The sequence below is a fragment of the Streptomyces sp. NPDC005811 genome (assembly GCF_040630405.1).
Classification (GTDB): domain Bacteria; phylum Actinomycetota; class Actinomycetes; order Streptomycetales; family Streptomycetaceae; genus Streptomyces.
In genome coordinates this window covers 1-47,863 of sequence record NZ_JBEXXK010000076.1, presented here as the reverse complement: position 1 = coordinate 47,863, position 47,863 = coordinate 1, and the positions used below count along the sequence as shown (strand labels likewise).

General features: G+C 70.9%; 42 protein-coding genes and 3 pseudogenes. 8 read left to right on the top strand and 37 right to left on the bottom strand.

What is annotated here, in order from left to right; all coding sequences use genetic code 11:
* The 3 genes from ABZ490_RS47185 to ABZ490_RS47175 all read right to left on the bottom strand — a co-directional run.
* Positions 1–712, bottom strand: a 712-nt coding sequence (locus ABZ490_RS47185; protein ID WP_359005390.1) for a glutamine amidotransferase, incomplete at its 3' end; no start/stop codon positions are given.
* A gap of 75 nt (positions 713–787) precedes the next feature.
* Positions 788–1,834, bottom strand: coding sequence for a LacI family DNA-binding transcriptional regulator (locus ABZ490_RS47180; protein ID WP_359005387.1), 1,047 nt, complete (start codon positions 1,832–1,834; stop codon positions 788–790).
* On the bottom strand, positions 1,824–3,164 hold the full coding sequence (locus tag ABZ490_RS47175) for an amidohydrolase (RefSeq protein WP_359005385.1): 1,341 nt from the start codon (positions 3,162–3,164) through the stop codon (positions 1,824–1,826). Before ABZ490_RS47175 ends, ABZ490_RS47180 begins: the two co-directional genes overlap by 11 nt.
* A gap of 136 nt (positions 3,165–3,300) precedes the next feature.
* On the opposite strand from ABZ490_RS47175, the gene ABZ490_RS47170 reads away from it, so the two are divergent.
* Positions 3,301–3,666 carry an NAD(P)H-dependent oxidoreductase gene (locus ABZ490_RS47170; protein ID WP_359005382.1) on the top strand — a complete coding sequence of 122 codons (366 nt, stop codon included), beginning with the start codon at positions 3,301–3,303 and terminating at the stop codon, positions 3,664–3,666.
* A 43-nt stretch (positions 3,667–3,709) separates the two neighbouring features.
* On the opposite strand, the gene ABZ490_RS47165 is transcribed toward ABZ490_RS47170, so the two are convergent.
* The 4 genes and pseudogenes from ABZ490_RS47165 to ABZ490_RS47150 all read right to left on the bottom strand — a co-directional run bounded on the left by ABZ490_RS47165 (position 3,710) and on the right by ABZ490_RS47150 (position 5,556).
* A complete protein-coding gene (locus tag ABZ490_RS47165; protein ID WP_359005379.1) occupies positions 3,710–4,075 on the bottom strand; it encodes a DUF805 domain-containing protein in 366 nt (121 codons plus the stop codon).
* Between the two features lie 52 nt (positions 4,076–4,127).
* Positions 4,128–4,277 carry a hypothetical protein gene (locus ABZ490_RS47160; RefSeq protein ID WP_359005393.1) on the bottom strand — a complete coding sequence of 50 codons (150 nt, stop codon included), beginning with the start codon at positions 4,275–4,277 and terminating at the stop codon, positions 4,128–4,130.
* A gap of 130 nt (positions 4,278–4,407) precedes the next feature.
* Positions 4,408–4,506 (bottom strand): annotated as a pseudogene (locus ABZ490_RS47155) (short-chain dehydrogenase); the annotation flags it as partial.
* Between the two features lie 375 nt (positions 4,507–4,881).
* Positions 4,882–5,556 carry an SDR family NAD(P)-dependent oxidoreductase gene (locus ABZ490_RS47150; protein ID WP_359005376.1) on the bottom strand — a complete coding sequence of 225 codons (675 nt, stop codon included), beginning with the start codon at positions 5,554–5,556 and terminating at the stop codon, positions 4,882–4,884.
* Positions 5,557–5,685: 129 nt separating this feature from the next.
* Between ABZ490_RS47150 and ABZ490_RS47145 the strand changes: the two genes are divergently transcribed.
* Complete coding sequence (locus tag ABZ490_RS47145) at positions 5,686–6,399, top strand: helix-turn-helix domain-containing protein (protein ID WP_359005373.1); 714 nt, start codon at positions 5,686–5,688, stop codon at positions 6,397–6,399.
* Positions 6,400–7,034: 635 nt separating this feature from the next.
* Here ABZ490_RS47145 and ABZ490_RS47140 read toward each other — a convergent pair.
* From ABZ490_RS47140 to ABZ490_RS47105, 8 genes and pseudogenes are all read right to left on the bottom strand, one after another.
* The gene (locus ABZ490_RS47140) at positions 7,035–7,898 is read right to left on the bottom strand and encodes a helix-turn-helix transcriptional regulator (protein WP_359005370.1); all 864 of its coding nucleotides are present in this window, start codon (positions 7,896–7,898) and stop codon (positions 7,035–7,037) included.
* 184 nt (positions 7,899–8,082) lie between these two features.
* On the bottom strand, positions 8,083–8,835 hold the full coding sequence (locus ABZ490_RS47135; RefSeq protein WP_359005367.1) for a VOC family protein: 753 nt from the start codon (positions 8,833–8,835) through the stop codon (positions 8,083–8,085).
* Between the two features lie 87 nt (positions 8,836–8,922).
* Positions 8,923–9,219, bottom strand: a complete 297-nt coding sequence (locus ABZ490_RS47130) for a putative quinol monooxygenase (RefSeq protein WP_359005364.1) — start codon at positions 9,217–9,219, stop codon at positions 8,923–8,925.
* Positions 9,220–9,284: 65 nt separating this feature from the next.
* Positions 9,285–9,602 (bottom strand): putative quinol monooxygenase, encoded by a 318-nt coding sequence (locus ABZ490_RS47125; RefSeq protein WP_359005361.1) that lies wholly within the window; start codon positions 9,600–9,602, stop codon positions 9,285–9,287.
* Between the two features lie 303 nt (positions 9,603–9,905).
* A pseudogene (locus ABZ490_RS47120) lies at positions 9,906–10,874 on the bottom strand (transposase); the annotation flags it as partial.
* Positions 10,875–11,069: 195 nt separating this feature from the next.
* The gene (locus ABZ490_RS47115) at positions 11,070–11,741 is read right to left on the bottom strand and encodes a response regulator transcription factor (RefSeq protein WP_359005359.1); all 672 of its coding nucleotides are present in this window, start codon (positions 11,739–11,741) and stop codon (positions 11,070–11,072) included.
* Positions 11,738–13,009, bottom strand: a complete 1,272-nt coding sequence (locus ABZ490_RS47110; RefSeq protein WP_359005356.1) for a histidine kinase — start codon at positions 13,007–13,009, stop codon at positions 11,738–11,740. The genes ABZ490_RS47115 and ABZ490_RS47110 overlap by 4 nt, the downstream gene beginning before the upstream one ends.
* A 184-nt stretch (positions 13,010–13,193) precedes the next feature.
* Complete coding sequence (locus tag ABZ490_RS47105; protein ID WP_359005353.1) at positions 13,194–15,305, bottom strand: MMPL family transporter; 2,112 nt, start codon at positions 15,303–15,305, stop codon at positions 13,194–13,196.
* 203 nt (positions 15,306–15,508) lie between these two features.
* Between ABZ490_RS47105 and ABZ490_RS47100 the strand changes: the two are divergent.
* Positions 15,509–15,675, top strand: a pseudogene (locus ABZ490_RS47100) (IS1380 family transposase); the annotation flags it as partial.
* Positions 15,676–15,943: 268 nt separating this feature from the next.
* Here ABZ490_RS47100 and ABZ490_RS47095 read toward each other — a convergent pair.
* The 6 genes from ABZ490_RS47095 to ABZ490_RS47070 all read right to left on the bottom strand — a co-directional run bounded on the left by ABZ490_RS47095 (position 15,944) and on the right by ABZ490_RS47070 (position 23,294).
* Positions 15,944–16,600, bottom strand: a complete 657-nt coding sequence (locus tag ABZ490_RS47095; RefSeq protein ID WP_359005350.1) for a response regulator transcription factor — start codon at positions 16,598–16,600, stop codon at positions 15,944–15,946.
* Positions 16,597–17,916, bottom strand: a complete 1,320-nt coding sequence (locus tag ABZ490_RS47090; RefSeq protein ID WP_359005347.1) for a histidine kinase — start codon at positions 17,914–17,916, stop codon at positions 16,597–16,599. Before ABZ490_RS47090 ends, ABZ490_RS47095 begins: the two co-directional genes overlap by 4 nt.
* 158 nt (positions 17,917–18,074) lie before the next feature.
* Positions 18,075–20,636: an MMPL family transporter gene (locus tag ABZ490_RS47085; RefSeq protein ID WP_359005344.1), complete on the bottom strand. Its 2,562-nt coding sequence runs from the start codon at positions 20,634–20,636 to the stop codon at positions 18,075–18,077.
* Between the two features lie 274 nt (positions 20,637–20,910).
* The gene (locus ABZ490_RS47080; RefSeq protein ID WP_359005342.1) at positions 20,911–21,597 is read right to left on the bottom strand and encodes an epimerase; all 687 of its coding nucleotides are present in this window, start codon (positions 21,595–21,597) and stop codon (positions 20,911–20,913) included.
* Complete coding sequence (locus ABZ490_RS47075) at positions 21,594–22,322, bottom strand: DUF998 domain-containing protein (protein WP_359005339.1); 729 nt, start codon at positions 22,320–22,322, stop codon at positions 21,594–21,596. Before ABZ490_RS47075 ends, ABZ490_RS47080 begins: the two co-directional genes overlap by 4 nt.
* Positions 22,323–22,382: 60 nt before the next feature.
* Positions 22,383–23,294 carry an SDR family oxidoreductase gene (locus ABZ490_RS47070; RefSeq protein WP_359005337.1) on the bottom strand — a complete coding sequence of 304 codons (912 nt, stop codon included), beginning with the start codon at positions 23,292–23,294 and terminating at the stop codon, positions 22,383–22,385.
* A 99-nt stretch (positions 23,295–23,393) separates the two neighbouring features.
* Here ABZ490_RS47070 and ABZ490_RS47065 point away from each other — a divergent pair, with 99 nt between their 5' ends.
* Positions 23,394–24,083, top strand: a complete 690-nt coding sequence (locus tag ABZ490_RS47065) for a TetR family transcriptional regulator (protein WP_359005334.1) — start codon at positions 23,394–23,396, stop codon at positions 24,081–24,083.
* Positions 24,084–25,801: 1,718 nt separating this feature from the next.
* On the opposite strand, the gene ABZ490_RS47060 is transcribed toward ABZ490_RS47065, so the two are convergent.
* Genes ABZ490_RS47060 through ABZ490_RS47045 form a run of 4 tightly spaced genes read right to left on the bottom strand, consistent with a single transcriptional unit; the run spans position 25,802 to position 30,533 of the window.
* Positions 25,802–27,202 carry an acyl-CoA reductase gene (locus ABZ490_RS47060; protein ID WP_359005331.1) on the bottom strand — a complete coding sequence of 467 codons (1,401 nt, stop codon included), beginning with the start codon at positions 27,200–27,202 and terminating at the stop codon, positions 25,802–25,804.
* A complete protein-coding gene (locus ABZ490_RS47055; protein ID WP_359005328.1) occupies positions 27,199–28,542 on the bottom strand; it encodes a hypothetical protein in 1,344 nt (447 codons plus the stop codon). Before ABZ490_RS47055 ends, ABZ490_RS47060 begins: the two co-directional genes overlap by 4 nt.
* Before the next feature lie 22 nt (positions 28,543–28,564).
* Positions 28,565–29,278 carry an ABC transporter ATP-binding protein gene (locus ABZ490_RS47050; RefSeq protein ID WP_359005325.1) on the bottom strand — a complete coding sequence of 238 codons (714 nt, stop codon included), beginning with the start codon at positions 29,276–29,278 and terminating at the stop codon, positions 28,565–28,567.
* 16 nt (positions 29,279–29,294) lie between these two features.
* Positions 29,295–30,533, bottom strand: a complete 1,239-nt coding sequence (locus ABZ490_RS47045; RefSeq protein WP_359005323.1) for an ABC transporter substrate-binding protein — start codon at positions 30,531–30,533, stop codon at positions 29,295–29,297.
* Positions 30,534–30,660: 127 nt separating this feature from the next.
* Between ABZ490_RS47045 and ABZ490_RS47040 the strand changes: the two genes are divergently transcribed.
* Positions 30,661–33,357 (top strand): branched-chain amino acid ABC transporter permease/ATP-binding protein, encoded by a 2,697-nt coding sequence (locus ABZ490_RS47040; RefSeq protein WP_359005320.1) that lies wholly within the window; start codon positions 30,661–30,663, stop codon positions 33,355–33,357.
* Positions 33,358–33,384: 27 nt separating this feature from the next.
* On the opposite strand, the gene ABZ490_RS47035 is transcribed toward ABZ490_RS47040, so the two are convergent.
* Genes ABZ490_RS47035 through fabG form a run of 5 tightly spaced genes read right to left on the bottom strand, consistent with a single transcriptional unit; the run spans position 33,385 to position 38,851 of the window.
* Positions 33,385–34,179, bottom strand: a complete 795-nt coding sequence (locus ABZ490_RS47035; protein WP_359005317.1) for a glucose 1-dehydrogenase — start codon at positions 34,177–34,179, stop codon at positions 33,385–33,387.
* A gap of 16 nt (positions 34,180–34,195) precedes the next feature.
* Positions 34,196–35,404, bottom strand: coding sequence for an acetyl-CoA acetyltransferase (locus ABZ490_RS47030; protein ID WP_359005314.1), 1,209 nt, complete (start codon positions 35,402–35,404; stop codon positions 34,196–34,198).
* Positions 35,401–36,840 carry an OB-fold domain-containing protein gene (locus ABZ490_RS47025; RefSeq protein ID WP_359005311.1) on the bottom strand — a complete coding sequence of 480 codons (1,440 nt, stop codon included), beginning with the start codon at positions 36,838–36,840 and terminating at the stop codon, positions 35,401–35,403. The genes ABZ490_RS47030 and ABZ490_RS47025 overlap by 4 nt, the downstream gene beginning before the upstream one ends.
* A 1-nt stretch (position 36,841) precedes the next feature.
* Entirely contained in the window at positions 36,842–38,071 is a 1,230-nt protein-coding gene (locus ABZ490_RS47020; RefSeq protein ID WP_359005308.1) for an acetyl-CoA C-acetyltransferase, read from the bottom strand.
* 33 nt (positions 38,072–38,104) lie between these two features.
* The gene (gene fabG / locus ABZ490_RS47015) at positions 38,105–38,851 is read right to left on the bottom strand and encodes a 3-oxoacyl-ACP reductase FabG (protein WP_359005305.1); all 747 of its coding nucleotides are present in this window, start codon (positions 38,849–38,851) and stop codon (positions 38,105–38,107) included.
* 124 nt (positions 38,852–38,975) lie between these two features.
* On the opposite strand from fabG, the gene ABZ490_RS47010 reads away from it, so the two are divergent.
* Positions 38,976–40,202: an acyl-CoA dehydrogenase family protein gene (locus ABZ490_RS47010; RefSeq protein ID WP_359005302.1), complete on the top strand. Its 1,227-nt coding sequence runs from the start codon at positions 38,976–38,978 to the stop codon at positions 40,200–40,202.
* Here ABZ490_RS47010 and ABZ490_RS47005 read toward each other — a convergent pair.
* Together ABZ490_RS47005 and ABZ490_RS47000 are read right to left on the bottom strand one after the other, a co-directional pair.
* Positions 40,189–40,761, bottom strand: coding sequence for a DUF2889 domain-containing protein (locus ABZ490_RS47005; protein WP_359005299.1), 573 nt, complete (start codon positions 40,759–40,761; stop codon positions 40,189–40,191). The genes ABZ490_RS47010 and ABZ490_RS47005 overlap by 14 nt on opposite strands.
* Positions 40,758–41,585: an enoyl-CoA hydratase-related protein gene (locus ABZ490_RS47000; protein WP_359005297.1), complete on the bottom strand. Its 828-nt coding sequence runs from the start codon at positions 41,583–41,585 to the stop codon at positions 40,758–40,760. Before ABZ490_RS47000 ends, ABZ490_RS47005 begins: the two co-directional genes overlap by 4 nt.
* 172 nt (positions 41,586–41,757) lie before the next feature.
* Between ABZ490_RS47000 and ABZ490_RS46995 the strand changes: the two genes are divergently transcribed.
* Both ABZ490_RS46995 and ABZ490_RS46990 read left to right on the top strand, forming a co-directional pair.
* On the top strand, positions 41,758–42,561 hold the full coding sequence (locus ABZ490_RS46995) for a GntR family transcriptional regulator (protein ID WP_359005294.1): 804 nt from the start codon (positions 41,758–41,760) through the stop codon (positions 42,559–42,561).
* Between the two features lie 127 nt (positions 42,562–42,688).
* Positions 42,689–43,870, top strand: a complete 1,182-nt coding sequence (locus ABZ490_RS46990) for an amidohydrolase family protein (RefSeq protein WP_359005291.1) — start codon at positions 42,689–42,691, stop codon at positions 43,868–43,870.
* 50 nt (positions 43,871–43,920) lie between these two features.
* On the opposite strand, the gene ABZ490_RS46985 is transcribed toward ABZ490_RS46990, so the two are convergent.
* From ABZ490_RS46985 to ABZ490_RS46965, 5 genes are all read right to left on the bottom strand, one after another.
* Complete coding sequence (locus ABZ490_RS46985) at positions 43,921–45,018, bottom strand: serine hydrolase domain-containing protein (protein ID WP_359005288.1); 1,098 nt, start codon at positions 45,016–45,018, stop codon at positions 43,921–43,923.
* Positions 45,011–46,501 (bottom strand): class I adenylate-forming enzyme family protein, encoded by a 1,491-nt coding sequence (locus ABZ490_RS46980; protein ID WP_359005286.1) that lies wholly within the window; start codon positions 46,499–46,501, stop codon positions 45,011–45,013. The genes ABZ490_RS46985 and ABZ490_RS46980 overlap by 8 nt, the downstream gene beginning before the upstream one ends.
* Positions 46,502–46,505: 4 nt before the next feature.
* Positions 46,506–46,928 (bottom strand): MaoC/PaaZ C-terminal domain-containing protein, encoded by a 423-nt coding sequence (locus ABZ490_RS46975; protein ID WP_359005283.1) that lies wholly within the window; start codon positions 46,926–46,928, stop codon positions 46,506–46,508.
* Positions 46,925–47,377, bottom strand: a complete 453-nt coding sequence (locus tag ABZ490_RS46970; RefSeq protein WP_359005280.1) for a MaoC family dehydratase N-terminal domain-containing protein — start codon at positions 47,375–47,377, stop codon at positions 46,925–46,927. Before ABZ490_RS46970 ends, ABZ490_RS46975 begins: the two co-directional genes overlap by 4 nt.
* 18 nt (positions 47,378–47,395) lie before the next feature.
* The coding region (locus ABZ490_RS46965) for an enoyl-CoA hydratase-related protein (RefSeq protein WP_359005277.1) at positions 47,396–47,863 on the bottom strand (468 nt) is incomplete at its 5' end.

Sequence of the window (47,863 nt, the reverse complement as noted above, 5' to 3'; positions counted from 1 at the left end):
CCCACAGCACCGGATAGCAGTCCCACGCGAGGAAGCCCGGCGGGGCCCAGTGGGGCGCCAGGTCGGAGGTGAAGGCCGCGGATCTCCCCGCCCCGTACCGGCCGACCACCAGCAGCGGGTGGCCGGCGCAGTCGGCGAGCAGGTCGGCGCCCTCGCGAACCGCCACCTCGTTGAGACCGAGCAGATCCGGCCAGCGCTCCCCCAGCCCGTCGACCACCGGATGGGGCGCGACCCGCCGGGGCCGCGCCCCGGCGGGCAGCTCCACCCGGTCGTCCCGGTCGTACAGGTCCACCGGCAGGGCCGCGGCCAGCGGGGTACGCCCCCAGCGGGCCTTGGCGTCGATCCCGGTGAAGGTGAGATAGCCGCCGACCATCAGCAGACCCCCGCCGCCCTCGACGTAGGCCCGCAGCAGTTCGGTGCGGTCCGGGGTGGGCAGGGAGTGCGCGAAGGTGGGGGGCGTGAGCTGGAAGCTGTTGGCTCCGACATCACTGATGACCACGGCGTCGTACGCGGCGAAGCCCTCGACCGAGTCGGGCAGCTCCGTGTCGATCCGGTGCGCGGGCACATACGTCACCCGGTGGCCCCGGTCACGCAGCGCGTCGAGGAAGACCGCCGCTCCTTCGACGTACTCACTGGTGTGGAAGGAGTCGAACCCCTTCTGGTGGACGGAGTGGGTGAACCATGACTCACCCACGACGAGGACATGCGGCATCGTGACTCCTTGCTTCATGTGCGGTGATGGCCTGTGCGGTGATGGTCTGTGCGGGAGGGACAGGGCGGGTGCGGGTCAGCGCACCGCGGCCGTGCTGGCCCGGGGCTTGAGCCGCACGGGCAGGATGTGGCGGGAGGCGGGCGGTACCTCGCCCCGGTGGACGTACTGGAGAAGCTGGGCGGCCGCGGTCCGGCCGATGTCGTAGGCCGGCTGGTGGACCGTGGTGAGCGACGGATGCACCCGGCCGGCGAGCATGATGTCGTCGAACCCCGCCACGGACACGTCGTCGGGGACACGCAGCCCGGCGTCCTCCACGGCGGCGACGGCGCCCAGGGCCATGAGGTCGTTCGCGGCGAACACCGCCGTGAAACGCCCCCGCCGACCGGCCTTGCGCAGGGCGTCCGCCACGGTGTCGTAACCGGAGCGCTCGACGAACGCCCCTTCGACCTCTGTGACCCCGTCCGTCCCGAACGCCTCCCGGAAGCCCGCGATCCGCTCCACGCTGCTGACCAGGTCCGCCGGCCCGCTGACCGCCAGTGCCCGGCGGTGGCCCAGCTCTCTGAGGTGCTCGCCGATCAGCTGTCCGCCCCTGCGGTGGTCGGCGGTGACCAGGACCGTCTCGTCCTGCAGGCCCGGTACCACCTCGTCGGCGAGGGCGATGGGGAAGCGGCCGAGCAGCGAGGCCAGCCGGTCCCGGGAGGGCATCGAGCCCGCCGCGTACACCATCCCGTCGATGAAACGGTTGCGCAGCAGCTGGAGGTAATGGTCCTCACGGGCCGGATCGAACTCCGTGTTGCACAGGATGACGCCGTAGCCCAGGTCGTGGCCGGCGTCCTCCACGCCCTTGGCGAGTTCCGCGAAGAACTGGTTGGTGATGTCGGGGATCAGCAGGCCGATGACGTTCGTGGCACCGGCCTGGAGACTGCGGGCCGTGGACGCCGGGACATAGCCGAGCCGGTTCACCACGGCCCGTACCCGCTCCGCGGTCTCCTCCGCGACCGGCCGGTTGCCGCTGAGGACGTGGGAGACGGTCGTCGGGCTCACCCGGGCCGCCGCCGCCACGTCCTTGATCGACGCGGGCCGCCGTCTGCGGCGCCCGTCGTCCCCCGGCTCACGGGTCATAGTGCTGCACCGCCCGTCCGTGCGAGGTGTCGAGGAGCGCGGACGCCCTCGCCTCGATCCCGGCCAGCAGTCCGGGCACGTCCGCCGTCAGCAGACGGCCGTCGCGTACGACGACCCGCCCGTCCACCACGACGTCGCGCACGTCGCTCGCCCGGACGCTGTAGACCAGCGCCGCGACCGGGTCGTGCAGCGGACGGCAGTGCGGGCCGCGCAGGTCCATCAGCACGATGTCGGCCGCCCTGCCCACCTCCAGCGCGCCGATCCGGTCCCCGAGACCGAGCGCCCTCGCTCCGCCCCGGGTGGCCACCCGGACGGTGTCCGAGACCGTCATCCAGGTGGCGTCCCGTTCCGCCTGCTTCTGCGTCAGCGCCACCAGGCGCATGGCCTCCCACACGTCCAGCGTGTTGTGCCCGGCCGCGCCGTCCGTGCCGGCGGCGACGGGCACACCGGCGGCCAGCAGGTCCCTCACCGGGGTGAGCGGATGCAGGGCGTGCTTCAGATACACCTTCGGGCAGCAGGCCACCGCCGTCCGGTCCCGGTAGGCCGCGAGGCGGGGCAGGTCCGGCTCGGTGATCCCGCACCCGTGCGCGATCAGCGCCCCGGCGTCGAGCACTCCGGTGCGCTCCAGCACCTCGACGGGCGTGACACCGAGCCGGGCGAGGCTCGATGTGGTCTGCTCCAGGTGCTCGGCCGCGTGGATGTGGACGCGCAGTCCCGTCTCCCGGGCCAGGGCCGCGATCCGCGCGAGGTCGTCCTCGTCCACGGTGTACGGCGCGTGCGGCCCCAGCGACGCCCTGACCCGTCCGCCACCCGCACCGTGCAGGGCGACGGCGGTCTCGGCAGCGCGCTCCAGGGCTTCCCGGCCGCTGCTGCTGAAGTAGGTGGGGGCGATGTCGGCCCGGATGCCGGTTGCGACGGCGGCCTCCGCGATGCGCTCGGCGTGGAAGTAGTGGTCGGCGAACGCGGTGACCCCTGAGAGCAGCATCTCGGCACACGCCAGCTCGGCACCCAGCCGGACGTCGTCCGCAGTGAGGTTGACCTCCATCGGCCATACCCGCTCGTTGAACCACGCCTCGACGCTGACGTCCTCCGCCGCTCCGCGCATCAGGACCATCGGGCTGTGCGTGTGGGCGTTCACCAGACCGGGCACGGCGAGAAGCCCCGAGCCGTCGAGGATCTCGGCGTCGGCATACCGGGGGCCGGTGCCCGCCGGGCCGATCCACGCGATGTCGCCGTCCTCGACGCGGATGTCCTGGTCGTCCCGCACCTGGCAGGGCCCCTGCTCGGGCACGTCGAGCACCGCGCAGGACGTCACCATCAGTCGTCGCATGCCGCCCGTCCTTTCGTTGGCAGCAGACGCTAAGGACCCAAAACGTTTTGCACAACAGGCGCCCATCTCAGCCATGCCGCTGGGTGGCCGGTACCCGTGCCACTCGCCGCGGCTGACCGTGCCCCACGCACCCTGAGTGAATCGAGATGGGTACCGGGTCAGTGCGGCTTTCTCGGCGAGCCGTGCGGTGCGGCGTGAGGGGCGCGCAGAGCGTCAAACGAGCGCGGGCGCCTACCTGTTCGCCGTCCCGATGTACAACTACTCGATGCCCTCGGTGTTCAAGGCGTGGCTCGACCACATCATGATCCCCGGGAAGACCTTCGCCATGGGCGACGCCGACCCCGCCTCCGGCACCCCGCAGCACGGCAAGGACTTCGTCGTTCCCGCCCTGGAAACCGTCCTCGGCGACGCGCTGGGCCTCGACGTGCGCACCATCACTCCCGATCCACATCACCATCACCAAGCAGGGTGGAAGGCCGGAAGGGCAAGATCTTCATCGTGACCGGCGGAGGTTTCGGCATCGGGGCGGCCACCGTGCGGTCCTCTCAGTGGCCTGCCTTGGGGGATGGGCCGTACTGATTGGCACCTGGAACGCTGTCCACGGCCATGCCCACGAGGTAGAGGACGGGCCCGGCGACCGGGATCAGGGCGATGAGCATCCTCCAGCCGGCCCTGCCCGTGTCGTGCAACCGGCGGACGGAGACGGACAGCATGGGCACGATGAACGGCAGCAGGAGGACGCTCAGCAGCGGGGCTTCCGCTGCCCAGATGGTCGCTGCGATCACGGCAGTGGCCATCACGTACAGCACCGAGTACCACCAGTACTCCGACCGCCGGGCGCGACCGGAGAACGTGGCGTACTTCGTGGTGAGACACGTGCGGGACGCCTCGATGAACGACATTCTCGGCATGATGGTTCCTTCGAATCGAACGAGATGGGACGCAAGCCGGACCGCGGGGCGGTCATGCGGGCAGCTTCGTTGTGCCAAGGCCGACAGCGGCCAGTGGCGTCAGCACGGTGGCGACGCCGGTGAAGCGGACGGTGCCGGGCGAGAAGTCGGTCACCCAGGACAGGTTCTCGACGAGCTTGTCCTTGGGCTGGGTGGATTTCATGACCCGGCGCCGGGGAGCACGCTGTTGACCGTGATCGGCCGAGGGGCGAGGTGCCGGGCGAAGTGCGCGGGGAGATGTTGACGATGCGTCCGCCGTCCGGGATCAGCCCGACGGCCCGCTGGACGAGGAGGAAGGGAACCTTGGCGTTGACTGCGGAGCTCTCGTCGATCTGCTCGGCGGACACGTCTTCCGGCGCATCGCCGGGCGTCGTCGCGGCGGCGTTGTTCACCAGGATGTCCAGGACGTTCTCGCCGGTGTACTCGCGCAGTCCGGCCTCCAGCTGGTCAAACAGCTGATCGACGGCGCCGGACGCGCCCGGTTTCGCGCCGTCGGCAAAGGCCCGTCCGCCGTCAGGGCCCCCTCGCGGGCGAGGCCACTGCCGGTCGCCCGGCCGATGCCGCGGCTGGATCCGGCGAGGAGAGCTGTCTTCCCATTGAGCGTGCCGGCCATGCCGGAGTCCTTGCCGTGTTCCGGAACTGGGGGCTTGGTGGGGCGGCTGTGGAAGACGGCTTCGGCCTGGCCGCCGCAGCGCTCTCACGGGTCCCAGTACAGGTGCGCGGCGTAGATACCGGCAGGCCAGGAGGTCGGGCGGCTGGGGGGATCGTCAGAGACTGAAGACGAGTTCGGCCTGGTCGCGCTTGGTGGTGTGCAGGTCCCAGTAGACCGGGGAGATCTCCTCGGGCTGGGCGGTCGGGAATCCGGGGATCGCCGGCGTGCCGATGGACACGTTGATGGCGACATGCGCCGCCTGGACGCCAGTGCCGTCCAGCTCCTTGTGCAGGTTGATCACCCAGTTGCGCAGGGCCGCGGCGGCGGCGTTGACGTTGGCGATCTGCGGCACGGGGTCGACGGAGCCGGCGCCGGTGGTGAACAGCAGGGTGCCCCCGCCCGCCTCACGCATGGCGGGCAGCACCGCACGGGTGGCGGCGATGGCTCCATAGAGCTGGAACTCCATCTCGTGCTGCACGTCGGCCGGTTCGGTGGCGGCCGGAGTGGTCATGGCGGTCTGGAGGCCGCCGACCGGGGAGTATTCCAGGACGTCGATGCCGCCGAAGTGTGCGGCCGCGTCCTTGAGTGCCTGGGTGAGGGCGGTGCGGTCGAGGACGTCGGCGGGGAAGGCGGCGGCGGTGACGCCCTCGGCGGCCAGTTCGCCGGCCAGCTCTTCGAGCTTGGCCCGGTTGCGGGCGATCAGCGCGACGTCGTAGCCGTGGGTGCCGTAGGTGCGTGCGATGGCGAGACCGAGCTGAGGGCCGGCACCGACGACTGCGATGGTGGGCATGAGAGAGCCTTTCACTGGAAGGGAGATGGATAGGGCTATCCGTTTCGTTTCCGGAAAGCCCTATCCGGTTCGCTGCCCACCGTAACACGAGAATCGGATAAGGCATTCCGGTTTGCTAGTCTGATCGCCATGAGCCCCCGAGACCCGCACCCCGAAGCCAGCGCCGCCGCGATCGTTTCCGCAGGTCAGTCCAGGCGCAGCGACGCGGAGCGCAACCGGGGACGGATCATCGCCGCCGCGCGCACGGTCTTCGGGCGCGACGGGCTGAACGCGTCGATGGCCTCGGTCGCACGGGAGACGGGGGTCGGCATCGCCACCCTCTTCCGCCACTTCCCCCGCAAGGAAGATCTCGTCGCCGCGGTCTTCGTCGACCGCATGAAGGCGTATGCGCAGGCCACCACCGAGGCCCTGGCCGACCCCGACCCGTGGCATGGCTTCACCGGCTACATCCAGGACGTCTGCGCGATGCAGGCCGCCGACCGCGGCTTCGCCGACGTCCTGACCATGAGCTTTCCCGGCGTCCCGGAACTGGAGCAGCACCACGCCCAGGCGTACGAGGGCTTCCTCGAACTCATCGGCCGCGCCAAGAACAGCGGACAACTGCGCGAGGACTTCACCAGCCGGGACCTCGTGCTGCTGCTGATGGCCAACGCCGGTGTCCTCAGCGCCACCGGCGACGCCGCCCCGGACGCCTGGCGCCGCCTGGTGGCATGGATGATCCAATCCTTCCAGGCGCCGGCCCGCGGACAACTGCCGGACCCGCCGGAAGACGCTGCGCTGTACGAGGCCATGCGCCGCGCCAGCCAGGACGTCACCGCCCCCGAGACCGGAAAGCGACGCTGAACCAGCGACTGGTGGGGAAATTCACGCGTAACTGCCGGTGGCACCTCACGGCAGCCATGGGCTTCGGGTCCGGCATTGAGTTGCCGGCGGCGCCTGGCCGCGTGGAACCAGGCCGGCGTGTGGGACGAACTGCACCTGGTGCTGCTGAAGAAGCTGGACTGGTCGCGGGCGGTGCGCGCCTCCTCCCACGTCAGGACAGCCCGGCGCGGCCCAAAGGCGGGTCAGCCCAGTCGACCGCGCACGACCGGGCAGCAAGCACCAACCTCCTCACCGAGGCCAGGGCATCCCGCTCGCGATGTCGTTGACCGGCGGAAACCGCAAACGACGTTACCCAGCCGCTGCCCCTGCTGGGCAAGGTTCCGGCCGTGACCGGACTCGTCGGCCGGCCACGGCCGGAAGGCCCGACGCGCTCCAGGCAGACCACGGCTGCGACCACGACAAGTACCGGATCTGCACGAAACGGGCGCCGAGTGCGTCGGCGGCAGCCCGGCCGCGCTCGGGATCACGCGCACCGATGCGGACGGTGAGTCTGGAACAGGGCCGCGCCAAAAGCCCCCTCTGCGTAGGTCGTCGCGAGCCTGGCCAGGGCCTTGCGGCTGCAGCCCATGGAGCGCAATCACGCCAGACCGGGACTGTCAGCCGGCGGGTGGGGTGGTGATCTCGGGTGCGGTCCAGTTGCTCAGGAGCTGGAGTGCCTGGGCGGTGTCGGAGCCGGGCTCCACGTTGTAGACGCATAGCGTCTGCTCGGTGTCTCCGGGGACCTGGAACGACTCGTAGGAGAAGTGGAGATCGCCGACGACCGGGTGGAAGTAGTGCTTGGCGCCATGGGTGCGGCGTAGGACCGTGTGGTCGTTCCACCACGTCGTGAACTCGGGGCAGAGCAGGGTGAGTTCTCCGACGAGGTCGGCGAGCTGGCGGTCGCCCGGGTAGCGGCCGGCCTCCAGCCGCAGGATGGCCACCGTCTCCGAGGCGATCTTGCCCCAGTCACCGACGCGTTCGCGGGCCTGCGGGTCCAGGAGGTAGTAGCGGGCGAGGTTACGCCGGGTGGCCGGCAGGGCGTCGAAGTCTGTGAGGACGACCCTGGCGAGGTGGTTGGAGGCCAGCACGTCCGTGCGTCTTCCGAGGATGAACGCCGGCACGTGGCTCAGCGTCTCCAGCATCAGATGCAGGCCGGGCCGGACCCGAGGGGACCGGGTGGGGGTGCGGCGTGCTGCGTGCGGGTCGGGCAGCAGCAGGTCGGCCAGGTGCTCGCGTTCGGACGGGTCGAGCTGGAGGGTCCGGGCCAGGGCCTCGACGACCTCGATGGAGGGGTTGCCCGCGCGTCCTTGTTCCAGGCGGGTGTAGTACTCGGTGCTGACCCCCGCCAGGCGGGCGACTTCGTCCCGGCGGAGGCCCGGGACACGGCGGACGCGCCCGTCGGAGGAAAGCCCGGCCTGGTCCGGGCTGATCGCCGCCCGGCGGGTGCGGAGGAAGTCGGCGATCTCCTTGCTGCGGTCCATGCTCCCAGTGTGGCGCCGCCGACACCGGTACGGCGGTTCCAGGGTGGCCCTGACAGTACCTGCCTGGTCAGGGCTTGAAATGGCCCCCTGGCAGGGGCGGTGGGCAGGTGTGCTGGACGTGTGCCCGGGAGGCTCGTCCGGCTCGGACGGCGCGACCGAGTCCGAGACGGACGAGCCGGATGGCTCAGGCGGCGACGGCCTGGGCCAGCTCGATGACGTTGCCGCTGTTGTCTTTGATCATCGCCAGTCGCTGGCCGATCGGGTCGACCACGAACGGTTCGGCGAAGACGGTGACCCCGCGCCCGCGCAGTTCCTCGACGCTCTTGTCCACGTCGGCCACGCGCAGGCACAGGTGGATGTATCCGCTGCGGCCGAGGTGGTCGCCGATGTCGTTCTGCTCGGCGGCCGGGCTGGGCTGCCCGTCTCCGATCAGCTCGATCTCGAACTCGCCCAGTCGGACGTAGGCGAACCGCATGCCGGGCGCCGCGGCGCCGAGTGTCCACTCCTTGACCAGCTCGAAGCCGAGCTTCTCGGTGTAGAAGGCGATCGACTCGTCGTAGTCGCCGACCCGCAGCGCGACGTGGTCGGCGTAGCGGAAGGCCAGCGCGCTGTCGCCGACGACGGTCGCTGCCTGCGTCGGGTCCTCGACGCGGTTGCCGCGGATGAGCCAGGTCGGTTCGCCGCCCTCGACGAGCGGGACGATGGTGTCGAAGAACTGCTGGAAGTACGGGCCCGCGGCGTGGGTGTTGAACGCCTCGAGGCTCTCGTAGCCCTCGTTGAGGTAGAACCGGTTCGGGATGTTCTCGTCGGCGATCAGCTCGAACCGCAGCGTCCCCGGCTCGTTGGCGTTGGACTCGCGCCCGTCAAGGTGCGAGGCCGCGATGAACTCGTCGACGCGACCGGGCTTTACGTCGAAGTAGACAGCGACGTGGTACATGGTTGCTCCAGATCAGTGGGAGGGGGAAGGGTGGGGTGTGGTCGGGCGCTCGCCCGGCGTGTGCGCCGCGCCGGGCGAACGCCCCGCTCAGTTGCCTGCGTCGTCGGGCAGGTCGGTGAGCCGACGCAGACCGAACGGCTCGGCCAGGATGGTTCCGAGCGCGTCGTTGATGCGCTTGAAGTGCGGCGTCGTGAAGTGGTACTGGAGTGCGGCCTCGTCAGCCCACTCCTCCAGGCAGACCATCGCGCCCGGGCGGTTCGGGTCCGACATCGGCCGGTAGCCGAGGCAGCCCTCTTCCGCCTCTGACGGCTCGATCATGGCGTTGAGCTCATCGCGCAGCTGGTCTTCGTATCCGGGCTTGGCCTGGAAGCTGGCGATCAGCATGAGTGTGGACATGTGGACATCACTGCTCCTGACTGGGGAGACCGGCGGGCTGGGGCGTGCGCCCGTCACACCGACGGGTCCTCGACGCGGTTGCCGCGGATGAGCCAGGTCGGTTCGCCGCCCTCGACGAGCGGGACGATGGTGTCGAAGAACTGCTTGAAGTACGGGCCCGCGGCGTGGGTGTTGAACGCCTCGAGGCTCTCGTAGCCCTCGTTGAGGTAGAACCGGTTCGGGATGTTCTCGTCGGCGATCAATTCGAACCGCAGCGTCCCCGGCTCGTTGGCGTTGGACTCGCGCCCGTCCAGGTGCGAGGCTGCTATGAACTCGTCGACGCGACCGGGCTTGACATCGAAGTAGACAGCAATGTGATAAATCGCGAACACTCCTCAATGATTCTGGGAAGACGGATTCAAATACCGCGATCGGGATTCATGCGGCTTTCCGCCTTGCGCCCTTTCGCCGGTACCAATTCCAACAGGTGCCGAGAGCCCACGGACCGCCTTACCAGGCCCCCTGGTAACTAGTACTCGGAGGACTACCTTGGCTCACCAAATGCGTTTGACCAGCGAAAACAAGGCGTAGGAGGTCGGGCGTCATCAACGAACGTGTCACCAGCTAGTCCCTGTTTCGCGTCGGGTGGCTGAGCCGGTCTGGGGGTGCGGTCGGTTGCTTGTCGTAGGTGGGCATGGCTGGGGCAGGTTCACAAGGCGGGTGAATGCGCTGGTCAGCTCGTTTCGCCAGGGCCAGGTGGCGGAGATCCGTAGGCGGAGGCGGCGGCCTCAGGTTATGCGGGCGGCGGTGTGCACAGGCCGGTAGCGGAGCTTCTTCGGCTCGGTGCTGGCCAACTCGCCGTCCAGGAGCAGGGTTTGAGTCCAGGCCGGCAGGTCTGCGGAAGCGGCCGATGCCGGTGGTCTTGCCGCTGTTAGCCGGGCGCCCGGGTGCGGACGCTCTCAGCTCGGCGACTTCCGCGCCCTCGCGCTGGGTGCCGTCCTGTTCGAGTGCGGGATGCCAGACCTGCTCGGGCAGGGCTCGGATCGTGCGGCGGACCGGCTCGGTGACGGGATATCCGACGGAGAAGGAGGCGAGGATCCCGTGCGAGTAGACGGTGCGTATGTGGCGCAGGAAGGCTTTCGCTCCTCCGGCGCTGTCCGCGCGGATGAGGATCCGTGTGCCGTGGCGATGGGCGTCGGGGATCTGGGCGAGCGCCTGGTCGAGGACGGTGATGTGGTCGGCGGCGGTGTTGGCACCGGCGTTGCCGGGCCTGAGCACTCCGGCCGGGGCTTCGCCGGTGTTGTCCAGGAAGCACAGCAGCGGGTGGTAGTCGAGGCCGCGCTCGTAGGTCGCCGCTGCCTGCTCCTTCTCGGAGTGGGAGGTGACCAGGGTGGCGTCGAGGTCCAGGACAAGACCGGGCAGGTCGCGTCCGCCCGCGCGGGCTGCGGCTATCCCTGCCGTGGTCTCGGCGGCTCGCAGCCAGGCGACCTCCCGGGCGGTGGCTCCGGCCGAGTGCAGGCACGCGAGCGCAGCCGAATCGATGCCCGCCAGCAGGCGCCAGGCGGTCGGAGTGGAGGCGACAGGGCCAGGTCCGCTATCGCCTCGCCGCCGTCTGCGAGCATGATCGCGAGATCTACCGCGATCCGGCCGGGGTCGTGCCCGGTGGCCATCGGCCGACACGACGAGCTTGGGGCGCGACCGGGTGGGGTGCACGCAGAATCGGACACCGCCGTAAGCGAAACGCGCAGGCTGGTGCGCACCGAGGGACAGAGCAATGCCGTTGCAAACACAGGGAGTTGAGGGACCGTACAACCGACCCCCGGAACGCAACCTGAACCCGACCCGAAGTCGGCCCGAACTCAGACCGTCCCAGGTATCACAAGCCCCGACTCGTACGCCACGATCACCAGCTGTGCCCGGTCCCGCGCCCCCAACTTGCCCATGATCCGGCTGACATGGGTCTTCGCGGTCAGCGGGCTGAGTCCCAACGCGTCGGCGATCTCGGAGTTGTTGAGACCGCGCGCGACCAGCGCGAGCACCTGCCGTTCCCGTTCGGACAGCCCGCTCGGCCCGCCCACCGCGGATGTCGTCGCGGTGTTCGGCGCGCGCAGAAAGCGGGCGATCAGCCGCGAGGTGGGACCGGGCGAGAGGAGGGACTCCCCCGCGGCCACCGTCCGGATGGCGTCTAGGAGTTCGGCCGGCCTGATGTCCTTCACGAGGAAGCCGGACGCCCCGGCCCGCAGTGCCTCGACGATGTGCTCGTCGGTCTCGTACGTCGTCAGGACGAGCACCCTCACCCCCGCGAGATCCTCGTCGGCGGCGATGAGCCGGGTCGCCTCGATCCCGTCGAGGTCGGGCATGCGGATGTCCATCACGATGAGATCAGCCCGCGCCGACCGGGCCAGCGCCACGGCCTCCCGCCCGGTGCCCGCCTCGGCGACGACCTCCATGTCCCCGGCCGACGAGACGAGCATCGCGAAGGAGGCCCGTACGAGGTTCTGGTCGTCGGCCAGTAGTACGCGGATGGTCATCGAACCTCGTCCTCCCGGGACAGCGGCAGTGTGGCGGTCACCTCGAAGCCCTCGGCGGGCCCCGGACCGGCGTCCAGTGTGCCGCCCACGCTACGGGCCCGCTCCCGCATTCCGACGAGCCCGAACCCCGACGTGCCGTCGGACGGGCCCACCTCGCCGCCCGAGGCGGCGTCTCCGCCCGTCCCGTCGTCCCTGACACTCACCCGCAGTGCGCCGTCCGCGGTCCACAGACCCACCCGCACGGTGAGGTCCTCGCGACCACCGTGCCGTACGGCGTTGGTGAGCGCCTCCTGCACGATCCGGTACGCGGCGGCGCCCACGGAGGGCGGTATGCCGTCCGCGCGGACGGACAGTTCGACCTTGGCCCCGGCCACCCGGCCGGTCTCCACGAGACCGGCCAGTCCGTCGATCCCGGGCAGCGGCCCCCGCATGTCCTCGGCCCCGGAAACAGAACCGGACAAGGAACCGGCCCCCGCTCCCGGATCCGCCCCCACTCCCACGACCGTGTCATGCGCCCGCAGCACCTCCAGCGTCGTACGCAGTTCCCCCCGGGCGGTCCGGCAGGTCCCCGCGATGTCGTCCAGTGCCTGGGCGACGGCCTTGCGGTCGAGGCGCTCGGGGTCGGCCGTGAGGACATGGGCCGCCACGGACGTCTGCACGCCGATGAGCGTGATGCTGTGGGCGAGCAGGTCGTGCAGGTCACGGGCGATCCGCAGCCGTTCCTCGGCGACGCGGCGCCTGGCCTCCTCCTCCCGGGTGCGTTCGGCCCGTTCGGCCCGCTCGACGATGGAGGCGACGTACAAGCGGTAGTAGCGGACGGCGATACCGATGAACAGGACCGCGATGATCCAGCCGGAGATCTCCAGGGACTCCAGCGCCCCCTCCGGGTTGGTGAGGCCGTTGCTGATCAGTGTCGGGCCGAGGACGGCGACACCGGTGAGCAGCGTGCGGCGTACGGCGCCGGTCGCCGCGACGGTGTAGAGCGCCAGGACGGTCGCGGGGACGGGCAGGGCGGGGTTGTAGTCGAGGGCGTAGTACGGAGCCATGCAGGCCACCACCCCGAGCAGGGCCGCCAACGGACTGCGCCGCCGCCATACGAGGGGCACGTGCCCGGCGAGCAGCAGCGTCCAGCTGAGATGGTCGGGCCGGATCCCTTCGCCTCCCATCAGTGCGATGGCTGCGGCGAGCACGGCGACGCCCAGCGCGAGGACCGCGTCGTTGCGGGTGCGGTGCGGTGCGGTCAGCGGTTCGCGGTGGATGGCGGACATGATGCGCTCGACGCGACGGGACCGGTCGCGTACCCCTGTGGTCGTTCCCCGTTCTTCCACGGCTCCATCTTCCGGTACTCGTGCGGGAACCCGGGCGCCCCTCCGGAAGGAGAGGCGCCCGGGCGGGCCCGCCGGATCGAGGTGCTCGATCGAGGCGTTCGATCGAGGCGTTCGATCGACGTGCTCAGGGTGCGCCGACGGTTTCCGGCTGCCGTGGCGGCTCGGTCGGTTCGGCCGGCACGGGCTCCCGTGAGAGCACGCCCGGCCACCACACCTTCCGGCCCAGGGCGACGCTGGCACTGGTCACCAGGTACGTCCGTACGAGGAAGGTGTCGAGCAGGACGCCGACGGCGATCACGAAGCCGAGCTGGACCAGCTGCACCAGGCCCATGTTCGTCAGCACGGTGAAGGTCGCGGCGAGGACGAGTCCGGCGGAGGCGATGACGCCGCCGGTGGTGCGCAGTGCGGTGAGTGCCGCCGTGGCCGGTTCCGCTCCCGCCAGGGACTCCTCCCTCATCCGGTGCATGAGGAAGATGCCGTAGTCGACGCCGAGGGCGACCAGGAACACGAAGGACAGCAGTCCGAGCCCGGGATCGGTGCCCTTGAGGCCGAGGAGCGGTTCGAAGACCAGTCCGCCGATCCCGAGGGAGGCGCCCCACACCGCGACGACCGCGACCACCAGGAGCAGCGGTGCGACCAGACTCCGCAGCAGCCCGATCAGGATGAGCATCACGGAGACGAGGACGAGCGGTACGACGATCTTCGTGTCCCGGGCGTTGGTGTCCTCCAGGTCGATCTGCTGGGCGCTGTCCCCGCCGACGTAGGAGCCCTTCAGTTCGTCCCGCAGGGACTTGATGGTGGCGGTCTCCCCCGCCGACTGGGGTGCGCTCTTCGCGAAGACGGAGATCTCGGTCCAGCCGTCTCCGGTACGACCCTTCTCCGCGCTGCCGACGCCCCGTGTGCCGCGGACGGTCGCGAGGGTCTCGTCGGCGCGCTCCTGCGGGGTGATCACGTCGATGGGCTGGCTGCCCTGCCCGGGATAGGACTTGGCAAGGGTCTCCATCGCGACGACGGACTCCGGCTTGTTGACGAAGGAGTCCTCCTGCTTGAGCGGTCCCGGCAGGCCGAGTGAGCCGAGGGCGAGGGCGCCGAGCAGTACGGCACCGCTCGCGAGTACGGTCAGCGGCCTGCGTCCGGCAGAGCTGCCCATCGCCGAGAACAGGCTCCGCCGCTGCTTGGGCGTACTCCCGAAGGCGGGCACCAGCGGCCAGAACACCCGCCGTCCGACCAGTACGAGGATGGCGGGGAGCAGGGTCAGCATCGCGATCAGCGCACACAGCACACCGACGGTGCCGAGCGGGCCCATGCCCCGGCTGCTGTTGAGGTCGGCGGCGAGCAGGCACAGCAGTCCGGCGGCGACGGTGCCGGAGGAGGCGAGCACTGCGGGACCGCAGCCGCGCAGGGCGGCGACCATGGCCTCGTACGGTCGCTCGATGCGCCGCAGCTCCTCCCGGTAGCGCGAGACGAGCAGCAGCGCGTAGTCCGTGCCCGCCCCGAACACGAGGATCGTCATCACACCCGAACTCTGCCCCGAGACGGTCGTGCCGAAGGCCTGGTTGAGGCCGTAGGCGACGCCCATCGACATGTAGTCGGCGATCCCGGCGACGACGAGGGGCACGAGCCACAGCACGGGGCTGCGGTAGATCAGGATCAGCAGTACGGCGACGACGGCGACGGTGGTGTAGAGCAGCGGTCCGCCGAGCGAGTCGTAGACCGCGCCGGAGTCGGTGGCCAGCGCGCCGGTGCCGCCCACATCGACGCTCAACCCGTCTTCGTCCTGGGCGACTTCGCGGACGTCGTTGACGAGTTTGTCCCGCTGCTCCTCGTTCGCCCCGGGCTCGTTGCTGGCGACCGGGTACATCAGGGTCGTGCCGTCCTTGGACGCAATCCCCTGGGGAGCGCCGCCGATCAGCTCGTGCTGCCGGGTGATCTCCGCGACCTGCCCGGCCGCGGTCTCGCGGTCGGCGGCGCTGAGCCCGCCGTCCCGGTGGTAGACGAGCACCATCTCCGTGGTCTCGCCCCCGGGCAACTTCTCCTGGATCTGCGCCACTTGCGTCGAGTCCGCGCTCGCCGGCAGGTAGTCGGTGACCTTGTCGTGCTGCACGTCGGCGAGCTTCGCCGCGAACGGCCCGACGAGCGCGATCACGGCGATCCACAGCCCGAGCACCGCCCATGGAACGGCTCGCCCGCGCCCCGGCCCCAGCCTCGTCGTAGCGGTTTTCTCTCCGGCCCTCATTGACCGAACTCCCTCCGGGTGACATCTGCTTCGGTCCCCAGACTTCCGGTGAGAACCACGGCTTTCGTCGGGCGGGAGGGCGAGGTGACGCGTACTGCCGGGGGCGACAGCGGGTGCGGATTACTCCCTGGGGAGTAGTCGGCGGCCGGCGCGCCGCCCCGGAAGGGGCGCGGGGCTGTTTCGATCTGCGGCTACCGACCGGCTCCTTCGCCAATGCGCTGCACCGGTTGCGGCCGCGCGGCACCGGCCACGATCCCGGCCGGTGGCGGTCGCCTTGGCGGTGATGTTCGCCGACGGTGGCGAGGCAACAGCCGACCTGGCCCTCCTGCGCGACCAGCGCGAGGTATACGGTCCGGTTGCCTCCACCCCCACCGCAAGGCCCGGGTTCCCGTCCAACACGGCATGGCACGGCTGGAGTCCTGGCAGATCTTCCCCGTCCTCACCGCGGAGGCGATACGGGCGCCTTCGGAGGGCGCTTGTCGTCGGCCGGATTCGAGTGCGTCCGACGGCGACGGCGGTGATCAGTACTCCGCGCGCCAGGGCCACACCCGTGCCGGTCCGTGTCAACGGTGCGATCTCTGTGTCCTGTTCGTCGTCGTAGGTGCTCGGCTGCGGGAACGCGGTGGTGTGGGGGCAGTTCAGGCGGGGCGTACGAGGCCGGTGTCGTAGGCGAAGATCACGGCCTGGACGCGGTCGCGGGCGTCGATCTTGGTGAAGATGCGGCTGAGGTGGGACTTGACGGTGGACTCGGCGAGGTGGAGGCGGTCGGCGATCTCGCTGTTGGTCCAGCCGGAGGCGACTGCGGTGAGGACCTCGCGTTCCCGCTCGGTCAGGTCGGCGAGGCGGCTCTGCCGCTGTGGGGATCGGCCGGGGAGACGGTCACTGAAGACGTCGATGAGCTTGCGCGTCAGGCCCGGGGAGATGACGGCATCCCCGGAGGCCACCGCACGGATGCCTGCCACGAGTTCCTCGGGTTGCGCGTCCTTGAGCAAGAACCCGCTGGCGCCGGCGCGGAGGGCTTCATAGGCGTATTCGTCGAGGTCGAAGGTGGTCAGGACGAGGATGCGGGAGCGACCGCCGGACTCCACGATACGGCGCGTGGCCTCGATGCCGTCCATGCCGGGCATGCGGACGTCCATCAGTACGACGTCGGGGCGCAGTTCGGCGGTCATCCGGACTGCCTCGCCGCCGCTCGCGGCCTCTCCGACGACGGTCATGTCGGGGTGCTGCTCCATGAGCATGCTGAAGCCCATGCGCTGCAGGGCCTGGTCGTCGACGATGAGGACGGTGGTCATGCGGGATTCTTCTCCGGGGAGTCGGCGGGCGGGCTGGGACGCAGGAGGGCTTGGACGGTCCAGCCGCCCTCGGTATTGCGGCCGGCGGTGACGTTGCCCTGGTAGAGGGCGGCGCGTTCGCGCATGCCGAGCAGGCCCCGGCCGCCGCCAGTGGATGGGCGGCCTGTTCCCGAGGCGTGGGAGGGGCCGGTGTCTTCGACGGTGATGTGCACCTCGTCGGGAGCGGCGCTGAGGGATACCTGGATCGAGGTGCCGGCGGCGGCGTATTTGACGGCGTTGGTGAGGGCTTCCTGGATGATGCGGTAGACGGAGAGCTGGAGGCCCGGGGCCAGGCCGGTGAGGTCCCCTCGGGTGTCCAGGGCGACCGTGGGACCGGCGCTGCGGATCCGTTCCAGGAGGGGGGCGAGGTCTGCGAGGCTGGGCTGAGGGGCCAGCGGGGCGCCGGCCGTACGGTTCCCCTGCTTGTCGTCCTCGCCGTCGTCGCTGATGACGGCGAGCAGGCGGCGTAGTTCGGCCAGGGCGTCGCGGCCGCCAGCACCGATGAGGCGCAGGGTCCGGGCGCCCCGCTCGGGTTGGGCCTCGGTGAGTCCGGCGGCGCCGTCGGCGAGGCCGACGATGACGGCGAGGGTGTGGCCGAGGATGTCGTGCATCTCGCGGGAGACACGGGCACGTTCCTGTGCGGTGGCCAGACGGGCCTGCTGGTCCCGTTCCCTTTTCAGCACGTCGATGTAGGCGTGGGCCAGGCGGACAAGGAGGCCCAGCGTGGCGAAGGAGGCCATGGCCGCCATCGCCATCAGGGTGATGACGTCGGGGCGTGTGGCGTAGGCCAGTTGGCCGCCGCGCGAGAAGAAGTAGGCCCAGGCGGCGAGTTGCACGGTGGTGATGCCGATGGCTGCGGCCACCTGGCGTGGGGTGCAGAACCGGCCGACGTTGAACAGGGCGACGACCCGGGCGCATTCGGCACCGGTCAGGACGCCGAAGGGGATGGCCGCGATGGAGACGGCGGTGGTGAGGGCGAAGACGAGCATGGGTCGGCGTTCGCGCCACAGCAGAGGGATGGCGAAGGCGAGGATGAGCGGCAGCTTGGGATCGCCGACGTTGTAGGGGTTGAGGAAGGTGTCGGCGCCGGCCAGGGTGCACAGGACCGGGACACCCCACCGTCGGATCCGGGGATGGGCTCGGTCGGCGCGCCGCCAGGCGGCCAGCCGGGCGACGACCGACACGATCACGCTCTGTTCGGGGTCGCCGGTCAGGCTCGCCAGAAGGCGGTTTTCCTCGGGGCGGGGGGCGGGAGAGGGGGCGCTCGGCGGGGTCACGGTGCACCCTTCGTGGTCTTGGGGCCGTTCGCCGGTCCGGGGGGAACAGACCGGCGAACGGGTTAGCGGCTACCGCCTTCCGGGGGCGCCGGTGAAGGACGGTCGGACGGCAGTTGTAGCTGCGGCCGGACGGCAGTTGCAGCTGCGGCCGGTCGGCGTCAGTTGTTCTCGGTGGGCTTCCTCCGCCGCCTCCTCGTGCCCGGTGCATGGTCGTCGGTCGGGTCGGGGGAGGTGGCGTCGCTGCCGCGTGTGAAACGCTGCTTGAGCTGGGACAGTCCTCGTATCTTGCCCTGGGTCCGCGGTTGACGCGGCGGCGTCCGGGTCTCCCCCGGCGTTTCGCCGTACGTCTGACGGTTCGGGCTACCGGGCAGCCTGCGAGCCCGCCCGCGGTGATGCCGGGGTACCGGCGACCCGGAGGATGCCGCGCCCGGGCCGCGGGAGCCGGAGTCGAGGCTGGACGGGGCGCTGCTGTGTTCCATGCCGCTGTGTTCCATGCCACCGTGCGTCGTGGCGGCCACGCCGGCCAGGACGGGCTCGGGCGCGGTGCTCGCCTGCTCGGCGGCCAGCGCGTGGCGCAGGCTCTCGCCCTCGACGTCCACGTTCGGCATGACCCGGTCGAGCCAGCCGGGCAGAGCCCAGGCATGGCGGCCGAGGAGGGCCATGACGGCGGGCACGATGGTCATGCGGACGACGAAGGCGTCGAAGAGCACCGCGGAGGCGAGCCCGAGGCCGATGGACTTGATGAGCGCCGCGTCGTCGAGGAGGAAGCCGGAGAACACCGAGATCATGATGATCGCGGCGGCGGTCACGACGCGGGCGCTGTGCCTGAAGCCCTGGACGATCGCCTTCGTGGCGTCGGCCCCGTGGACGTACTCCTCGCGCATGCGGGTGACGAGGAAGACCTCGTAGTCCATGGCGAGTCCGAAGACGACGCCGATCAGCAGGATGGGCAGCATGCTGACGATGGGGCCGGTCTGGTCGATGCCGAAGAGATCCTTGAGCCAGCCCCACTGGAAGACCGCGACCAGCAGGCCGAGGGTGGCGACCACGCTGAGGAGGAAGCCGAGGGCTGCCTTGAGCGGGACCAGGATCGAGCGGAAGACGAGCAGCAGGAGGAGCAGGGCCATGCCGACGACGATGGCCAGGTAGGGAATGAGGGCCTGGGACAGCTTGGCGGAGACGTCGATGTTGACGGCGGTGAAGCCGGTGACCATCAAAGTGGCGCCGGTGTCCTCGTGCAGAGCGGCGCTCTGGCCGCGGATGGAGCCCACCAGGTCCTTGGTGGCCTGGCTTGTCGGGGCACTCTTCGGCATGGCGCCGATCAGAGCCACGTCGCCGGCCTTGTTGAAGGAGGCGTCGCTCATGCCGGCGACGTCGTCCAGCTCGCCCAGCAGCGTGGTGGCCTTCTTGGCCGCGGCCTTCGGGTCGTCACTGCCGCGCGCGTCCACGACCACCGTGAGCGGGCCGTTGAAGCCGGGCCCGAAGCCCTTGCTGAGAGTGTCGTACGCGATGCGCTGGGTGCTTCCCGGCGGCTTCATGCTGTCGTCGGGCAGGGCCAGGCGCAGCGACGTGGCGGGGAGCGCGAGCAGCCCGAGGCCGACGACCGAGACCGCGAGGACCTTGACCGGGTTGCGGGTGACGAACTTCGCCCAGCGCACGCCTCCCGCATCACCCTCGCCGCGTTCCAGGTCCTTCATACGGCGGGTCGACAGCCGGTTACTCGTGATCCGCTCGCCGGCGAAGCCGAGCAGGGCGGGCAGCAGCGTCAGCGCGATCACCACGGCGACGGCCACCGCGAACGCGGACGCCAGACCCATCGAGGTCAGCGAGTGGATGCCGATGACGCTCAGACCGCTCAGTGCGACGATCACGGTCAGGCCGGCGAAGACGACCGCCGAGCCCGCGGTGCCCAGGGCCCGTCCGATCGCGTCCTCCGGTTCGTGGCCGTCGCGGATCTCGTTGCGGTAGCGGGAGACGATGAACAGGGCGTAGTCGATGGCGACGGCCAGTCCCAGCATCAGAGCCAGGGTGGTTGCCTGCGAGGCCATGTCGAAGAACTGGGTGGCGACGGTGAGCGACAGAATGGCGATGCCCACGCCCACGATCGCGGTGAGCAGGGGCAGCCCGGCCGCGATGAGAGAGCCGAAGGTGATCACCAGGGCGACCGCGGCGACCGCGAGGCCGATCAGCTCGGCGAGCTGGCTGGAGGCGGTGTCCTTGACGGCATTCCCGCCCAGACTGACGGTCAGCCCCGCCTTCTCGCCCTGCGCGACAACCTCGGCCTGCACGTCGTGTGCGGCGGAGCCGACGTCGGCCTGGGCGACCTTGTAGGAGACCTGTGTATAGGCGATGGTGCCGGACCTGCTGAGGCCGTCGGTGAAGGGGTCGGAGACACTCGACACCTGCGGCGACTTGGTCAGCTTGGCCACCAGGGACTGGATCTCGGTCTTGTTGGCGGCCGAGGTCAACTTCTGTCCGGCTGGTGCCTCAAAGACGATCCGCGCGGTGGCGCCGTCGGCGGACGCCTGCGGGAACTCCTTCTGCAGCAGGTCGATCGCCTGCTGGGACTGGGTGCCAGGAAGGCTCAGGCCCTCGGACGTGGAGCCGGACGCGTTCATGGCGCCGATACCGACGGCGGCCAGGACGACGATCCACAACATCGCGAAGAGGCGTCGTCGCCGGAACGCCAGCCGGCCGAGCCGGTACAGGAAGGTGGCCACGGATTACTCCCACCAGGAGAAGAGGTCATTGCGTGAGCTGGGGCCTGACGGACCCGTGATCTCACGCTAGGAGCGGATACGGGCCCGCTGTGCCCCCTGCGGTTCCCATTCCGGCGCGGCCCTTTAGTACTACGGGACTAACGCCTGTCATCCTCGGGGCCCCGTGAACTGCGATGCGCCCCGGCCGGGGAGGGGCATTGCCCGGCAGGGTGAGCCAGCCGACGTTCACCACCCGCGCCATGAACTCCCGCCCGTTGGTGTTCCCTCATCCTCCTCACGTATGGATCTCTGCCTGCGTGGCCACGGTGACGATGTCGCGGTTCTCCAGGACGTGGTGGGAGTGGCCGTGGCGGGCGAGGTGCAGTGCGACTTGGCCGAGCTGCTCGGTGCTGGTCATGAGAACGGGCGCGAGCCGTAGCAGGCACAGCAGCGGAGCGAGCGGGGTGACGAGGGTGTTGGCCCATCGGTAGGCCGTGGTCTTCGACCGTTGCTGGTGGGAGGGTCGGACGAATCCGGGGCGCAGTGCGTACCCGTTGGGGAAGGTGGCGATGACCGCGTTCTCGGTGCGGCCCTTTACTCTGGCCCAGCGGCTGCGGCCCTGCTCGGTGCTGTCGGTGCCGCCGCCGGAGACGTAGACGAACGTCATCTCCGGGTTGACGGCGGCGAGGGTGCGTGCCGCGGCCATGGTGTAGTCGTGGGTGATGCGTTCGTAGTCCTGCGGGCTCAGGCCGGCGGAGGAGACGCCGAGGCCCCAGAGGCAGGCATCCGCTCCGTTCAACTCCTCGGTGATCGCGGTGAAGTCGAGGAAGTCGCGGTGCAGGACCTGCCGTAGTTTCGGGTGCGTCAGGCTCAACGGCGTCCGTCCGACGTTGATGACCTCGGTGACGTCGTCGGCCCGCAGGCTCTCCTGGAGGAAACCGTCGCCGATGAGGCCGCTCCCGCCGAAGACCACTACTTTCATGCTGTGATGCTCCTTTCCTGTCGACGGCACCGAAGCTGTGTCGATCGCCGTCGTATCGAGGTGAACATGGCGATGCCGACGAGGAGTTCGGCGGTCATGATCGTGTAGACCGACGTGCGTTCGGCGACCGCCACTCCCGTGATGACTCCGGAGGAGGCGACGATCGCCGCCCAGACGAACATGACCAGCACACTGAGCGTCCCGGCGGCTCCCAGGGCGAGAAGTGCAGTGCCGAGGCGCCGGTGTGCCCGGCGCAGGCCAACGCCTGCGCCGATCGCGGCGAGGTTGCCTCCGAAGATCGCGAGCGCGGCGCCGGAGGTGTGCAGGGCGATGGTGCCGTCAGCGACCGCCTCTGGCGAGCCGGGGAAGGTGCCGACCAGCAGCAGGCCGGCCCCGGTGACGACGCCGAGGACGCGGACCCGGCGCGCCGGCCGCTCCGCCAGCAGCGGGGTGAGGAGGATCGCGGCGACGGCGAACACGACGCCGTGGGTGAGGAAGGCGGTGTTCATGACCGCGTGCCGCGGTGAGCAGACGGGATGTCCGGCGAGGTCGCCGCAGCTGGGTACGCCGAGGTCGCTGATCGCGTTGAAGCTGTAGCGGTAGGCGGGATGGCTCCAGGCCGCGGCGCTCACTCCTTCCGCAGTGAGGTACAGGAGCGGGTTGAGTATGAGCAGGAGGCTTCCGGCGAGAGCTCGAGCGCGGTGCGCGCCGATCTGAGCGGGCATGACGTCCTGTCGACGGGGTCGTGGGCTGACGGGGTGCGGAACGGGCCGGGCCTGTGAGGATCAGAGGCCGGCGGGCACGGAGACGCCGGTGAGCTTCTCGGCTTCGGCCCACAGCCGGGCCGCGACCTGCTTGTCAGCCGCCGTACGCGGCAGCTTCGCCACGACGGGCGGGCCGACCATGGACCAGCGGGGCCCGTAGTAGGCGGCCTGCTTCGCATCCGGGTCGGTGGCCGCGCGCAGCAGCGGCTGGGCGCCGCCGGTGGCGTCCTGCGAGGGCACGATGCGGCCGAGGATCTGCAGGAGCAGCGGCGGGCGGCCGCCCATGGTCGGGCCGTTGGCGGCGATGTTGGTGCGGGCGCTGCCCGGGTGTGCGCCGACGGACAGCAGCGGCCACCCGTTCTGCACCGCCAGGTCGGCCAGGTGTTGGCTCATCAGCAGGTCGGCGAGCTTGGACTGCGCGTAGGCGGGGATCGGCTTGTAGCCGCTGGTCGCGTTGAGGTCGTCGAAGTCGATGGTGCCGCGGGCGGCCTGGCCGCTGCTCATCGTCACCATGCGCGGTGCGGGTGACTTGAGCAGCAGCGGGAGCAGGCGGACGGTGAGGGCGAAGGGGCCCAGGAAGTTGCTGCCGAACTGCAGCTCGAAGCCGTCCTCGGTCTCGTGGCGTACCGGGGGCATCATCACGCCGGCGTTGTTCAGCAGCAGGTCCAACGGCCTGCCGTCGGCGATCACCCCGTCGGCGAAGGCGTGGACGGTCTCCAGGTCGGCCAGGTCGAGATGGCGTACCTCGACCTGCGCGCCGGGGTGGGCGGCGAGGATGTCGCGCCGGGCCTGCTCGCCCTTGGCGACGGTGCGCACCGCGATGATCACCGTGGCCCCCGCTGCGGCGAGGGCGGTGGCGGCGGCCTTGCCCGTGCCGCTGTTCGCGCCGGTGACGACGGCGAGCTTTCCGTGCTGGTCGGGGACTTGGTACATGACGCACTCCAATAAAGTACTGCCGGTATCTTGTCTCCGCTCCACGATAACGTACCTCCGGTCACTTAGCAAAGTACCGGCGGTATGTAATATGTGGACATGGCCTTTCAGCGAGCACGTACCGACGAGCAGCGCGCCCAGCGGCGCCAGCAGATCCTTGAGGCCGCAGCCGGGATGCTGACCGAGATGCCGGTCCAGCAGCTGAGCCTGAACGAGCTGAGCCGACGCGTCGGGCTGGCCAAGGCGAACGTGCTGCGCTACTTCGAGTCGCGGGAGGCCGTCCTTCTCGTTCTTCTGGACGCCGAGGTGAAGGACTGGATCGCCGCACTGGAGCGCACCGCACCGCCCGGCGAGGGCACGCCGCGTGAGCGCGGGGACCACCTCGCCGAGCTCCTGGCCGCCTCCATGGCCGAGCGGCCGGTGCTGTGCGACCTGTTCAGCGCGCAGGCCGCGGCGCTGGAGCACAACATCTCCGTCGAAGTCGCCGTCGGCCACAAGCTCGCCGCACGGCAGTCGATCGAGACGCTGGTACGACTCGTGCACCGGCACCTTCCGGAGCTCGGCATCGAGGGCTCGGTGGCTCTGGTGGAGACCACTCTCCTGATGGCGATGACGGCCTGGCCGTGCAGCCGCCCGTCAGAGGCGGTGCAGGCCGCCTACGCCTCCGACCCGCAACTGGCCGGCATGCGCATCGACTTCACCGACCTGGTACGCCGCACCGCGGCGGTGACCGCCTCCGGCCTCATCGCCCGCCAGGAAACGCCGACGTCCATCATCCCGAGCAACTGAGCACCCATCCACCGTTCGAGTACCCGACTCGGGCGGATTCGTCCACCGTCCCCGCGGAGTGCCGTGCGCCGCCCGAGTCAGCTGCAGGATTTGAATGGCCCGTTCCCCACGTCTGGCGGGCGCGGAGCGAGGCCGGTGACCACGTCGCCAGCCTCGGACTGTTGCATCAGCAGGGTCTTCCTCAGCAAGATCCTCTCCGACCGCACCTTCGACGCGCTGATCAAGCGCACCTCGGGCGGTCCGGCCCGACACGTGCAGGTCCTCGCCGATCCCTTCGGCCGGCTGCTGTGGGCCTCCGCCCCGGTGCTCGACCACCCGGATCACCTGCCTCGTCCAGGCCGTCCTCGCCCTGAATTTGGCCAGCAGACCCATCGAGGAGCACCATCCGCCTGCGTTGCCCTGCCGGGGAGTCAGTCTCGCGGTTCGTCGTTCGGTTGTGCGTTGCGGTGTTCGAGCACGGCCTCGTAGGAGCGGAGTCGATCCAACAAGTTTGACAAGAGCCTGCCGTCGGCGGCGACACTGACCGGATGATTGTCGTGCAGCGAGTCGTTACCTACTGGACCAAGCGGTCCAGGGGCGGCAGCGCGGCGGCCCGCCGAAACGCGGTACCCGAGGTGTTCCCGGTGCATGCGCCTGGTCCGGCCGGTCTGCTCGTCCACGAGGTCGACGCCCACGAGCGCGACGGTTTCACGGCCTCTCGTACCATCCGCACCTTGGACCGACTCGCCGACCTTTACACATCTCGGGCCGAGGAGCCCGGCGAGGGGCCGGTCCGCTCCGGGGCCGACATCAGCGCGGAGCTTCACTGGGGCGTCGCCGGTGTGACAGGGAAGACACGTGAGGCCATCGCGGCCTGTGATGCTGTCGCCCCAGTCACCCGCGGGGTGTTCCTGACGGAAGCCGAAGAGCGACTGCGCGTGGTGGTCTCGCCCCCGACCAGGCGGTCGCCGGCATACGGGCCCCGTCAACTATTCATACTCGAACCCGGGCAACGCGGACGCTCGCGGTTCAACGGACGCTTCACCCCGAGCGGCTGCAGTTGAAGTGGGTCGTCAACGTCGCGTATCTCAGCGGGACACCGGCACCCAACCTGTTCACCCAGGGCGAGCCGACCTATGTCGTCGACAACCTGGTCCGGCTCTTCTGACCTTTGCCTGTCAGCTCGGGCAAATGAGCCGCCCAGACGTGATCGCGCACCCACCGGCGCGGACGCCTGCGGACAGTGATCGGCCTGCCTGCGGAGCGGCTGCCATCCGGAAGCGCGTCACGGACGGGCTGGGGCAGTTCCTCCGTGAAGGCGTGCAGGTCCATCACGGAGATGCCGTTGCATGGCCCGGCTGTATCCGGCCCACCGCTTGGAGCGCATTGGCATCGGTGGTCGGACGCAGCGCTACCTCCCGACGCACGGCTTCCCGCCCGGCCACAACGCCATGATGGTCGCGACCGACGACAGCCACCGACGAGCAAACCGGAACCGAGTGCAAGGCTCTGTCCGCAGTTCCGTCAAGGTGAGTGGTCAAGCCGCCGATCAGTTCGGCCGACGGCAGGACGGTGAGCTCCGGCCAGCCATCCCTGCCGAACATCCGCTCCGCCTACCCCGATCACCGCCAGAGCCTGACCGGTGGGGCATGGCTCTCTTGAGCGTTTTCACCCGGTTCACCTGGGAGGTAGGCATCGACGTCCTCCCGCGTACGTGCGGTAGCGGGACGCCTCAGCGGTCACTCGTCGTTCACCCAGCGCATGAGCCGCTGCAGCGGGTAGAAGCCGTCGTGGGAGAGGCCCGGTGGCATGCCGCCCGCCCCGCCGAGGGACACCACGCGCTGGACGCCGGCGCAGGCGAGAGCGTCGCGCAGCCCCGCCTTGCGGGCGTCGGGGTACACCCCGACCGTCTGCGTGGCGACCCCGGCGTGCGCGAGGGCGTCGGTCAGCGTGGGAACCGGGACGACGTTGACGATCTTTCCGTCGGGGTGGAAGTCCACCGGTTCCGGGGAGCGGATGACCAGACCGGCGCCGTCGTAACCGCCCCACACCCGGTAGTCGGGCGTGAGGGAGCGCAGCACGTCGATCTCCTCGCGGAGTTCCGAGGCGACGCGCGGGCCGCCCGCAGAGCTGAACTCCCTTGCCATGCCGAGGCGTTCGCACAGCAGGGCGGCATAGCGGTCGGCGTCCTCGGGTGATCCCTCGACGAACTGGAAGCGGCTGGCCACGCAGGCCTGCTGGTTGAAGAAGGTGGCGTCGGCGGCTCCCGCCTCCGCGGCCTCGGCCAGGCTCTCGGGGGTCGCGAAGGCTTCTCGGCCGATCAGCGAGATGGAGGTCTTCGGGTCGAAGGAGACCAGCTCGAAGCCCGGTCCGACATAGCGCAGCGCCCCACGGATCGTGCCCTCGCCGCCCCAGGCGACCAGCTTGTCGAAGAACTGGGGGCGGAACAGCACGCTCTCCACCGCCTCGTCGCCGCCGCGCCAGTAGGCGGCGGAGAACGAGCGCACCACGGGGTGGCCGGAGGCGACGGAGGTCATCGTGCGCAGGATCGCGGTCGCCGTGAACAGGTCGTTCGAGGGCAGCTTCAGCAGGTTGACACCCTTGGTGAGGGCGCCGCGCACCACGGACATCGCGGCGACACCGGGGGCGTTGCCGGCGATGACGTGCACCAGACGTGGCGGGTAGGCGCGGGTGGCCGCGATCCTGCCCTCGGGCAGGCGCACCTCGCGCCAGCCGTCGAGCACGTCGGCGCCGCCGAGTTCGTGGTCGATCTGGGCGTGCAGGGCGGTGCGTCGGAAGCTGCGCCACAGCACGGCGTAGGCGCGTTCGAGGACCTCGGCGGGGAGAGGGCTGACGGCTGTCATCCGCTCCAGCGCTTCGGCGAGGAGGCCGTCCCGGTCCGCCTTGAGGGCGTCGCCGGTCGCCACGAGCAGGTCGACGATCTCGGCGGTGGGTGTCTGGAAGGCGGGCCCCGGTTCGGTGCGGGGCCATACGAGGCGGTCCAGGTCGAGGGCCGGTGCGGTGAAGGCCGCTCCGGGGCGGCCGTGGGCGACGTGCGGGCCTTCGTCGACCTCGCCGCGGATGACGTGGACCACGGCCACCGGGGCCGGCGCGGTGCTGTCGAGGGTCGTGCCGCTCATCCGTGGATCATCCCTCGCACATAGGAGTCGAGTGTCGCCGCGCAGGTGATCTTGTCGTCGCCGCCGAGGTCGCCGTAGCGCTGGATGTCCGGCAGGACGGCGGGTCCCGGCCGGCCGCAGTCGCAGGGCGAGAAGTCGACGAGGACCCGGTCGCCGCTGATCAGTCCGCCCCAGCGGCCTTCCAGGGAGACGTCCAGGAAGGCGAACCGGCCTTCCACGACGCCTTGTTCGGGGCTGAGCAGGGTTTCGCCCTGCTGGTCGAGGACCAGCGGGATCACCCACGGTGGCACGTGGTAGTGGCCCTTCTCGCAGGCGAGGCAGGAGCCCTGGAGTTCCGTCATGCCGTAGCTGCGCACCCGCCGCACGCCGTCGTAGAAGGCGGCGAACTGCTGCTGGTAGTCCTCGGGCAGGGCGCGGCCCTTGTTGCCGCCGCCGCTGAGCACCAGCGTGTCCGGGTGGAGGCCGCCGTCCGGGACGCCGCGGGCGCGCAGGGCCTGGATCAGGGCGAACTGTTGGTTGTTCATGCCGGCGATGAGCAGCGGTTCGTCGCGGTGGGCGGCTATGTCGTCGACGATCGCGCTCACGGCCGCGTCCAGCTCCGCCTCGCGGGCCTCGGAGGCGGTCTCGTGGGAGCTGATCTCCTTCGGGGTGGCGGTGCCCTCGGCGATCCTGCGGCGCAGCAGGGCGCTGCTCATCAGGTCCGACACCCGCAGTGGGTCGTCGGTGAGCAGTCGGGTCTCGCCGGGGCGGGCGAAGATCTCGGCGTGCCAGCGGAAGCCGTCGATGGAGCGCATCGGGCCGCTCGCGGGGGCGAGCAGGTATCCGCGGCGGGTGGGCTTCGGCGGGAGGGGGTCGGGCCAGCAGGTGAGGTGCTCCAGGATGTCGTGCAGGAAACTCAGGTCGCCGGCCGCGCAGTTGAGGAAGGAGACCTTTCCGGAGGTGCCGCTGGTGATGTACGGGCGGTGGCCGGCGGCCGTGATGCGGTCGGTCCACTCGTCGATGTCGCGCACGCCGTCGACGTCGACGTCCCCGGGTTCGACCGTGGAGACGGTCGTGTACCAGCGCAGCAGCCGGTCCCAGCGGCCGGCGGTGATGAGGGAGACGGGGTACGACTTGTAGCTGGTGTGCGAGAAGAGCAGGGGGACGAGGTCGTCGAGGGCCGTGACCTCGCGGACGCCGGTCTCCTCCGCGCGGGTGCGCAGCAGCGGGATGCGTTCGCGGTGGGCGGTGAAGGCCTCCCGCGCGGCTTCGAGCTGCAACTCCCGTAGTTCTTCGGTTGGTTGGTCGAAGGTGTCGCCGGACAGGACCAGGGATCGGATCTGCGCGCGTGCGCCGGACACAGCACCCACCTCAATCGGTTGCTCAGGTTGTCTTTTCCGCAGTCGTCCCTGCGGTCAGGTACGACGACTCGATCGCGTCGAGGTCGCCGCGGAGTTCCCCCGGGGTGCCGGTCATGGCCACGCGGCCGCGGTGCAGGACGTACACGCGGTCGGCGATGTCCAGCACCCTGCGCACGTGCTGTTCCACCAGCAGCGCCCCGAGGCCCCGGTCGGCCGCCCGGCGCACCGCGCGCAGCAGACGGTCGACGACGAGGGGGGCGAGCCCGAGGGACAGTTCGTCCGCGAGCAGCAGCCGGGGCGAGCGGCTCAGCGCGCGGGCCAGCGACAGCATCTGCTGCTCGCCGCCCGAGAGCATGCCCGCGCCGGTCTTCAGGCGTTTCTCCAGTTCGGGAAAGAGTGCCAGGGCCTGCTCGGGCGTGACCCGGCCGACCCGGAGGTTGTCCGCGGTGTCGAGGCCGGTGAAGACCGCCCGCTCCCCGACGTAGGCCAGGCCCTGGCGGGCGCGGCGGTGCGGTGGTGTGCGGGCGGTGTGGCCCAGCCAGCGCACCTCGCCGCCCATCGGGGCGAGTTCCCCGGACAGCGCCCGCAAGGTGGTGGTCTTGCCCGAGCCGTTGGGCCCGAGCAGGGCGACGACCTCGCCGGGGCGCACCTCCAGGTCGAGGTCCCGCAGGACGGGCCGGCTGCCGTAGCCGGCGCTGAGGACACGGGCTTGGATCAAGGGCTCGGTGTCGTGCACGGACGTTCCCCTTCGGTCAGCCGGCCGGTGTGGCCGTCAGCACCTTCCGGATGTCGACGAAGGTCGACCCCGCCTTCGCCCACTCGATCTGTCCGTTGCGGATGGTCAGTTCGGTGGCGGTCGTGTTGTGGATGCGGTCGAGGCCCTTGATCGGCAGGGCTGTCGAGGCGTTCCAGGTCAGCGCGGGGGTCAGACCGCCGGTGTCGATCCCGGTGGTGGTGTTCAGCTCCTGCACCAGGGCCTTGGCCGAGATCGTGGAAAGCTGCTTGGCCGCCTCGGTGAAGACCTTGAACGCCACCCAGGTCGTCTCGTTGGCGCCGTTGGTGGTGTCGATGTCCTTGTCGCCCTTGGCGGCCGCGAGGAAGTCCTTCCAGGCCGGGTCGGAGGCAGGCGGGTAGTAGCCGGTGATCGCCGCACCCTCGAGCGGGCCGCTGCTTCCGCCGGTACTGGCGGCCAGCTGCGGGGTGAGGTTGCCGACGACGCTGCCGAGCTTCGTCTTCGCGCCGGACTGGACGTACGACTTCACGAACAGGCCCGACGCGGTGCCCAGGATGACGCTCACGCAGTCGCTGCCCTTGGTGGCGGCGGCGACCTGGGGGGCGAGGTCGGTGGCGGTGAGCGGCACCTTGATGTCCTTGGGCACGGCGCCTCCGGCGGAGGTGGCCCCGAGGGTGAGGAACTGCGAGACGATCGCGGCGGCCGCCAGGTCGTACCGGACGCCGGCGATCTTCTTGCAGCCCTCCTGCACCAGTTGGCGGCCGTGCGCCGCGAACACCGCCGGGGTGCCTCCGTTGACCGGGAAGGACAGCGGGTTGGAGAACTCCGCGGCCGAGACGCCGGTTCCGCCGAGGTAGGGGATGCCGGCCTTCTGCAGGATCGGCATGTAGCGGTCGCCCGCGAGGCTGTACGACCCCACGACCGCGACCACCTTGTCGGCCACCGCCTGCTGGGCGCACTTCTCGGCCTCGTCGGGGTCGTTCTTCTCGTTACAGGTCAGCACCTTCAGCGGGCCGCCCTTGATCCCTCCGTTGGCGTTGATCCACTTCTCGTAGGCCTCGGCCGTGAGCCGCACCCCGGGCTGGGCGCTGCCCTGGGTGTCCTCAGGGTTCCAGACCATCACCTTGACCGGAGCGCCCTTCAGGGAGGCCTGGGTCGAGCTGTTGGACGCCTTGCCCCCGCAGCCTGCCGCCAGCAGGGCTGCGGTCACCGCGAGACAGGTCGCTGCGGCACTTCTGCGTCGGCGTGAGTCGTTCATGGCCCCTCCGCGGGCTCGTCGTCGAGTTGGCGAACAGCATGGGGTGCGTTTTTGGGTTAGTGAAGTACTCTCGGCATAATTATTTAAATAAATGCGCTGTCTGGCTGACCTCCGGGAGGTTCCCCCGATGGACGACATCCTGCGTTTCGCCCTGCTCGGCCTGGGGCTCGGCGCTCTGTACGCACTCACCGCGCACGGCATCGTGCTGGTCTACCGGGGCTCCGGTGTCCTGAACCTCGCGCACGGCGCGATCGGCATGGCGGGCGCCTACGTGCAGTGGGAGCTCGCCGTCAACCACGGCATGCCGTACTGGCCGGCCGTCGCGTGCGGGGTGCTCACCTCGGCGCTGCTGGGCGTGCTCACCCATCTGCTGGTGCTGCGGCCGCTGCGCCGGGCCTCCACCCTGGCCCGGCTGGTCGGTACGCTCGCGGTGTTCATCGTGCTCACCGCCGTCGCCGTCAAACGCTACGGCGACAGCCTGCAACTGGTGCCCGGCGAGCTGCCGACCCGGCTGCTGACGATCGCCGGGGCCACGATCTCCGAGGACCGTGTCTGGCTGCTGGGCATCGCGGTCGCCGTCACCGTCCTCCTCCATCTCCTCTACCGGCGCACCCTGTTCGGCCTGGGCACCACCGCCGTCGCCGAGAACGAGCACGCCGCCGCCTCGCTCGGCTGGTCCCCCGACGTGATCGCCACCGGCAACTGGGCCCTCGGCTCGGCGCTCGCGGGACTCACCGGCATCCTGATCGTGCCGGTCATCGGCCTGTCGGTCTCCGGGCTGACCACGCTGCTGCTCAGCGCGCTGGCCGCCGCCCTGGTCGGCAGGTTCTCCTCGTTCCCCGTCACGCTGGCGGGCGGTCTGGTCATCGGCCTGGTGCAGTCCGAGCTCACCCGGTTCGGCTCCGGCGTCACGGGACTCGCCTCGTCGGTACCGTTCCTGTTCATCGCCCTGGTGCTGGTGGCACGGGGCCGGGCGCTGCCCCTGCGCGGCACCTTCCTGGACCGGTTGCCGGCGCTGGGCAGCGGCAAGGTGCGCCCCCTGCCGCTCGCGGTCGCCGCCGTCGTCGGGCTGGTCCTGGTCGGCGTGTCCACACCGCTGTGGGCCGACGCGATCACCAGCACCCTGGTGCTCTCGCTGATCATCCTGTCGATCGTCGTGGTCACCGGGTACGCGGGCCAGGTCTCGCTCGCGGCCTACGCCCTCGCCGGCACCGGCGCCTTCATCGCCGGGCACGCGGCGGCGGACTGGGGATGGCCCTTCGAACTCGCCCTGGTGGCAGGCGTGCTGGGCACCGTGCCGATCGGCCTGCTGTTCGCCCTCCCGGCGGTCCGCACCCGTGGCGTCAACCTGGCCATCATCACGCTCGGCCTCGGCACCACGCTGGAGGCGATGGTCTTCCAGAACACCGATCTCTCGACGACCCCCGGCAGCGACGGCATCGCGGTGGGACACCAGACCCTCTTCGGGATCAGCATCTCGGGCGTCGACCACCCGCAGCGCTACGCCGCCGTGGTGCTGGTGCTGTTCGTCGCCGCCACACTCGTGGTCGCCAACGTACGGCGCGGCAGGACCGGCCGACGGCTCGTCGCCGTACGGGCCAACGAGCGGGCCGCCGCCGCGCTCGGCATCGACGTCCGCGCGGCCAAGCTCTACGCCTTCGGTCTGTCCGCGGCCATCGCCGCCCTCGCCGGTGTGCTCACCGGCTTCCGCTCCACCTCGGTGGTCTTCTCCGACTTCGCGAGCTTCGACTCCATCACCGCGCTCGGACTGGCCGTCATCGGCGGTGTCGGCTTCCTCGTGGGGCCGCTTTTCGGAGCGATGTTCGCCGTGGGCACGGTCGGCGCGCGCATCGGGGACTGGGTGCTGCCCGGGCTGAGCGCGTGGATGCCGCTGATCGGCGGGGTCGTCCTGGTGCTCACACTGGTGGGCAACCAGGACGGCATCGGCAAGGACGCCGGCAGACCCGCGGCGCGCGTCCGCAACCGCCTGCCTCGCAAGGACACGGCGGCGGCGGGCGAGGGTGAGCCCGCCGCCGTGGCGGACGTCTCCCGCGCGGCGCCACTCGCGCTCCACGTCCGGGACCTCACCGTGCGCTACGGCGGTGTCGTCGCCGTCGACGGACTCTCGCTGGACGTCGAGCCGGGCCGGATCGTCGGGCTCATCGGGCCCAACGGCGCCGGCAAGACCTCCGCCATCGACGCCGTCACCGGCTTCACCCGGGCCGTGTCCGGCAGTGTGCGTCTCGCCGAACGGGACGTGACCCGGCTGCCGGTGCACCGGCGGGCAACGGCCGGACTGAGCCGGTCCTTCCAGTCGCTGGAGCTGTTCGAGGACATGACCGTCCGGGACAACCTCTCCGCGGCCTGCGAGCGGCCGGGCCCGTGGGCGTACCTCACGGACCTGATCCGCCCCGGCAGCCATCCGCTCCCTGGTCATGTGCTCGTCGCGGTACGGGAGTTCGGGCTCCAGGACAGCCTCGACCGACCGGTGGCGGAGTTGTCGTACGGGGAGCGGCGGCTGCTGGCCATCGCCCGCGCGGTGGCGGCGTCGCCGGCCGTGCTGCTCCTCGACGAACCCGCCGCCGGGCTGTCCGACGACGAGACCCGGGAACTGGCCCGTCTGGTACGGCGGTTGGCCGAGGACTGGGGCATGGGGGTTCTGCTCGTCGAGCACGACGTCGACATGGTCATGAGCGTCTGCGACGAGATCGTGGTGCTGGACTTCGGCCGTCGGATCTGCGCGGGCACGCCGGAGGTGGTGCGCCGGGATCCGGCGGTGCGGGCGGCCTACCTGGGCGACCTGGAGCCGGAGGCGCTCGCGTGACGAGCGTCTCCGGCGACGGCCCGGACGTCAGGCGTCCCGCAGGTCGGCGACGTACGGCTGGTGGGAGAGTAGCCCGCCGTCCACGCGCAGGGTGTGCCCGGTGATGAAGGCGGACTCGTCGCAGGCGAGGAAGACGACCGCCGCGGCGACGTCCTCCGGCCGGCCCAGGCGCGGGGTGAGGTGGTGGCGCAGCATCGCCTCACGGATCGCGCCGTGGGCCGAACCGGCGCTCGCGGGCGTGACGATGAACCCGGGCGCGATGGCGTTGCAGCGCACGCCCTGCTTGCCGTACTGGGTGGCGACGTACTGGGTGAGGTTGATGAGCGCGGCCTTCGAGGCGCCGTAGGCGGGGTTGCGCAGATCGCCCGAGAGGCCGGACCCGGACGAGGTGTTGATGACGGAACCGCCGCCCCGGGCTATCAGGTGCGGGACGGCGGCCTGGATCGCGACCATGGTGCCGCGCAGGTTGATCCGCATCGTGTCGTCCCACACCGACGGGTCGGCCTCGGCGACGGCGAGGTCACGGCGGGCGGCCAGGCGGGTGGCGGCCGCGTTGTTGTGCAGCACGTCGAGGCCGCCGTAGGTGTCGACCGCCGCGGCCACCATGGCCCGTACGCTGTCGACGTCACCGAGGTCGACCTGAATCGCCGTCGCAGACCCGCCGGCGGCGCGGATCTCCTCCGTCACCGCCTGTGCGCCGTCGAGGTCCAGGTCGGCGACCACCGTGTGCGCGCCCTCGGCCGCCATCCGACGTGCCGAGGCGGCGCCGATGCCCGACGCCGCCCCGGTCACGACGGCGATCTTGCCGTCGAGTCGTCCCATGTCCGAACCGCCTTTCCTATTCGGTGAGTTCACTGCCGACGATGGACACGAAGGAGACGCATTCGCCGGGCCCGCCGCCCAGGTTGTGGGTGAGGGCCAGCGAGCGTCCCTGGGCCACGGACGGCACCGTGCGCTCCGGCGGTGCCTCGCCCCGCAGTTGCAGCCACGCCTCGAACATCATCCGCAGTCCGGAGGCGCCGATGGGGTGGCCGAAGGCCTTGAGACCGCCGTCCGGGTTGACCGGAAGTGAGCCGTCGAGGTCGAAGGCCCCGCTGGTGACGTCCTTCCACGCCTGTCCGCGTGCGGAGAAGCCCAGGTCCTCCATCAGCACCAGCTCCGTGGGGGTGAAGCAGTCGTGGACCTCGGCGAGCGCGAGTTCGGTGCGCGGGTCGGTCACGCCCGCCTGCCGGTAGGCCTCCTGGGCGGAGGCGACGACCTCGGGGAAGGTGGTGAAGTCGTACTCGGGGTCGAGGAGCCCGTCCGCCGGGCCGGCGACGAAGGACAGCGCCTTCACGAAGAGGGGCCTGTCGGTGTAGCGGTAGGCGTCCTCGGCGCGTACGACGATCGCCGCCGCCGAGCCGTCCGAGACGCCGGAGCAGTCGAACACGCCGAGCATGCCCGCGACGATCGGGGCCGAGCGGATGCGGTCCAGCGGCACCTCCTTGCGGAACTGTGCGCGGGGGTTGCGGGCGCCGTTGACGTGGTTCTTCCAGGCGATGCGGGTGATGACGTCCTTCAACTCCTCTTCCGGCAGGCCGTACTTGGCGGCGTAGGCGGGGGCGAGGAGGGAGAAGTTGGCGGGGGCGGTGATCTCGCCGCGGCTGTCGTCGCCCGCGCCCGGGATCGCGGTCCCGGACAGCCCGGACATGCCGGAGTCCTTGAGCTTCTCCACGCCGACCGCCATGGCCACGTCGTAGGCGCCGGAGGCGACGGCGTAGCAGGCGTTGCGCAGGGCCTCGGAGCCGGTGGCGCACATGTTCTCGACACGGGTGACCGGCTTGTTCGGCAGACGAAGGGCGCGGCTCAGGGTCAGACCGGAGACGCCGGAGGCCTGGGTGCCGAACCAGAACGCGTCGATGTCGTCGAGGGTGACGCCGGCCGAGGTCACCGCCTCCCCCACCGCGTCGACCAGCAGGTCGTCGGCCGACCGGGTCCAGTGCTCGCCGAAGGGCGTGCAGCCCATGCCGACGATGGCGACCCGGTCCCGGATTCCGTGTGAGCTCATCCCTGTGTCTCCTCGGTCTCGCCGGTGCGCACCGGGCGGGCCTTCCAGAAGTAGTTGTGGATGCCGGACGCGGTGACCGTGCGCCGGAAGGTCATCTCCACCCGGGCGCCGATGACGGCGTCGGCCTCGGTGGCGTCCGTCAGCTGGCAGCGGAAGCGTCCGCCGCCGTCGTAGTCGACGACCACGACGAGCATCGGCGGGCTGGGCGTGTGGGCCAGCCGGTCGACGGTGAACGTGGCGACCGTGCCGCGTACGTGTTCCATCGGCTCGTCGGCCATGGCGTCGACGCTGTGGCAGCCGGTGCACACCCGGTCCGGTGGGAGGTGCCGGGTGCCGCACTTCTCGCAACGGGCCGCGACGAAGCCGTACTTCCAGGCGGTGCGGCGGTGTGCGGGCGGGGCGTAGGGCGGCTCGGGGTCCGGGCGGCGAGGTGGTTCGCGGTTGAGCAGGCCGCGCCAGGAGAGGTAGGTGGCGTACGGCATCGGGGCGCTGCCCGCGGTGATCTGCGCGGCGACCGGGCGGGCGCTGCGGTGGGCCGGGAGCGCGTCGGTGGTGCGTAGCAGCAGGACTCCGGCCCCGTCGCCGAGCACGACGAGGGCGATGATCTCGCCGGGTGCCGCGCGGTCGAGGACGTCGGCGAGGAGCAGGCCGGGCTGGGCGGTGCCGGCGTTGCCGACGGCGTCGGTGAGGTCCGGGGTCACCGCCTCGGGACGGGTGCCGGCGGTCCGCCGTACCGTCGCGCAGGCGCGCGCGTGCAGGCCGGAGACGACGAGGTGGTCGACGGCGCCGCGGTCGAGTCCCGCCTGGTCGAGGGCGGCGGTCAGGGCCTTGTCGGCGAGGGAGACGTAGATCTCCTCGGCGAAGCGTTCCTCCCAGACGCGGGAGGCGGGGGCGCCCGGCAGGCGCCAGCGGTCGAGGAGTTCGTCGCTGACGGTGTCGTGGGCCAGCAGCTCCGCGAGGACGGGCGCTCCGTTGCGGTGGCCGCCGAAGACGAACGCCGCAGCGCCGTCACCGCCCATGACCTCCTCGCCGCCGCCGGGCAGGCCGGTGCGCAGGTCGGACAGGACGGCCAGGGTGGGGATCGGGGAGCGGGCGGCGGTGACCAGCGCGCCGAGGCCGGAGCGGACCGAGCCCGCCATGTCGGCGGCGAGGACGTGCTCGTCGAGGCGGAGCGCGGCGTGCACGGCGGTCGCGTTGGTCTTGTCGAGGTAGGCGGGTGCGACGGTGGCGAGGAAGAGCTGGCCGATGCGGGCGCGCAGTCCGTCGCGGGCCAGGGCGGCGCGGGCCGCCTCGACCGCCATGGACGTGGTGTCCTCGTCGTAGCCCGCGACCGCGCGGGTGCCGCGGCCGGGCGCCGTGCCGAGGGTGGCGGCGACATCGGCGCGGGCCAGGCGGTGGTACGGCACATGGGCGCCGTAAGCGATCAGTCCGGCCATGTCAGCGTCCTCCAGTGGCGTCGGCGGTGCGTTCGAAGATGGCTGCCAGGCCCTGGCCGCCGCCGAGGCACATGGTCTCCAGGCCGTAGCGGGCCTGGCGGCGGTCGAGCTCGCGCAGCAGGGTGGCGAGGATGCGGCCGCCGGTGGCGCCGACGGGGTGGCCCAGCGAGATGCCGGAGCCGTTGACGTTCAGCCGCTCGAAGTCCGCCTCGGTCAGGGCCCATTCACGGGTGCAGGCGAGGACCTGCGCGGCGAAGGCCTCGTTGAGTTCGATCAGGTCCATGTCGGCGAGCTTCAGACCCGCGCGCTCCAGGGCCCGGGCCGTGGCGGGCACGGGTCCGATGCCCATCGTCTCGGGCGGTACGCCGACGACGGCCCAGGAGACCAGGCGGCCCAGCGGGCGCAGGCCGAGTTCGGCGGCGCGTTCGGGGTGGGTCACCACGCAGAGCGCGGCGCCGTCGTTCTGACCGCTGGCGTTGCCTGCCGTCACGGTGGCCTCGGGGTCCTGGCGGCCGAGCACCGGTCGCAGCCCGGCGAGCTTCTCCAACGAGGAGTCGGCGCGCGGGTGTTCGTCGGTGTCGACCACCGTCTCGCCCCGCCGGGTCCGCACGGTGACCGGCACGATCTCGTCGGCGAACCGGCCCTCCCGCTGGGCGGCGACGGCCTTCCGGTGCGAGCGCAGGGCCAGTTCGTCCTGTTCCTCACGCGGGATGCCGTACGCGCGGCGCAGGTTCTCGGCGGTCTCCAGCATCCCTCCGGGGACGGGGTGGTTGACGCCGCCGGAGGTGACCCGGCCGCGGGCCAGCCGGTCGTGCAGGGTGGTGCCCGCGCCCCGCACCCCCCAGCGGACGTCGGTGGTGTAGAACTCGGCCCGGCTCATGGACTCGACTCCCCCGGCGAGCACGAGGTCGCTCGCGCCCGTCTGGACCTGCATGGCGGCGGTGACGACCGCCTGCAGTCCGGAGCCGCAGCGGCGGTCGATCTGGAGCCCGGGCACCTCCACGGGGAGTCCGGCGTCCAGCGCCGCCACGCGGCCGATGGCCGGGGCCTCGCCGTTGGGGTAGCACTGACCCAGGAGCACGTCGTCGACGGCCGTGGGCGGGATGTGGGTGCGGTCAAGCAGGGCCCGGACGACGGTGGCGGCGAGTTCGGCCGCGGTGACGTCGCGGAAGGCTCCGCCGTAGCCGCCGACCGGGGTCCGGATCGGTTCGCAGATCACCGCGTCACGCATCGGTCATGCCTTTCGTCAGCGGGTTCGGCGGGCTCACATGTACCGGCCGCCGGTCACCTCGACCACGGCCCCGGTGATGTAGCTCGCCATGTCGGAGGCGAGGAAGAGGACGGTCTGGGCGACCTCGGCGGGTTCGCCCGCGCGGCCCAGGGGGATCTCGGCGAGCTTGGCGTCCCAGGCTGCCCGGGGCATCGCCTCGGTCATGGCGGTACGGATCAGGCCGGGCTGTACGGCGTTGACGCGGACGCCCGCCTTGGCCAGCTCCTTGGCGGACGCCTTGGTCAGACCGACCAGGCCGGCCTTGGCGGCGCTGTAGTTGGTCTGGCCGAAGTTGCCGACCTTGCCGGCGATGGAGGAGATGTTGACGATGCTGCCGCCCTGCTCCTGTGCGCGCATGGCTTCGGCGGCGTACCGGGTGCCGTTCCAGGCGCCGGTGAGATGGACGTCGAGGACGGCGCGGAAGTCGGCGAGGGGCATCTTGCGCAGGGTCGCGTCCCGGGTGATGCCGGCGTTGTTGACCATGACGCCGAGCGGGCCGAAGGTGGCGGCGCAGTGGGCCACGAGGGCGGCGACCTCGTCCTCGTCGGTGACGTCGCAGCGCAGCGAGGTGGCGGCCACGCCCCGGTCGGCGAGGCGTTGCGCGGCGGCGGCCGCGGCGCCCTCGTCGATGTCGCCGAGGACGACACGCGCGCCCGCGCCGCCGAGGACGCCGGCGATCTCGAAGCCGATGCCCTGTGCGCCGCCGGTGATCACCGCGTTCCGGCCGTCCAGCAGTCCCATGTCAGCCCCGCTTCCGACTCGAACCTCTTCGTTCTCTTCCGCGTTAAATAGATAACCTATTATGCTGAAACAATCAATACAGCGATCAGCTGTGCGGGCAGCGCCGGACGAGGAGTGCACGCAGGTGGACATCAGCTATCCCCCGGAGACGGAGACCTTCCGCGCCGAGGTCAGGGCCTTCCTCGACGCGTCGCTGCCGGCCGGCTGGAGCGGCATCGGCGCCCTGGACGAGGAGGCCGCTTGGGCCTTCGCCCGCGACTGGCGCCGGCGGCTCGTCGAGCGCGGCCATCTGTCCCTGACCTGGCCCGAGGAGTACGGCGGCCGTGGCCTGTCCAAGCTGCACCAGGTCGTCCTGATGGAGGAACTCGCCCTGGCGGGTGTGCCGTTCGGGCTGCCGCAGGACACCTTCGGCGTGAAGATGCTGGCGAACACGCTGCTGCGCTGGGGCACCGAGGAGCAGAAGAGCCGTTTCCTGCCCCGCATCCTCAGCGGCGAGGACACCTGGTGCCAGGGGTACTCCGAGCCGGACGCGGGCTCGGATCTGGCGTCCCTCAAGACCCGGGCCGTGCGCGAAGGCGACGAGTGGGTGATCGACGGCCAGAAGGTGTGGACCTCCGGCGCCCACCACAGCGACTGGATCTTCGTTCTGGCGCGGACGAACCCCGGGGCCTCCAAGCACCGGGGCATCTCCTTCCTCCTGGTGCCGCTCGACCAACCCGGCGTAGAGGTGCGGCCGTTCCGCATGATGAGCGGGCAGCTGCACTTCAACGAGGTCTTCTTCGACGGCGCCCGCACCCGCGCCGACCTCGTGGTCGGCGGCGTCGACGACGGCTGGACGGTCGCCCAGAGCCTGCTGGGCGTCGAGCGCGGGGAGGAGGCGGCGACCAACCCGATCCTGTTCCGGGCCGAGGTGGAGCGCCTCGTGGAACTCGCGCGACGGTACGGCAAGGACCGGGACCCGGTGATCCGGCAGCGGATCGCGTGGTGCTGGTCCAAGGTCGAGATCATGCGCTGCCTGGGCTACCGGATCCTCACCGGCTGGCTCAAGGGCGCGGAGCCGGGTCCCGAGTCCTCCATCGCCAAGCTGTACTGGAGCGAGTACCACACCGAGGTCACCGATCTGGCGATGGACATCATGGGCCTGCACGGCCAGGTGCCGGTGGGCCGGCCGCCCCTGCGCACGTACCGAGCCGACGACCCCGGCGCGGCGAACTCCTCCGCGTCCTGGTCGACGACGTACCTGATCGCCCGCTCGGGAACGATCTACGCGGGCACCTCGCAGGTGCAGCGGAACATCCTCGCGGAGAAGGTCCTGGGGCTGCCGCGCGAGCCCCGGCTCACGAATCCCTAGACCCCTCGAAGACGCCGAGCTCCGGGACCGGACGCGGACCGGGGCCCGGTGTCCAGCCCGCGTCGATCTTGCGCAGGCCGACGCCGTCCGACGCCCAGACGTGGCAGCTGTTCAGCACCCAGGCGGTGGCGCGCGGGTCGTGGGAGGCCTGGCCGCCCGCGCGGTTGCGGGCGGAGATGGCGGCCTGGACGACGGCCGGCCCGAGCGCGCGGGTCAGTTCGTACAGGTGGGTGCAGCCGGACACGCCGCGGAACCGCTCCTGGATGGCCCGGTTGTAGCCGCCGGCCACGCTGAGCCCGACCAGACCGTCGAAGGCGGGCGCGATCCGCGGGCACTCGGCGTGCGGGAAGTCCTTCATGCCGGCCTCGGCCGCCACGACCACCATGTCCGCGAGCCGCACCCGCACCGCCAGCACCATGCGGTGAACGGTGCCGCCCGGCGGCCGCTCCCAGGGGCGCTCGTCGCGCAGCTCCGCCTCGACCGAGATCTCGCCGTCGCCCTCCTCGAAGGCGGTGACGGTGATCGTGCGGCGGTGCAGCGGCAGGTCGGTACGGGTCATGACGAGGTCGCCTCCAGCTGCGGCGCGTCCTCACCCAGGGCGGGGAAGGCCGGTGGGCGGCGCTCGATGAAGCTGAGCACGCCCTCCCGGTAGTCCGGGGCGCGCTTGGCCACCGCCAGCAGCTCCGCCGCCCTCTCGCTGCTCTCGGTGAAGGTCCGCGCCTGGTCGTCGGCGAGCTGCCGCTTGATGAGGGACATCGCGTAGGGGCTCGCCGAGCGGGCCAGTGCGGTGGCGTAGGCGAGGGCCTCGGGGAGCAGGTCGTCCGGCTCGACCAGGCGGTTGACCAGGCCCATCGACAGGGCCTCCGGTCCGGTGATCCGCCGCGAGGACAGCAGCAGGTCGGCGGCGTTGCCGTGGCCCACGAGCCGGGGCAGGATCCAGGACACCCCGTCCTCGGCCACCAGTCCGCGGGCGCTGAAGGCGGCGGCGAACTTGGCCTGTGGCACGGCGAACCGGACGTCGCACATCACCGCCTGGTTGAACCCGATGCCCGCGCAGGCACCGTTGACGGCCGCCACCACGGGCTTGGGGAGGGTCATGGGGCGGGTGCGCGGGGGCAGCTGTCCGGTGGGCCACGGCCGGACTCCGGAGGAGGCGCCGTCCAGCACGCTCATGTCCATCCCGGGGCAGAAGCCGCGGCCGGCACCGGTCAGCACCACCGCCCGCACCCGCGGGTCCGTCTCCGCCCGGTCGAACAGCTCGTTGTAGAGCAGCTCCATCTCCAGCGTCCAGGCGTTGTGCCGTTCCGGCCGGTTCAGGGTGAGGATCATGACCCCGTCGTCGGTGAGTTCGGTGAGGATCACCGGGGTCGCCTGCTCGGTCATCGAGGTCACTCCCACGGGCCGGGGGCCGGACTTAACAGATAGATGAATCATCTATAACTCAAGGAGCGGCGCCGGCGCCAGACCCGGTCCCTCGAAGACATGATCAACCATCTGTTGACCTGGTACCCTCGATGCACTAAGACGATTCATTTTGCTATATGAGGAGCCCGCCGTGGCCGAGGCAGCCCGCGCACGTGAAACGGCGGCCGTGCCCGCCCCCGCCCGCAGCCGCGTCGGACGCCAGGTGCGGGTACCCAAGACCGCCGAACTGGTCGCCGCTCACCTGCGCCGCCAGATCGTCCGGGGCGAACTGAAGCCGGGTGACGCACTGCCCCCGGAGTCGGGACTGATGGAGCAGTTCGGCATCTCACGGCCGACCCTGCGCGAGGCCTTCCGCGTCCTGGAGTCGGAGTCCCTCATCACGGTGCGCCGCGGCGCCCACGGCGGCGCCCGGGTGAGCGCGCCCGACGCGGAGGTCGCCGCCCGCTTCGCCGGCCTGATCCTCGAGTACCGCGGCGCCACGCTGGGCGACCTCTACCGCGCGGCGGCGCTCATCGAGCCGCCCTGCGCCCGCCAGCTCGCCGCCAGGCACAGCGCGTCCGACATCAGCCGGCTGCGGGAGGCGGTGGCCGCCGAGAAGGCGGTCCTGGACGACCCGCTCGCCCTGGTCGAGGCGCAGGACGCCTTCCACGCCCTGCTCGTCGAGCTCACCGGCAACCAGACCCTGATCCTGCTGTGCGGCATGGTGCGCAACATCATCGACCGGGCCAACGCCTCGTACACCGCGGCCGCCACGGACGCCGAGACCCAGAAGGCGCAGGCCCTCAAGGGCCACCGGGCGCATGTGCGGCTGATCGGCCTGATCGAGTCCGGAAAGGCGGACGAGGCGGAGAAGCTCTGGCAGCGGCACATCTCCAGCGCGGACGACGTGGTGAACGCCGCCGGGCCCAAGACGGTGCTGGAGCTCATGGACTGACCTGCCGGGCCGCGCGCGGTGAGCCCGTCCGCGCGAACCCCTTGCCTCCGAGAAACAGTTAGATAATTATAGAAGGAGCACTGAATAGGCTGCATCGAACAGAACCTGGGGCCCGGAGGCGACGGCCATGGCCGAACACCGCAAGCGCATCTTCGACTGCGACCAGCACATGTACGAGGAGCGGGACTCCTTCACCCGCTACCTTCCGAAGGAGTTCCTCGGTGCGGCGGTCGCACCGGTGACACTGCCGGACGGGCGGGAGGTGATCCTCGCCGGGGACCGGATCGTCGTGTGTCTGGAGCCCGAGTTCGGGCAGGTCTACCGTCCCGGCTCGCTGAAGGAGATGCTCAAGGCGATGGCCTCGGGCAATCCGGAGGAGACGTACCAGTTCGAGCCGATGCACGAGTCGTACCAGAACCGCGAGTCACGGCTGCGGGTCATGGACGAGCAGGGCCTGGACCAGACGATCATGTATCCGGGCGGCTGGGCCCTGGTGGCCGAGGAGTACGTCAAGGGCGTCGAGCCGCTCTACGCCAACTACCACTCCTTCAACCGCTACATGAACGAGGCCTGGGGCTTCGACCACCTGGGCCGCATCTACGCCCCGGCCCTGCTCTCGCTGCGTGATCTGCCCAGCGCGGTCAAGGAGTTGGAGTACGTCCTGGAGCAGGGCGCCCGCTTCATCCTGCTGCCCACCGGCCCGGTGTACGGCCGCTCGCCGGGCGACCCTTACTTCGACCCGTTCTGGAAGCTGGTCAACGAGGCCAAGGCGAGCGTCTGCTACCACATCAGCGAGTTCTACTACAACTCGCAGGTCGCCCCCTCCTGGGGCTTCGACCCGAACCCGATCCACTTCCGGATGTCCGCCTGGCAGTGGCAGAACACCTACGGCCAGCGCCCCATCGAGGAGACGCTGTCCGCGCTCATCTTCGACAACCTCTTCGGGCGCTTCCCCGACATCAACATCCTGGTCTCCGAGTTCGGCTCCGAGTGGGTCCCCCACTTCGTGCGCCACATGGACAAGAGCCGGGGCATGGGCCGCAACGGCCCCTGGATCGGCGGCCAGTTGGACGAGCGCCCCAGCCAGGTCTTCCGCAAGCACGTCCGGGTGGTGCCCTATCCCGAGGACGACATCGTGGACGTCGTCCGGCGTCTCGGCCACCACGAGTCGATCGTCATGGGCTCCGACTTCCCGCACGCGGAGGGCCTCGCCGCCCCGGCCGACTTCCGCAAGCTGATCGCGGAGCTCGACGAGTCCGCGCAGGACGACATCATGTTCAACAACGCCCAGCAGCTGATCAGCCGCTGAGCCTCGCAGGACCCCGCCTGGCGGCGGGCCCGGCCGGTAGGGCAAGGACCCTAACCGACCAGGCCCGCCGCCAGGTTCGCGATGTCGGCGAGCAGGGCGGTGCCGTGCGGGGAGTGGTCGTAGCCGGCGAGCGGGTAGCCGTTGCATAGACACGCGAAGGACAGGCCCGACTCCGGGTCCATGAAGCCCAGTTGGTAGGCGGCTCCGGCGCTGCCGAAGAGCGCGGGCGAGCCCGCCGACGGCAGGTTGCTGCCGGCGTCGGGACCGGCCACGGTCACGAACAGCCCCATGCTCGTACGCCGTCCTCCGCCGCCCCCGTAGATCCGCTCCCCGTGGGGATGGCCGGTGAACCGGATCCGCACGCCCTCCGCGACCGCCTCCGGCTTCCACAGGCCCGAGTGGAACAGCGCCTGGAAGTACAGGGCGACGTCGGCGGCGGTGGCGACCAGGGCGTGACTGGGCTCGCCGACCGCCAGGACCTTCGGGTCGGACAGGTACCACGGCCCCCAGGGGTCGGGTTCCTGCGTGTCGTCCCTGCGGTCGGTGGCGAGCATCGGGGCCACGGAGCCCGGCTGCCGGTCCACGGGCACCCCCAGCTCGATCGACGACAAACCCAGCGGCTCCACGATCCGTGCGCGCAGGTAGTCGGCGAAGGCCAGACCGGTACGCCGTTCGACGATCTCGGCGATCAGCCAGGCCGACGAGGTGAGATGGAACTGGAAGCGGGTGCCGGGCCGGTAGTCGAGCCGCCAGCGTCCGAAGGCGGCCAGCCGCTGCTCCCGGTCCACCGCTTTGGCCGGTCCGAGGGGCGCGAAGGGGAAGCCGGCGGTGTGCGTGAGCACCTGCTCGACCGTCACCGCTTCCTTCCCGTTGGGCGCGAACTCCGGGATGATCGCGGCGACTTGCTCACCGACGTCCAGGAGTCCGTCGCCGATCAGCTTCCACACCGCGCCGGCGACGATCGACCGTCCGACGGACTGCAGGACGTACCGGGTGCCGGGGTGGGCGTCGCCGTAGGTCTCGAAGGCCACCAGCCGCCCGTCGTGGGCGACGGCGACCTGCGCGGACGGCAGGGGGCCGTGCTCGACCTCCCGCCGGATCCGTTCCAGGAGGGTGTCGAGGCGGATCGGGTCGACAGGGTCAGGCATGTGGCTCTCCTTCGTACGACTCCCGCAGGTCACGGCGCACGACCTTGCCGTTGGCGTTGCGCGGCAGGTCGTCCACGAACCACCAGCGCACCGGGACCTTGAACCCGGACAGCCGGGCCCTGGCATGGCTTCTGAGCGCCGCCGGGTCGGGCGGGGCGCCGGGGTCGGCGGGCACGACGAAGGCGACGACCGTCTGACCGAGCCGCTCGTCGGGTACGCCGGTCACCGCGGCGTCCGCCACACCGGGATGCGTGCTCAGGACCGTCTCGACCTCCAGCGGGTGGACGTTCTCACCGCCCCGGATGATCATGTCGGTGCGGCGGCCGAGGAGGTAGAGGCAGCCGTCGTCGGCGATCAGGCCCAGGTCGCCGCTGTGCAGCCAGCCCTCGGCGTCGACGCGGAAGAAATGGTCGGCGCGGGCGTGGATCTCGCCGACGCCGTCCGGTCCGGCGCTGTCGACCCTCACCTCGACGCCGGGGGCGGGCCGGCCCACCGAACGCAGCAGCTCGGCCCGCCCCGCCACCGCTTCCCGGTGGTCCTCGGGGGTGAGCACGCTGATCGGCGAACCCTCCGTCTGCCCGAACATGTTGAGCATGCGGACGCCGGGCATCGCCTCGTACGTCCGCCGCAGTGTGCCGGGGCGCACGGGCGCACCCCCGTACTGGAGGGTCCGCAGGCTCGGGTGCCGTGCCTCGCCCGCGGCCAGCAGGGTCTCCAGCATCGCCGGGACCATGCTGGTGTGCGTGGTGCCGAGGTCGCGCAGCAGGGTCCAGCCGTCGACGCTGAAGCGGGGCAGGCCGGTGATCAGCGCGCCGGCGGCGAGGGCGACGGCGATGTTGCCGAGGCCCGCGATGTGGTGGAAGGGGGCGCTGCCGCCGTAGAAGCTGTCGGGGTCCAGCTCGCACAGCCGCCCGTTGACGCGGGCCCGGGCGGCCAGCCGCCGCTGGGTCATGGGGACGGGTTTGGGCAGGCCGGTGGTGCCGGAGGTGTGCAGTACGGCGGCGAGTTGGTCCGGGCCGGCCGTCAACGCCCTTACTGTGCTCTGGAGTTCGGGGACCATGGCGACTTGTCGGCCGGACAGCTCGGCGACCTGTCCGGCGAGGTCGCCGAACTCGGTCTGCGCCAGCAGGGTCGGCGCCGGTATCCCCTTGACCACGGCGGCGATCTCGTGCGCGGTCATGCGGACGCCGAGCGGCGCGAGCGGGTGCCCGGAACCGGCCCCGCCGATCACCAGCGCGAGGGCGTCGGCGGAGGTGGCGACCAGGGCCGGGACGGCAGCCCCGGGCTCCAGACCGAGCGAGTCCAGCCAGTCGGCCGCGCCCCCGGCCCGATCGAGAAGCTCGCGCCCGCTCCAGCTCAGGTCGCCGAAACGGACGGCGGGACGGTCGTGATCGTAGGCACGGCTCACCATGGCGGTCCAGGTGGCCTCCTGCCCGGACCGCTGCACGGAGGCCGCCCGCCCGGACTGCTGCGCGGTGGTCACCGGGTCAGGGCTCCAGGCGGACCGCCGCGGTGCCGGTGACCACCTCGACGCCGTGCTGGTTGACCGTGCGCAGGGAGAAGTGGGCGACCGGGGCGTCCGGTGTGTCCTCGATCGACTCGACGGTGGCCGTGGCGGTCAGGGTGTCGCCGGGCCAGACCTGCGCCTTGAAGCGCACGCCGTAGCGCAGCAGCGACTCGGGGCCGACCCAGTCGGTCAGGATCCGGCCGGTCATGCCCATCGTGAGCATGCCGTGCGCGAAGACACCGGGATATCCCGCGGCCTCGACGGCGAACCGCTCGTCGGTGTGCAGCGGGTTGAAGTCCCCCGAGGCGCCCGCGTACTGCACGATCCGGGTCCGCTTCAGATCCTCGACGAGGACGCTCTCCCGCGTCTCGCCGACCTTGATGTCACTGCTGCTCAGACTCATCGGGCATCCTTCGGGGTGGCGGGGCCCTCGGGCACGACGGCCACGGTCACGGCGCTGACGACGGGCCGGCCGTCGGCGTCCCGGTACTCGGTGACGCGCTCGCTGAACATCAGCCGACCGCTGCGGCCCTGCTTCTCCCAGCTGCGCCCCGGGACGGTGTGCGCGTACAGCGTCTCGCCGGCGCGCACCGGGCGGTGGTACTCGAAGTGCTGCTCGGCGTGCAGCCCGCCGCCGCCCTCGGCCATCACACCGGGGCCGCCACCGGAGCCGAACCACTCCTCGTCCGGCCTCGGCCGCAGGTGGTAGTCGGGGTCGTAGTGCGTGCTCGCCATGGTGAAGGTGGGCGGGGCGAGGGCCGACTCGCCCTGGTACGCGGGATGTTCGTCGTCGATGGCGCGGGCGAACATCATGATGTGCCCGGCCTCGACGGGGAACGGCTGCCCTGTCATCCTCGAAAACCTCCTCGGTCAGTACGGCAGGAACGCGTCGCGGGTGGCCTCGTCGGGGTCGAAGTCCGACGGCAGGCCCTCGAACTTCGGCTCCCGCTTCTCCATGAAGCTCGCCACGCCCTCCCGGAAGTCGGGCGAGCCCGCGAAGAACTCCATCGCGGAGTAGGAGCGGGCCAGCGCGTCGGTGAAGGTGCGGTCCAGGTCGCCGTACACCTGGTGGCGTACGACGGCCATGGCGCGCGGGGAGCAGTTGCGGGCGATGTCCCGGGCGTAGGCGCGGGCGGTGTCCAGCAGGTCCTCGGGTTCGACGACCCGGCTGACGAGGCCGAGGGCCTTGGCCTCGTCGGCGTCGAAGACCCGGCCGGACAGCAGCAGGTCGAGGGCGTTCTCCAGGCCGATCACCCGCGGCAGGACATGGGGCAGGTTGTACTCGCCGGCCAGGCCGCGCCGGGTGAAGGCGGTGGTGAAACGGGCCCCGCGGGCGGC

Coding starts and splice junctions, on each gene's coding strand:
- ABZ490_RS47180 (WP_359005387.1), bottom strand. CDS start 1,834: ATGACCCGTGAGCCGGGGGACGACGGGCGCCGCAGACGGCGGCCCGCG.
- ABZ490_RS47175 (WP_359005385.1), bottom strand. CDS start 3,164: ATGCGACGACTGATGGTGACGTCCTGCGCGGTGCTCGACGTGCCCGAG.
- ABZ490_RS47165 (WP_359005379.1), bottom strand. CDS start 4,075: ATGCCGAGAATGTCGTTCATCGAGGCGTCCCGCACGTGTCTCACCACG.
- ABZ490_RS47160 (WP_359005393.1), bottom strand. CDS start 4,277: ATGAAATCCACCCAGCCCAAGGACAAGCTCGTCGAGAACCTGTCCTGG.
- ABZ490_RS47150 (WP_359005376.1), bottom strand. CDS start 5,556: ATGCCCACCATCGCAGTCGTCGGTGCCGGCCCTCAGCTCGGTCTCGCC.
- ABZ490_RS47145 (WP_359005373.1), top strand. CDS start 5,686: ATGAGCCCCCGAGACCCGCACCCCGAAGCCAGCGCCGCCGCGATCGTT.
- ABZ490_RS47140 (WP_359005370.1), bottom strand. CDS start 7,898: ATGGACCGCAGCAAGGAGATCGCCGACTTCCTCCGCACCCGCCGGGCG.
- ABZ490_RS47135 (WP_359005367.1), bottom strand. CDS start 8,835: ATGTACCACGTCGCTGTCTACTTCGACGTAAAGCCCGGTCGCGTCGAC.
- ABZ490_RS47130 (WP_359005364.1), bottom strand. CDS start 9,219: ATGCTGATCGCCAGCTTCCAGGCCAAGCCCGGATACGAAGACCAGCTG.
- ABZ490_RS47115 (WP_359005359.1), bottom strand. CDS start 11,741: ATGACCATCCGCGTACTACTGGCCGACGACCAGAACCTCGTACGGGCC.
- ABZ490_RS47110 (WP_359005356.1), bottom strand. CDS start 13,009: ATGTCCGCCATCCACCGCGAACCGCTGACCGCACCGCACCGCACCCGC.
- ABZ490_RS47105 (WP_359005353.1), bottom strand. CDS start 15,305: ATGAGGGCCGGAGAGAAAACCGCTACGACGAGGCTGGGGCCGGGGCGC.
- ABZ490_RS47095 (WP_359005350.1), bottom strand. CDS start 16,600: ATGACCACCGTCCTCATCGTCGACGACCAGGCCCTGCAGCGCATGGGC.
- ABZ490_RS47080 (WP_359005342.1), bottom strand. CDS start 21,597: ATGAAAGTAGTGGTCTTCGGCGGGAGCGGCCTCATCGGCGACGGTTTC.
- ABZ490_RS47075 (WP_359005339.1), bottom strand. CDS start 22,322: ATGCCCGCTCAGATCGGCGCGCACCGCGCTCGAGCTCTCGCCGGAAGC.
- ABZ490_RS47070 (WP_359005337.1), bottom strand. CDS start 23,294: ATGTACCAAGTCCCCGACCAGCACGGAAAGCTCGCCGTCGTCACCGGC.
- ABZ490_RS47065 (WP_359005334.1), top strand. CDS start 23,394: ATGGCCTTTCAGCGAGCACGTACCGACGAGCAGCGCGCCCAGCGGCGC.
- ABZ490_RS47060 (WP_359005331.1), bottom strand. CDS start 27,202: ATGAGCGGCACGACCCTCGACAGCACCGCGCCGGCCCCGGTGGCCGTG.
- ABZ490_RS47045 (WP_359005323.1), bottom strand. CDS start 30,533: ATGAACGACTCACGCCGACGCAGAAGTGCCGCAGCGACCTGTCTCGCG.
- ABZ490_RS47040 (WP_359005320.1), top strand. CDS start 30,661: ATGGACGACATCCTGCGTTTCGCCCTGCTCGGCCTGGGGCTCGGCGCT.
- ABZ490_RS47035 (WP_359005317.1), bottom strand. CDS start 34,179: ATGGGACGACTCGACGGCAAGATCGCCGTCGTGACCGGGGCGGCGTCG.
- ABZ490_RS47030 (WP_359005314.1), bottom strand. CDS start 35,404: ATGAGCTCACACGGAATCCGGGACCGGGTCGCCATCGTCGGCATGGGC.
- ABZ490_RS47025 (WP_359005311.1), bottom strand. CDS start 36,840: ATGGCCGGACTGATCGCTTACGGCGCCCATGTGCCGTACCACCGCCTG.
- ABZ490_RS47020 (WP_359005308.1), bottom strand. CDS start 38,071: ATGCGTGACGCGGTGATCTGCGAACCGATCCGGACCCCGGTCGGCGGC.
- fabG (WP_359005305.1), bottom strand. CDS start 38,851: ATGGGACTGCTGGACGGCCGGAACGCGGTGATCACCGGCGGCGCACAG.
- ABZ490_RS47005 (WP_359005299.1), bottom strand. CDS start 40,761: ATGACCCGTACCGACCTGCCGCTGCACCGCCGCACGATCACCGTCACC.
- ABZ490_RS47000 (WP_359005297.1), bottom strand. CDS start 41,585: ATGACCGAGCAGGCGACCCCGGTGATCCTCACCGAACTCACCGACGAC.
- ABZ490_RS46990 (WP_359005291.1), top strand. CDS start 42,689: ATGGCCGAACACCGCAAGCGCATCTTCGACTGCGACCAGCACATGTAC.
- ABZ490_RS46985 (WP_359005288.1), bottom strand. CDS start 45,018: ATGCCTGACCCTGTCGACCCGATCCGCCTCGACACCCTCCTGGAACGG.
- ABZ490_RS46975 (WP_359005283.1), bottom strand. CDS start 46,928: ATGAGTCTGAGCAGCAGTGACATCAAGGTCGGCGAGACGCGGGAGAGC.
- ABZ490_RS46970 (WP_359005280.1), bottom strand. CDS start 47,377: ATGACAGGGCAGCCGTTCCCCGTCGAGGCCGGGCACATCATGATGTTC.